At 61.0% G+C, this 57671-nt stretch carries 52 protein-coding genes and 1 tRNA gene (1 of these 53 running past the window's edge); 20 read left to right on the top strand and 33 right to left on the bottom strand.

Annotated features, from left to right (window positions below):
* Together IG168_RS08410 and IG168_RS08405 are read left to right on the top strand one after the other, a co-directional pair.
* Positions 1 to 386, top strand: partial view of an SDR family oxidoreductase gene (locus tag IG168_RS08410; protein ID WP_193163849.1) — the 3' portion only. It extends 361 nt beyond the left edge of the window; 386 of the gene's 747 nt are visible here — the last part of the coding sequence; its start codon lies off the left edge, out of view; its stop codon occupies positions 384 to 386.
* A gap of 37 nt (positions 387 to 423) precedes the next feature.
* On the top strand, positions 424 to 2130 hold the full coding sequence (locus tag IG168_RS08405; RefSeq protein ID WP_193163847.1) for an amidohydrolase: 1707 nt from the start codon (positions 424 to 426) through the stop codon (positions 2128 to 2130).
* Positions 2131 to 2177: 47 nt separating this feature from the next.
* Here IG168_RS08405 and IG168_RS08400 read toward each other — a convergent pair whose 3' ends face one another.
* Both IG168_RS08400 and IG168_RS08395 read right to left on the bottom strand, forming a co-directional pair.
* Complete coding sequence (locus tag IG168_RS08400) at positions 2178 to 2921, bottom strand: LytR/AlgR family response regulator transcription factor (protein WP_193163845.1); 744 nt, start codon at positions 2919 to 2921, stop codon at positions 2178 to 2180.
* The gene (locus IG168_RS08395; RefSeq protein ID WP_193163843.1) at positions 2918 to 4090 is read right to left on the bottom strand and encodes a sensor histidine kinase; all 1173 of its coding nucleotides are present in this window, start codon (positions 4088 to 4090) and stop codon (positions 2918 to 2920) included. Before IG168_RS08395 ends, IG168_RS08400 begins: the two co-directional genes overlap by 4 nt.
* A 93-nt stretch (positions 4091 to 4183) precedes the next feature.
* Here IG168_RS08395 and argH point away from each other — a divergent pair, with 93 nt between their 5' ends.
* Positions 4184 to 5599: an argininosuccinate lyase gene (gene argH, locus IG168_RS08390; RefSeq protein WP_193163841.1), complete on the top strand. Its 1416-nt coding sequence runs from the start codon at positions 4184 to 4186 to the stop codon at positions 5597 to 5599.
* 67 nt (positions 5600 to 5666) lie between these two features.
* Here argH and cyaY read toward each other — a convergent pair whose 3' ends face one another.
* Entirely contained in the window at positions 5667 to 6005 is a 339-nt protein-coding gene (gene cyaY, locus IG168_RS08385; RefSeq protein ID WP_193163839.1) for an iron donor protein CyaY, read from the bottom strand.
* 103 nt (positions 6006 to 6108) lie between these two features.
* Between cyaY and lptM the strand changes: the two genes are divergently transcribed.
* The 8 genes from lptM to IG168_RS08350 all read left to right on the top strand — a co-directional run bounded on the left by lptM (position 6109) and on the right by IG168_RS08350 (position 12710).
* The gene (gene lptM, locus IG168_RS08380; RefSeq protein WP_226876710.1) at positions 6109 to 6363 is read left to right on the top strand and encodes an LPS translocon maturation chaperone LptM; all 255 of its coding nucleotides are present in this window, start codon (positions 6109 to 6111) and stop codon (positions 6361 to 6363) included.
* Positions 6360 to 7619 carry a diaminopimelate decarboxylase gene (gene lysA, locus IG168_RS08375; RefSeq protein ID WP_193163836.1) on the top strand — a complete coding sequence of 420 codons (1260 nt, stop codon included), beginning with the start codon at positions 6360 to 6362 and terminating at the stop codon, positions 7617 to 7619. The genes lptM and lysA overlap by 4 nt, the downstream gene beginning before the upstream one ends.
* A 14-nt stretch (positions 7620 to 7633) precedes the next feature.
* A complete protein-coding gene (dapF, locus tag IG168_RS08370) occupies positions 7634 to 8464 on the top strand; it encodes a diaminopimelate epimerase (protein ID WP_193163834.1) in 831 nt (276 codons plus the stop codon).
* A gap of 20 nt (positions 8465 to 8484) precedes the next feature.
* Positions 8485 to 9228, top strand: a complete 744-nt coding sequence (locus tag IG168_RS08365) for a DUF484 family protein (RefSeq protein ID WP_193163832.1) — start codon at positions 8485 to 8487, stop codon at positions 9226 to 9228.
* 39 nt (positions 9229 to 9267) lie between these two features.
* The gene (gene xerC / locus IG168_RS08360) at positions 9268 to 10176 is read left to right on the top strand and encodes a tyrosine recombinase XerC (RefSeq protein ID WP_193163890.1); all 909 of its coding nucleotides are present in this window, start codon (positions 9268 to 9270) and stop codon (positions 10174 to 10176) included.
* A 143-nt stretch (positions 10177 to 10319) separates the two neighbouring features.
* Complete coding sequence (locus tag IG168_RS08355; RefSeq protein WP_193163830.1) at positions 10320 to 11015, top strand: tetratricopeptide repeat protein; 696 nt, start codon at positions 10320 to 10322, stop codon at positions 11013 to 11015.
* Between the two features lie 2 nt (positions 11016 to 11017).
* Entirely contained in the window at positions 11018 to 12112 is a 1095-nt protein-coding gene (locus tag IG168_RS20625) for a sensor histidine kinase (RefSeq protein WP_226876709.1), read from the top strand.
* Positions 12099 to 12710, top strand: coding sequence for a response regulator transcription factor (locus IG168_RS08350; RefSeq protein ID WP_226876704.1), 612 nt, complete (start codon positions 12099 to 12101; stop codon positions 12708 to 12710). The genes IG168_RS20625 and IG168_RS08350 overlap by 14 nt, the downstream gene beginning before the upstream one ends.
* 43 nt (positions 12711 to 12753) lie before the next feature.
* Here IG168_RS08350 and IG168_RS08345 read toward each other — a convergent pair whose 3' ends face one another.
* From IG168_RS08345 to IG168_RS08325, 5 genes are all read right to left on the bottom strand, one after another.
* Positions 12754 to 12978 carry a hypothetical protein gene (locus tag IG168_RS08345; RefSeq protein ID WP_193163826.1) on the bottom strand — a complete coding sequence of 75 codons (225 nt, stop codon included), beginning with the start codon at positions 12976 to 12978 and terminating at the stop codon, positions 12754 to 12756.
* A 406-nt stretch (positions 12979 to 13384) separates the two neighbouring features.
* Positions 13385 to 13723: a P-II family nitrogen regulator gene (locus IG168_RS08340; protein ID WP_067084464.1), complete on the bottom strand. Its 339-nt coding sequence runs from the start codon at positions 13721 to 13723 to the stop codon at positions 13385 to 13387.
* A gap of 148 nt (positions 13724 to 13871) precedes the next feature.
* Positions 13872 to 15131, bottom strand: a complete 1260-nt coding sequence (locus tag IG168_RS08335; protein WP_193163824.1) for an ammonium transporter — start codon at positions 15129 to 15131, stop codon at positions 13872 to 13874.
* An 80-nt stretch (positions 15132 to 15211) separates the two neighbouring features.
* On the bottom strand, positions 15212 to 15550 hold the full coding sequence (locus tag IG168_RS08330; protein ID WP_193163822.1) for a P-II family nitrogen regulator: 339 nt from the start codon (positions 15548 to 15550) through the stop codon (positions 15212 to 15214).
* A gap of 52 nt (positions 15551 to 15602) precedes the next feature.
* Positions 15603 to 16307: a TorF family putative porin gene (locus tag IG168_RS08325; protein WP_193163820.1), complete on the bottom strand. Its 705-nt coding sequence runs from the start codon at positions 16305 to 16307 to the stop codon at positions 15603 to 15605.
* A 507-nt stretch (positions 16308 to 16814) separates the two neighbouring features.
* Between IG168_RS08325 and IG168_RS08320 the strand changes: the two genes are divergently transcribed.
* Positions 16815 to 17063 carry an accessory factor UbiK family protein gene (locus IG168_RS08320; protein WP_193163817.1) on the top strand — a complete coding sequence of 83 codons (249 nt, stop codon included), beginning with the start codon at positions 16815 to 16817 and terminating at the stop codon, positions 17061 to 17063.
* Between the two features lie 31 nt (positions 17064 to 17094).
* On the top strand, positions 17095 to 18585 hold the full coding sequence (locus IG168_RS08315) for a YifB family Mg chelatase-like AAA ATPase (RefSeq protein WP_193163814.1): 1491 nt from the start codon (positions 17095 to 17097) through the stop codon (positions 18583 to 18585).
* Here the strand turns inward: IG168_RS08315 and IG168_RS08310 are convergent.
* From IG168_RS08310 to IG168_RS08240, 15 genes are all read right to left on the bottom strand, one after another.
* Positions 18582 to 19127, bottom strand: coding sequence for a GNAT family N-acetyltransferase (locus IG168_RS08310; RefSeq protein WP_193163812.1), 546 nt, complete (start codon positions 19125 to 19127; stop codon positions 18582 to 18584). The two genes, IG168_RS08315 and IG168_RS08310, sit on opposite strands and share 4 nt — an antisense overlap.
* Positions 19127 to 19864 carry a tetratricopeptide repeat protein gene (locus tag IG168_RS08305; protein ID WP_193163810.1) on the bottom strand — a complete coding sequence of 246 codons (738 nt, stop codon included), beginning with the start codon at positions 19862 to 19864 and terminating at the stop codon, positions 19127 to 19129. The genes IG168_RS08310 and IG168_RS08305 overlap by 1 nt, the downstream gene beginning before the upstream one ends.
* A 64-nt stretch (positions 19865 to 19928) precedes the next feature.
* A complete protein-coding gene (bla, locus tag IG168_RS08300; protein ID WP_193163807.1) occupies positions 19929 to 20810 on the bottom strand; it encodes a subclass B3 metallo-beta-lactamase in 882 nt (293 codons plus the stop codon).
* Between the two features lie 35 nt (positions 20811 to 20845).
* Complete coding sequence (locus tag IG168_RS08295) at positions 20846 to 21340, bottom strand: GNAT family N-acetyltransferase (RefSeq protein WP_319024677.1); 495 nt, start codon at positions 21338 to 21340, stop codon at positions 20846 to 20848.
* Positions 21341 to 21352: 12 nt separating this feature from the next.
* Entirely contained in the window at positions 21353 to 21826 is a 474-nt protein-coding gene (locus tag IG168_RS08290) for a YaiI/YqxD family protein (protein ID WP_193163805.1), read from the bottom strand.
* Complete coding sequence (locus IG168_RS08285) at positions 21826 to 22047, bottom strand: DUF3565 domain-containing protein (RefSeq protein ID WP_193163804.1); 222 nt, start codon at positions 22045 to 22047, stop codon at positions 21826 to 21828. Before IG168_RS08285 ends, IG168_RS08290 begins: the two co-directional genes overlap by 1 nt.
* Positions 22048 to 22171: 124 nt before the next feature.
* Positions 22172 to 23554 carry a hypothetical protein gene (locus tag IG168_RS08280; protein ID WP_193163803.1) on the bottom strand — a complete coding sequence of 461 codons (1383 nt, stop codon included), beginning with the start codon at positions 23552 to 23554 and terminating at the stop codon, positions 22172 to 22174.
* A 120-nt stretch (positions 23555 to 23674) separates the two neighbouring features.
* Positions 23675 to 24559, bottom strand: a complete 885-nt coding sequence (locus IG168_RS08275; RefSeq protein ID WP_193163802.1) for a helix-turn-helix domain-containing protein — start codon at positions 24557 to 24559, stop codon at positions 23675 to 23677.
* Entirely contained in the window at positions 24556 to 24753 is a 198-nt protein-coding gene (locus tag IG168_RS08270; RefSeq protein ID WP_193163800.1) for a PIN domain-containing protein, read from the bottom strand. Before IG168_RS08270 ends, IG168_RS08275 begins: the two co-directional genes overlap by 4 nt.
* A gap of 201 nt (positions 24754 to 24954) precedes the next feature.
* Positions 24955 to 25665, bottom strand: a complete 711-nt coding sequence (locus IG168_RS08265) for a DUF6445 family protein (RefSeq protein WP_193163798.1) — start codon at positions 25663 to 25665, stop codon at positions 24955 to 24957.
* 13 nt (positions 25666 to 25678) lie between these two features.
* On the bottom strand, positions 25679 to 26395 hold the full coding sequence (locus tag IG168_RS08260; protein WP_193163796.1) for a SapC family protein: 717 nt from the start codon (positions 26393 to 26395) through the stop codon (positions 25679 to 25681).
* 69 nt (positions 26396 to 26464) lie between these two features.
* Entirely contained in the window at positions 26465 to 28054 is a 1590-nt protein-coding gene (locus IG168_RS08255) for a tryptophan halogenase family protein (RefSeq protein WP_226876701.1), read from the bottom strand.
* 249 nt (positions 28055 to 28303) lie between these two features.
* Entirely contained in the window at positions 28304 to 31426 is a 3123-nt protein-coding gene (locus IG168_RS08250; RefSeq protein WP_226876699.1) for a TonB-dependent receptor, read from the bottom strand.
* A 217-nt stretch (positions 31427 to 31643) separates the two neighbouring features.
* Positions 31644 to 32729: a FecR family protein gene (locus IG168_RS08245; protein WP_193163794.1), complete on the bottom strand. Its 1086-nt coding sequence runs from the start codon at positions 32727 to 32729 to the stop codon at positions 31644 to 31646.
* Positions 32726 to 33289, bottom strand: a complete 564-nt coding sequence (locus tag IG168_RS08240) for a sigma-70 family RNA polymerase sigma factor (RefSeq protein WP_193163792.1) — start codon at positions 33287 to 33289, stop codon at positions 32726 to 32728. The genes IG168_RS08245 and IG168_RS08240 overlap by 4 nt, the downstream gene beginning before the upstream one ends.
* Before the next feature lie 217 nt (positions 33290 to 33506).
* Between IG168_RS08240 and xylE the strand changes: the two genes are divergently transcribed.
* A complete protein-coding gene (gene xylE / locus IG168_RS08235) occupies positions 33507 to 34958 on the top strand; it encodes a D-xylose transporter XylE (protein ID WP_193163790.1) in 1452 nt (483 codons plus the stop codon).
* A 192-nt stretch (positions 34959 to 35150) separates the two neighbouring features.
* On the top strand, positions 35151 to 37184 hold the full coding sequence (gene rep / locus IG168_RS08230; RefSeq protein WP_193163788.1) for a DNA helicase Rep: 2034 nt from the start codon (positions 35151 to 35153) through the stop codon (positions 37182 to 37184).
* A 29-nt stretch (positions 37185 to 37213) separates the two neighbouring features.
* Here the strand turns inward: rep and IG168_RS08225 are convergent, their stop codons facing one another.
* Together IG168_RS08225 and IG168_RS08220 are read right to left on the bottom strand one after the other, a co-directional pair.
* The gene (locus tag IG168_RS08225; RefSeq protein WP_193163787.1) at positions 37214 to 39940 is read right to left on the bottom strand and encodes a PKD domain-containing protein; all 2727 of its coding nucleotides are present in this window, start codon (positions 39938 to 39940) and stop codon (positions 37214 to 37216) included.
* A gap of 250 nt (positions 39941 to 40190) precedes the next feature.
* Positions 40191 to 40613 carry a c-type cytochrome gene (locus IG168_RS08220; protein ID WP_193163785.1) on the bottom strand — a complete coding sequence of 141 codons (423 nt, stop codon included), beginning with the start codon at positions 40611 to 40613 and terminating at the stop codon, positions 40191 to 40193.
* A gap of 196 nt (positions 40614 to 40809) precedes the next feature.
* Between IG168_RS08220 and IG168_RS08215 the strand changes: the two genes are divergently transcribed.
* Positions 40810 to 40886 (top strand) — tRNA-Arg (locus tag IG168_RS08215).
* 391 nt (positions 40887 to 41277) lie between these two features.
* Here IG168_RS08215 and IG168_RS08210 read toward each other — a convergent pair.
* From IG168_RS08210 to IG168_RS08200, 3 genes are all read right to left on the bottom strand, one after another.
* Entirely contained in the window at positions 41278 to 42192 is a 915-nt protein-coding gene (locus tag IG168_RS08210) for an SDR family NAD(P)-dependent oxidoreductase (protein WP_193163783.1), read from the bottom strand.
* Between the two features lie 58 nt (positions 42193 to 42250).
* Positions 42251 to 42709, bottom strand: coding sequence for a MaoC family dehydratase (locus tag IG168_RS08205; protein ID WP_193163781.1), 459 nt, complete (start codon positions 42707 to 42709; stop codon positions 42251 to 42253).
* 69 nt (positions 42710 to 42778) lie between these two features.
* Positions 42779 to 44581: an acyl-CoA dehydrogenase gene (locus IG168_RS08200; protein ID WP_193163779.1), complete on the bottom strand. Its 1803-nt coding sequence runs from the start codon at positions 44579 to 44581 to the stop codon at positions 42779 to 42781.
* A 154-nt stretch (positions 44582 to 44735) separates the two neighbouring features.
* Between IG168_RS08200 and IG168_RS08195 the strand changes: the two genes are divergently transcribed.
* On the top strand, positions 44736 to 45569 hold the full coding sequence (locus IG168_RS08195; RefSeq protein WP_193163777.1) for a helix-turn-helix domain-containing protein: 834 nt from the start codon (positions 44736 to 44738) through the stop codon (positions 45567 to 45569).
* A gap of 59 nt (positions 45570 to 45628) precedes the next feature.
* On the opposite strand, the gene IG168_RS08190 is transcribed toward IG168_RS08195, so the two are convergent.
* The gene (locus tag IG168_RS08190; RefSeq protein WP_193163775.1) at positions 45629 to 46063 is read right to left on the bottom strand and encodes a VOC family protein; all 435 of its coding nucleotides are present in this window, start codon (positions 46061 to 46063) and stop codon (positions 45629 to 45631) included.
* A gap of 283 nt (positions 46064 to 46346) precedes the next feature.
* Between IG168_RS08190 and mtgA the strand changes: the two genes are divergently transcribed.
* Positions 46347 to 47027, top strand: coding sequence for a monofunctional biosynthetic peptidoglycan transglycosylase (gene mtgA / locus IG168_RS08185; protein WP_193163773.1), 681 nt, complete (start codon positions 46347 to 46349; stop codon positions 47025 to 47027).
* 138 nt (positions 47028 to 47165) lie between these two features.
* Here mtgA and IG168_RS08180 read toward each other — a convergent pair whose 3' ends face one another.
* Positions 47166 to 48353, bottom strand: a complete 1188-nt coding sequence (locus tag IG168_RS08180; protein WP_193163771.1) for an MFS transporter — start codon at positions 48351 to 48353, stop codon at positions 47166 to 47168.
* 91 nt (positions 48354 to 48444) lie between these two features.
* Here IG168_RS08180 and IG168_RS08175 point away from each other — a divergent pair, with 91 nt between their 5' ends.
* Entirely contained in the window at positions 48445 to 49332 is an 888-nt protein-coding gene (locus tag IG168_RS08175; RefSeq protein ID WP_193163769.1) for a LysR family transcriptional regulator, read from the top strand.
* A 319-nt stretch (positions 49333 to 49651) separates the two neighbouring features.
* A complete protein-coding gene (locus IG168_RS08170) occupies positions 49652 to 50758 on the top strand; it encodes a MipA/OmpV family protein (RefSeq protein ID WP_193163767.1) in 1107 nt (368 codons plus the stop codon).
* Positions 50759 to 50985: 227 nt separating this feature from the next.
* Here the strand turns inward: IG168_RS08170 and IG168_RS08165 are convergent, their stop codons facing one another.
* The 3 genes from IG168_RS08165 to IG168_RS08155 form a co-directional block, all read right to left on the bottom strand.
* Positions 50986 to 54060, bottom strand: coding sequence for a DEAD/DEAH box helicase (locus tag IG168_RS08165; protein ID WP_193163765.1), 3075 nt, complete (start codon positions 54058 to 54060; stop codon positions 50986 to 50988).
* 150 nt (positions 54061 to 54210) lie between these two features.
* Positions 54211 to 55977, bottom strand: coding sequence for a DUF885 domain-containing protein (locus tag IG168_RS08160; RefSeq protein ID WP_193163764.1), 1767 nt, complete (start codon positions 55975 to 55977; stop codon positions 54211 to 54213).
* 158 nt (positions 55978 to 56135) lie between these two features.
* Positions 56136 to 57671 (bottom strand): AMP-binding protein (locus tag IG168_RS08155; RefSeq protein WP_193163762.1); only part of this gene is annotated, 1536 nt, incomplete at its 5' end.

The raw sequence follows: 57671 nt of genomic DNA, 5'->3' as shown, positions 1-57671 counted from the left end.
GTGAAGCGATCAAACGCCTGTCCACCGCCCACGGTGGTAACGGCGGTGCGATCGTCAACGTGTCGTCGGGCGCGGCGCGCACTGGCTCGCCCAACGAGTACATCGATTACGCCGCCAGCAAGGGCGCGGTGGATACCATGACGGTCGGCCTCGCCAGAGAGCTTGCGGGGGAAGGCATCCGCGTAAACGGCGTGCGCCCCGGCCCCATCCATACCGACATGCACGCCGATGGCGGCGAGCCGGACCGGATCGAGCGCGTCAAAGCCCGTATTCCGCTCGGGCGCGGCGGCCAGCCGGAAGAGGTCGCCGCGGCCATCGCCTGGCTGCTGAGCAATGAGGCATCTTTCTCCACAGGGGCAATTATTGATGTCACCGGCGGCAGTTGAATCGCCGTAAATATTTTCATTGCTGCAGATTTTTTCGATGAAAAAGACAATAACAACAAAAATCAGCCCGGCCTTGCTCGCAGTCCTGTGTGCCGTTTTCGGGCTCGCGGGCTGCGGCGACCAATCCGCCGCCGACCGGATCTACCTCAACGGCGATATCCTCACGATGGATAAGCGCAACCCGACGGCCGAAGCCCTGGCCGTCAAGGGCGAAAAAATCGTCGCCGTAGGTAGTCGCGCGGAAATCGCGGCACTGGCGGGGGCGGAAACCGAGACCGTGGATCTGCAGGGCAAAGCACTGCTGCCCGGCTTTGTCGCCGCCCACGAACACCCGGCGATCAGCGCGGTGTTTTACAACTTTGTCGATATGAGCGGCTTCAGTCACGACAGCGCGGAGAGTGCCTGGGGGGCCTTGCGAAAGGCCGTCGATTCTGCGCCGGCCGGCGACTGGGTGTACGCCATGGGCCTGGACCCGGTGTTGCTGCCGGGGCTGCAGCCGCCGACGCGCGCCCAGCTCGACCGCCTGGCACCGGACAACCCCGTCTTCATTATTTCCCAGAGCCTGCACAACGCCTGGGTCAATTCCTCTGCGCTCGCTGCAATGGGTATCGACGAGCAGTCGCCGGATCCGGGCGAGGGCTCTTACTACGGCCGCGACGCCGATGGACGCCTGAACGGCGCGCTGGTCGAGAAGCCGGCGCTGGAACCCTTCCTGGAAACCCACAAGAACCCGCTGCATGTCATTCCGGCCTACAGCGCGGTGCTGTCGGACCTGCGCCGCGCCGGCTACACCAGCGTGGCCTCCCTCGGTTTCAATATGCCCGCGCTGGCGGCGCGCTGGGCCTCGCTGCAGGACCTGGAGCCGCGCATCCGCCAGTTCTTCTACTACCGCGGTGAAAATTTGCGCAAACTCGACGGTAGCCCCGAGACCGGCAGCGACTTTTTCCGCGTACAGGGCGGCAAATTCTGGTACGACGGCTCGCCCTACAGCGGCAGCATGGTGATCGAACAACCCTATCTCGACAGCGAGCTGGCGCGACAGCTGGGTATCGCCCACGGCAGCCACGGAGAGCCGGTGGTGACACAAAAAGAACTGGTGGAAGAGATAAGCGGCCTGCAACAACGCGGCTGGCAGACGGCCACTCACGTACAGGGGGATCGCGCGGCGCGCGCCTACATCGCCGCCATGCGCGAAGTGCGCGATGCCCTGCCGGCGGCGGAGCAGCAAGCCTTTGCCGCGCGGCGCCACCGGCTGGAACACGGCCTGCTGCTGGACCGGGAGCTGCTGCCGGCACTGGCCGAACTCGGCGTCACCCCCAGCTTCCATATCAACCACCTCTATTACTACGGCGAGGCCCTGCACGGCCAGCTGCTCGGCCCCGCGCGCACCGAGCGGATTCTGCCGGTGCGCAATGCGTTTGCCCTGCATATGCACCCCACCTTGCACGCCGACAGCCCGATGTTTCCGGCCGCCCCTTTCAGCCTGATGCAGACGGCGATCACCCGCCGCACCCGCGGCGGCAGTGTCATCGGCGCCGACGAGGCCATTACCCGCGAGCAGGCGCTGCGCGCAATGACCATCAACGGCGCCTGGCAACTGGGTATGGAAGATCGCATCGGCAGTCTGGCGCCGGGGAAGCTGGCCGATCTGGTGATCGTGGATCGGAACCCGCTGGACGTGCCCGCCGACCAGTGGCGCGAAATCAAAGTGGAGCGCAGCATTCTCGCTGGCCAGCCGAATTAGTGGGAATTGTGGTGGGAATTGTGGCGGGAGTGATTAGCGCGTCGGGTTCAGGCCATCTCTTCGATCAGCGACTTGATTCCGGCCAGTAGCCGCCGACTAACCTGGGGTCTTTCCGCCACGCCGTCGAGCAGTACGCAGTAGTTGCTCCCCTGCTTCTGCAGTCCGGCGATATGCTGCACTGCGACCAGGGCGTTGCGGTGCACCCGCACAAAGCGCTCGCCGAATTCACTTTCCAGCTCTTTCAGCGACTCGTCCAGGATGGTTTCGCCGCCGTCGTGGTGGGCAACCACGTACTTGCTGTCGGCGACAAAACAGCGCACAGCGCTCACCGGGATCAGCTGCACACCGCGGCGGCTCACCGCCTTGATCTGGCTGCGCCCGGCCGGTTTTTCCTGCCCGCCGGCCACGGCCTTCAGCTGCGGCTTGCTCAGGTTGCGGGCGCGGGCGATGGCCTCGCCCAGCTGTGCCGCGCTGACCGGCTTGAGCAGGTAACCGACAGCGGAGGTGGCAAACGCCGGCAGGGCGAACTCATCGTGGGCAGTGCAGAAGATCAGTGCCGGCGGGTTCGGTCGCGCGGACAGCTCCCGCGCCAGTTCCAGGCCGCTGCGGCCGGGCATTTCGATGTCCAGTAGGACCAGGTCCGGGTCCAGCTCGTCCACCTGCGCCAGTGCCGCCTCGGCATCGCCGGCCTCCCCCAGCAATTCGCAGTCACCCAGCGCCTGCAGCTGTCGCGTCAGGCGCGCGCGGGCCAGCGGTTCATCGTCGACGATCAGGACGGAAAGCGTGCTCACAGTGCCGGTTCTCCCTCTGTTTCTGTCGATTTGCCACTGGCGGCGGGCGCGGACATCGGCACCAGCGGCAGGCCCAGCTGCACGCGGAAGTGATTCCCCTCGCGGCCGACGACAAAATGGTGGCGCGGGCCGTAATGGGCGGCCAGGCGCTGGCGGATATTGTCGATTGCGATCCCGTTGTGGCCGCCGGTCGCCGGATTCGGTTCCTCCGGCAGCGGATTGTCGATGGTCAATTGCAGGGTGTCGTCGTCCGCGTCGATGCGCACATGAATCTCGCCCCCTTCGCGCAGCCGCGCCACACCGTGCAGCACCGCATTTTCCAGCAGTGGCTGCAGCAGCATGGTGGGTATCGCCACCTGCTGCAGGCCCTCGGCAATGTCCCAGCGCTGACGCAAACGCTCACCGAGGCGCAGGCTCTCGATTTGCAGGTAGCGGCGGGCGAGCGCGACCTCCTGCTCCAGCGGCGCCAGCTTGGGTTCGGCAAGGCTGGCGCGGAACAGCGACGACAGGTCCTCCACCAGCCGCTCCGCCCGCTCCGGATCGATGGCAATGAGGCTGGCCAGACTATTCATGCTGTTGAACAGGAAGTGCGGGCGGATACGGGATTGCAGCGCCTCGATACGCGCGCCCAGCTCCGCCTGCTGTTGATTGTGCAATTGCTGCTGCACATAGGCGTAGCGCAGCACCACCCCCGCGCAAATAGCGCCGAGCAGGCCGTTGCCGAGCAGTGTCCAGTGCGCGAAAGGCGCGCCGGTGATGCGCGCGCGCCACCACTCGAGGGCGACGAGCACCACCAGCAGGACCGCCATGACGACGATAAAGCTGATGGCGCCGGCGAGGCGGTGCGACAGCCGCGTCAGGCGCCAGCGCAGGCGGCACAGCAGCGCCGCCGACGGCAGTATCACCCACTGTACCGTCATCGATACCAGCCCCAGGCGCTGCCAGTTGAATTCGCGCAGGCCGTCTACGGCCAGGACCAGCACCAGGGCCAGCAATTCCCCCATCAGGATCAGCGCCGCCAGTGCGGAGACGCCGCACAGATCGGGCAGGAAGGGCGCGCGCAATTCGGAATTATCGGTCGCGCACGCAGAATCTTTGCCATCAGGGGCAGTTTCGCGAATTTGCTGCGCTATAATGCCCGCCGGCCGCGCGGACTGTGGGGAAGTCATACCACTTGTTATTCTTGATTTTCCCGAAAGTTGAACCGGGAAGATACCATCAACTGCCTCGGCCTTTCACCCATTCAGCCGTCTAGGGACCACATGAGCAACGATACCCCCTCCTCCCAAGCCAATCCCGCCGCAAAACTCTGGGGCGGCCGCTTTTCCGAAGCCACCGACGCCTTTGTCGAGCGCTTTACCGCATCCGTGACCTTTGACCAGCGTATGGCGCTGGAGGACATCCAGGGCTCCCTGGCCCACGCGCAGATGCTGTCGGAGGTAGGCGTACTGACCAAGGACGAGTTCGTGCAGATCGCCGGCGGCCTGCGCGAGATCGGCGAGGAGATCCAGGCGGGCAAATTCCCCTGGGAAGTGGCGCTCGAAGACGTGCACATGAACATCGAGGCGCGCCTGACCGACCGCATCGGCGCCACCGGCAAGAAGCTGCACACCGGCCGCTCGCGCAACGACCAGGTGGCCACCGACATCCGCCTGTGGCTGCGCAACCGCATCGACCTGATCGGCGCGGAACTGACCCGCCTGCAGACCGGCCTGGTGGACCTGGCCGAGCGCGAGGCCGACACCATCATGCCCGGGTTCACCCACCTGCAGAGTGCGCAGCCGGTGACTTTCGGCCACCACCTGCTGGCCTGGAACGAGATGCTGACCCGCGACTACGAGCGCCTGATGGACTGCCGCAAGCGCGTCAATCGCTCACCGCTGGGCGCCGCCGCGCTGGCCGGCACCAGTTACCCGATCGACCGCGCGCGCACTGCCGAGCTGCTTGGCTTCGACGCGCCCACCGAGAACTCGCTGGACTCTGTCAGCGACCGGGACTTCGCCATCGAATTCTGCGCCTTCGCTGCTCTTTTACTGACCCACCTTTCGCGTGCAAGCGAAGAACTGGTGCTTTGGACCTCGAGTCAGTTCGACTTTATCGATCTGCCGGACCGCTTCTGCACCGGCTCCTCGATCATGCCGCAGAAGAAAAACCCCGACGTACCCGAGCTGGTACGCGGCAAAACCGGTCGCGTCAACGGCCACCTGGTCGCGCTGCTGACCCTGATGAAGAGCCAGCCGCTGGCCTACAACAAGGACAACCAGGAAGACAAAGAGCCGCTGTACGACGCCGCCGACACCGCGCTCGACTGCCTGCGCGCCTTCGCCGACATGGTACCGGCGCTGAAACCGAAGAAGGAAAATATGCTGGCGGCGGCGGGCAAGGGCTTCTCCACCGCCACCGATCTGGCGGATTACCTGGTGCGCAAGGGCGTGGCTTTCCGCGACGCCCACGAGATCGTCGGCCAGTCGGTTTCTTTCGCTATCGAGCAGCAGAAGGATCTGGCGGAACTCAGCCTGGCACAGCTGCAGCAGTTCTCCGGCCAGATTGGTGAGGACGTGTTCGATGTGCTGACGCTGGAGGGATCGGTCGCGGCGCGCAACCATATCGGTGGGACCGCACCGGATCAGGTTCGCGCGGCCTGCGGGCGGGCGAGGAAACTGATCGCCGCGCGCTGAGCGCAACCCTTAACGCGTAACGCGCGAGTGGCCGGCGGCTACTCGCGTTAGGGGATTAGATTGCGGGTTAGAGGCCGAGCTCGAGAGCAACCGCTGCGCCCTGCTGTTCGGTCAGTACGCGGTCGAGCAGGGTCGGCAGGTCTTCCCCGGTGGTGGTGCATTTCCAACCTGGCTTGGTACCGGAGTTGTCGAAGGCCAGGTGATAGCCACCGGAGCGGGCCGCCACCCACAGTTCGCGATTGGCGGTCTGGCGCGACAGGATGACCTGGCTGCCGTTGTCTTCCAGCGTCAGCGTGAGCACCGCATCCGCGCGCTCGTAATCGATATCCCATTCGCAGTCGTCGAGGGCGTCCTCGATCGCGATCAGGCTACGTTCGATGGCTGCTTCGAATTCCGCTTGGCTCATAAATTGTTACTTCTGTTACCGTGTACTGGATGGAAACTTGGCCGGTATACTAACAGGCTTTCTCCGAAATCATGCTTAAAGCGCACGCCGCAGGATGCTGTCGATGTCGAAAAAACTCTTTCTCTCCCTCACGGTAATTCTGAGCGCGTGCGGCCAGAAAGGCCCCCTCTATCTGCCTCAGGAACCCGCTGCGCCGGCACCGGTGCAATCCCCGGTCACCGCCGCTCCTGTCGCCACTACACCCGTTGCCGCGGGCAGCACAGCGACAGAGAAGTCCGAGTCGGAACGCAAGGCGGCCGGTGAAGATGCGGCCACGGCACCGGAAGACAACAGCGCGGAGCCGGAATTCGAAAAATGAGTGATTTCAATTATCGCGACGGCAGTCTCTGGGCCGAAGAAGTGCCCCTCGAGCAGATCGCAGAACGGTTCGGCACCCCCACCTATGTCTACAGCCGCGCCCATTTCGAAGCCCAGTACCGCGCCTACGCGGACGCCCTCGGCGATCACCCGGGGCTGATCTGCTACGCGGTCAAGGCCAACAGCAATCTCGGCATTCTGTCCCTGCTGGCACAACAGGGCGCAGGTTTCGATATCGTGTCCGGCGGCGAGCTGGAACGCGTGCTGCTGGCCGGTGGCGACCCGGCGCGCGTGGTCTTCTCCGGTGTCGGCAAAACTGCGCAGGAAATGCGTCGCGCACTGGAAGTCGGCGTGCACTGTTTCAATGCGGAATCACCAGCCGAGTTGCAGCGCCTCGAGGCGGTCGCCGCCGACATGGGCGTGCGCGCACCGGTGTCGCTGCGCGTCAATCCCGACGTGGATGCCAAGACCCACCCGTACATTTCTACCGGGCTGAAAGAAAACAAATTCGGTATCGCCATCGACAGCGCCATCGATATCTACCGCGAAGCGGCACTGTCGAACCATCTGGAAGTGGTCGGCGTAGACTGCCATATCGGCTCCCAGCTCACCGAACTGGCACCGTTTCTCGACGCGCTCGATCGGCTGCTGATTCTGATCGACCAGCTCAGTGAAGAAGGTATCCAGCTGAAGCACATGGACCTGGGCGGAGGCCTCGGCGTGCGCTACCGGGGCGAAGAGCCACCGCCGGTGAGCGACTACCTGGGCGCAGTGAAAGAACGCCTCGGCGACCGGCAGCTGGCACTGGTGCTGGAACCCGGCCGCTCCATCGCCGCCAACGGCGGCCTGCTGCTGACGCAGGTGGAATTCCTCAAGCGCACCGAAGACCACAACTTCGCCATCGTCGACGCGGCCATGAACGACAACCTGCGCCCCGCCCTGTACCAGGCCTGGCAGGACATAGTCCCAGTCACCCCGAACAACGGCGAGGTGGAGAGCTGGGATATCGTCGGGCCGGTGTGTGAAACCGGCGATTTTCTCGGCAAGCGCCGCGAGCTGGCCTTGCAGCCGGAACAGCTGCTCGCGATGCTGTCCGCCGGAGCCTACGGTTTTACCATGAGCTCGAATTACAATTCCCGTGCGCGCGCCGCCGAAGTGCTGGTCGACGGAAACAGGACCTACCTGGTGCGCGCGCGCGAGAACTTCGCCGACCTGGTGCGCGGCGAAAGCACGGTACCGGAACCCGCAACGGACTAATACTGAGAAACGGAATGCGCCTCAAATTCACCAAAATGCACGGCCTCGGCAACGACTTCGTGATGCTCGATGGCATCAGCCAGCGCATCAAGTTGTCGCCGGAAAAAATTCGCGCCCTGGCCGACCGCCACCTGGGCGTCGGCTGTGACCAGGTGCTGCTGGTGGAATCCCCGCGCACGCCGGAAGCCGACTTCCGCTACCGCATCTTCAATGCCGATGGCGGCGAGGTAGAAAACTGCGGTAACGGCGCCCGCTGTTTCGCCCGCTTCGTGCGCGAAAGACGCCTGACCGCGAAACCGCAATTGCTGGTGGAAACCAGCGGCGGCCTGCTGCAGCTGAACCTGCTCGAGAACGACGAGGTCGGCGTCGACATGGGCGCACCGATTCTGGAGCCGGAGCGGATTCCGTTTACTGCCGACCGCCACGCGGAAACTTATCCGCTCGACGTGGACGGCGAGGTGTTCACCATCGGCGCCGTGTCCATGGGCAATCCGCATGCGGTGCTGCTGGTGGAGGATGTCGACAGCGCGCCGGTCGCAACCCTGGGACCGCGCATCGAGCAGCACGAGCGCTTTCCACAGCGAGTCAACGTCGGCTTTCTGCAAGTCCAGTCGCGCAGCGAGGCGCGACTGCGGGTATTCGAGCGCGGTGTCGGCGAGACCCGCGCCTGCGGCACTGGCGCCTGTGCGGCGATGGTCGCCGCGCGCCTGCGCGACCTGCTGGATGAAGAGGTGCAGTTACACCTGCCCGGCGGAACCCTGACAATCCACTGGAGCGGACCGGGGCAGCCGGTTACCATGACCGGGCCCGCCACCATCGTGTACCAAGGGCAGATTGTCCTCTAATCATCAAACCGAACCAGATCATGACGGAATACAGCGACGCTCCCCAGGCCTCAGAACGCAACCTCGCCACTGAAGGCCAGCAATCGCAGCGCAACAGGAAACTGCTCGCGCGGCAGGTGGCGCGCTACCTGATCCAGAATCCGGATTTCTTCGCCGACCACCTGGAGCTGCTGGAAACCATCAAGCTGCCGCGGGAAAACGGCAAAACCGTGTCGCTGATGACACACCAGACCAATCTGCTACGCGAGCGCAATATCGAGATGCGCCAGCGTCTCGACCAGCTGCTGCACAATGCGCGTGAAAACGACCAGCTGTTCCTGCACAGCCGCCAGCTGATCCTGGCGCTGCTGGAAGCGGACTCTGTCGCCGAGGCCAGCGCGGCCCTGTACCAGAGCTTTCGCGAGGCCTTCGGTGTAGAGGTCACATCGCTGACGCTGTTCGGCCCGCTGCCTAGCGGACACCGTGCGCTCGGCGACGTGCGCACCAGTTCCCGCGCCAGTGCCGAGTCCGCCATCGGCGCCATCCTGCGCAACGGCCGCACCGTCTGCGGCGTGCTGCGCCCGGCGGAAAAGGAATACCTGTTCGGCAAGGAAGCGGAAAAGGTCGGTTCTGCCGCCGTGGTTCCTCTCGCAAACCAGCTCGGCATTCTCGCTGTCGGCGCCGCCGATCCACAGCACTACCGCTCCAGTCTCGGCACCCTGTTCTTGTCCTATATCGGCGAGGTGCTCGAGCGCCTGCTGCCGCGCCTGCTGGAACGCGCGTGAGCGCGGCGGTGAAGGCCGTCTAGGGCGCACACAGTGAAGATGGAGCTCGACGCCGCCATCGACCAGTTCCTGCAGCACCTGCGGGCGGTCAAACAACTCTCCCCCCATACCCTCGATGCCTACCGGCGCGACCTGACCAAGCTGCAGCAACTGGCTGCGGCCGAAGGCGTTGTCGTTATCGACGAATTGCGGGAAATGCCCTTGCGCGGCTGGCTGGCGCAACTGCATCGCGGCGGCCTCGGCGCAAAGAGCCTGCAGCGCTGGTTGTCGGCCGTACGCAGCCTGGGCGCCTTTGCCCTGCGCGAGGGCTGGCTGAAAGCGAATCCCGCCGCGGGCATTCGCGCCCCCAAGGCCGAGAAGAAACTGCCCAAGCTGCTCGACGCCGACGCCGCGGGCGAATTCGTGGAGAGCCCCGGTACTACTGCGAGTTCTGGCGATGAGCGCCTCGCCGTGCGCGACCGCGCCATACTCGAACTCTTTTACAGCAGCGGCCTGCGCCTGTCCGAACTGAGCGCCCTGAACTGGGCGGATCTGGATCTGCGCGCGGCGGAAGTGCGCGTAACCGGTAAGGGCAACAAGAGCCGCCAGCTGCCTGTAGGCAGCCAGGCACTGCAGGCCCTGCAGGACTGGCGCCGGCAGGCACCGGCCGCGGAGGCCGACGCAGTGTTCACCACTATGAAGGGCAAGCGCCTGAGCAATCGCGCCATCCAGGCGCGCGTGGCACACTGGGCCCGCGCCGGCAACGCCGAACAGCGGGTGCACCCGCATATGCTGCGCCACTCCTTCGCCAGCCACTTACTGGAATCCAGCGGCGACCTGCGCGCAGTGCAGGAGCTACTCGGCCACGCCGACATCAGCACCACGCAGATATACACTCACCTGGATTTCCAGCACCTAGCCAAGGTCTACGACAGTGCCCACCCCCGGGCCAAGGGCGACAAATCCTGATGGCCGAGTACTGATGGCCAAGTGCTGACAAATGTCACTGCCAACTCCTGACAGTTGGGCATAGGCTCTGACCCCGGAACGCCGAATACTGCACAGGCATCCCGGGCCCCTGAACAGAGCCCATACCGACAAGGAGTCATACTGTGAAAAATTCCAAACCCTTACTGTTTTCTGTTGTCCTCGCCTGTGCCCTCCCCATCACAACGATGGCAGCCGCCCCCGCCCCTGCAGTGGAGCAGGCCTTCAACCAGATGGATATCTCCGAGCTGGAAGACCTTGGCACCACGGGCACTGACCCGTATCTCCGCGCGTATACCAGCTACCGCCTGGCCATCGCCCGCCACCTCACCCAGCACGCCGATGCCGGAGCCGCCCTGGACCAGGCCATGCAGGAACTGGAGCAATTGCACGGACTGGAAAGCAACAGCGATGCAGCGGCACTGTTATCGATGATTTACGGTTACCAGATTGCGCTGGCGCCGCTGAACGCTGTCCGCTACGGCCCGAAAAACCGTAAAATGACTGACCTCGCCCTGACGCTCGACGCGGACAACCCTCGGGCCAAGCTGGCAGAGGGTATCTCGCTATATCACCGCCCCAGCGTCTTCGGCGGCAGCAAACAGAAAGCACTGAAAGCCTTTGCCCGCGCCGCGACGCTTTATCGCAACGGCCGCGGCGGCGCGACCGCGGACTGGGGGCTGGCAGAGGCCCTGGTGTGGCAGGGACTCGCGGCGCAGGAGCTGGGTCGCGATGACGAGGCCCGGCAACTCTGGCGCGACGCGCTCGTCGCGCGACCGGATTTCCACTGGGCCAGCAACCTCCTCGAGGCCGAGAAATAGCCATGTATTTCAAGTCACCTCCCGGCCAACACCGTTTTATGCCCTGGGTGTGGCTGATCTTCCTCGGCTTTTACGCCTTCCAGCCGCTGTTTGCGCCCATGACGTCAGGCGAGCTGCTGATGTTCTGGGCCGGCCTGGGCGTATTTCTGTGGGCCTACTTTCGCGCGCTGGGCACTTGCCGGCCAGCGCCCTATATCTGGCTGATCACAGCGATAGGCGCCGTCGAGGCGCCTTTCAATCCCGGTGCCGCAGCGCTGTTTATCTACGCTGCCGCCTTCTCCGGCAACATGCTGCCAACGCGCCAGGCCACTACACACCTCGCGCTGTTGTTTATCGTCATTGGCCTCGAATCCTGGCTGCTGCAGCTGTCGCCGGCTTTCTGGCTGCCGGCGGCGCTGGTATCCATGGCGGTGGGTACCATGGGCATACTCGACCGCGTACAACGCGCGGCGGCACGTCAGCAGGCGCACGATCGCGATGAAATCGAGCACCTGGCCAAAGTCGCCGAACGCGAGCGGATCGCGCGGGATATGCACGACGTCATCGGCCACCACCTGTCCAGTATCGCACTCAAGTCGGAACTGGCCGGGCGCCTGCTGGCACGCGCCGAAACCAGCCCGATGAGTCTGGAACAGGCCCGACACCAGATCAGCGAGGTACAACAGCTGGCACGCGCCGCCCTGACCCAGGCGCGGGAGACCATCGCCGGCTACCGCCAGCGCGAACTGCGTTCCGAGTTGGAGCACCTTCGCCAGTGGCTGCAGGAACAAGGGTTTAACGTGGACATGACGATGGCGCTCGATGAGCTGGCACCGCGCATTGAATCCGCTGCCGCGCTGATCCTGCTGGAGGCCTGCACCAATATCCAGCGCCACAGCAATGGCGACCGGGTGAGCCTGGAGTGCCGCCAACTGGCAGACCGGCTGCAGATCAGGGTCGCCGATAACGGTGGCGCAGCCGATGTGGTCGAGGGCAACGGCTTGCGCGGAATACGCGAGCGGGCGCGGGCCCTCGGCGGCGAAATGCGCTACCGCACCGAGGCCGGCATGCAGCTGGATATCGAATTGCCTTTGGAGACCAGCATTGAAGCCGCTTGACCTGCTAATCGCCGAGGACCAGCACCTGGTGCGGGGTGCCCTGAAGGCACTGCTGGAACTGGAGGCAGACTTTCGCGTGGTGGGCGATGTCGCCAGTGCCGAAGAGGCGCTGGCGCTAATGGCGCAACAGCCGGTGGACGTGTTGGTGAGTGATATCGAAATGCCCGGCGCCAGTGGATTGGCCCTGGCCGAGCAAGTGCGCCGCCGCTGGCCCGCGTGCCGGCTGGTGATCGTCACCACCTTTAACCGGCGCGGCTATGTGCGCCGGGCAATGACCATGGGCGTCGACGCCTTCCTGCTCAAGGACGCCCCCAGCGAGCAACTGGCAGATGCCATCCGCCGCGCCGCCGCCGGCAAGCGGGTCATCGATCCGGAACTGATGCTCGATGCGCTGGCCGAATCCGATCCGCTGACCGCCAAAGAGCGCCGCGCGCTGCTGCTGGCGGCCGAAGGCCTCAATACCGCACAGATTGCCGCACAGCTGTGCCTGAGCGAAGGTACGGTGCGCAATTACCTGTCCGAGGCGATCAGCAAACTGGGCGCGCACAACCGCATCGACGCCGCGCGCATCGCCCGCCAAAAGGGCTGGCTTTACTGAGCGCGGCAGTCTTCGCTATACGGCCCCTTGGCCGGGTTGCGGATCAGATCGGTCGACTGCCGTATTTGGGTTGGGGTTTGCGCGGCGGGTCGGCGGTGACTTCGGGATCGATTTCACTGATGGCGCCTCCGCGGGAGAGAAACTCCTCGACATCAGAGCTCAGTTGACTTCTGGCTCGCTGGCGGGAGGTGATACTGCGTTCCTCGGCAAAATCCTCGGTGTCTTTGCTGCGAGAATTGTTGGCCTGTTCATCGTAACCATCTTTCATAGCTGAGACCCTGTAACTGCTACTCCTGTTACAGAGGGAGTACCCCTGTGCCGGCCTTGTCCTGGCATTAACAAGATTGAAGAAGCTGATTGACCGCCGGCGAGTCGCCTAGGGCGGGCGCCTGTGCAATTCGCGGCGATTAATATATAGGCACTCAGCGATGGGCCCGCCAGCTTTACCCCCTCTGACAGGTAGAGTTTTTGTTACGGAAATAAAGCAGATTTATTGCTCTTGGTTATGCAATTTTTCGCGACAGATTTTTGTGCGGGAATCCTGCCAACGTAACGACGGGATAAAAGGGTCAGCGTTAATTTTCACCCCCACAGACACGAAAAAAGCCCCGCGAGGGGCTTTTTTGGTATTGGCGGTTTTCTCCACCAAGCGGGCGAATTCGTGTCGCTCCGGCTTATACCGCTTCGCTGCCGGTCTCGCCGGTGCGGATACGGATCACCTCTTCGAGTGCGGTGATGAAGATTTTGCCGTCACCGATCTTGCCAGTCTGCGCAGCTTTGGTGATCGCCTCGACGGCGCCGTCCACCATGCTGTCGTCCACTGCCAGTTCCAGCTTCACCTTGGGCAGAAAATCCACCACGTATTCGGCGCCACGATAGAGCTCAGTGTGGCCCTTCTGGCGGCCGAAGCCTTTGACCTCGGTCACTGTCATGCCCTGTACGCCCACTTCCGACAGCGCGGTGCGCACGTCATCCAGTTTGAAGGGCTTTACCACAGCCGTTATCAATTTCATCTTATGTCTTTCCCCTGGTTGGAGGCCGATAGTTGACCCGATTCCTAGTTTCGGCAACCGGCGGCAGCGCTGGCCGCCGCCGGTGGAAAACTTTCCGTTCATCGGTCACCGCAGCCACACTCGGGCGGAGCGGCGACCGTTCAGGGCCTTATTTGCCCATGAATTCCGGGTAAGCTTCCATTCCACATTCGACCAAGTCAACACCTTCTTGTTCTTCCTCTTCGCTGACGCGAATACCGGTGATGGCCTTCAGCAGGAACCATACGGCGAAGGAAGTGGCGAATACCCAGACGAAGATGGTGGCAGCACCGGCCAGCTGGCCAGTGAAGCTGGCGCCGTCGTTGGTAACCGGTACCAGCAGCAGGCCGAGCAGACCAACCACACCGTGTACGGAGATGGCGCCCACCGGGTCGTCGATCTTCAGTTTATCCAGCGCAACGATAGACACGACTACCAGTACACCGCCGATGGCGCCGAACAGGGTGGCCTGCAGCGGGGTCGGGGTGGACGGCTCTGCAGTGATGGCCACCAGGCCGGCCAGGGCGCCGTTCAGCAGCATGGTCAGGTCGGCCTTGCCGAACAGGACGCGCGCGGTAATCAGTGCGGCGACGGCACCACCGGCAGCCGCGGTGTTGGTGTTCAGGAATACCATGGCCACGGAGTGCGCGTTGGCGGCATCGCCCAATTTCAGTACGGAACCGCCGTTGAAACCGAACCAGCCCATCCACAGGATGAAGGTACCCAGGGTTGCCAGCGGCAGGTTGGCACCGGGGATGGCGTAGACTTCGCCGTTCGGGCCGTATTTGCCTTTGCGCGCGCCCAGCAGCAGTACGCCGGCCAGAGCCGCGGCGGCACCCGCCATGTGCACGATGCCGGAACCGGCAAAGTCGGAGAAGCCCAGGTCGCCCAGGTTGTACATGCCAAATACGGCGTTGCCACCCCAGGTCCAGGAACCCTCGAACGGATAGATGACACCGGTCATTACCACGGCGAACACCAGGAAGCTCCACAGCTTCATGCGCTCGGCCACGGCACCGGAAACAATGGACATGGCAGTCGCCACGAAGACCACCTGGAAGAAGAAGTCGGACGCAGCGGAGTAGACGGAATCACCGTCGAAACCGTTTTCCGCAGAGCTTGCGAGCACGCCTTCCAGATCAAAAGCTTCGATGCCTTTCAGCAGGAAGCCGCCGTCGTACATGATCGCGTAGCCGCACACCAGGTACATGATGCAGGCAATCGCGTAGAGCGCGACGTTTTTGGTGAGAATTTCGGTGGTGTTCTTCGAACGCACCAGACCGGCTTCCAGCATGGCGAAGCCCGCAGCCATCCACATGACCAGGGCACCCATGGTAAGGAAATAAAACGTATCAATTGCGTACTGCAATTGAAAAATTTGATTTTCCATTTTTCGCTCCGTTCAATCCCGAGAGTTTTGAGAGTCTTTATGTTTTATGGCGAATGTAACGCTGCGCGATAACCCGCCGGTTAAATAGCGTCTGCTCCGGTTTCACCGGTACGAATGCGCACCACCTGCTCCAGGTCGGAAACGAAAATTTTTCCGTCGCCGATCTTGCCGCTGTGCGCGCCGGTTCCAACGGCTTCCAACACGGCGTCCAGCAGGCCGTCTTCCACTGCGATCTGCAGCATGGTTTTGGGCAGAAAATCCACTACATACTCGGCGCCCCGATACAGTTCGGTATGCCCTTTCTGCCGGCCGAATCCCTTCACTTCACTGACGGTAATCCCGTTGACACCGGCCTCGGCCAGCGCGTCGCGCACCGCGTCGAGCTTGAAAGGTTTGATAATTGCGGTGACCAGTTTCATTTGTGCTCCCCCATAGTAATGTTGCCCTGCTCCGCAGAGCAGGGCGCCCGCGTTACCAGGTATAAGTGGCGCCAGCGAGTACTGACGGTTCACACCAGTCCAGGTTGAAACATTCCTTGTCGCTGATATCGGTACCCACCAGCGACGCGCTCAGCGACAGTCCGCCGAAGTCCTTGCCGACGGAGACCGAGTAGTCGATGTAGGAGTCGGAACCGTCGAGGAAACCCACTTCGTCCAGCATGTTGGCGCCGACGTGGAAATCGAGGCTGATGTCGGAAGGCAGCGCAAAGCTGTATTCGGCGTAGGGGTAGTAGAAGGCCCCGGTGCCGGCCCAGTAGTCATCGGAATAGGCCAGGCCCAGGGTCAGGTCGGAAAAGCTCAGGCTGCCGTAGACTTCCTGGTAGTCCTCGTCTTCGCCACCCGGATAGCCGTAGTAGATGTAACCAACGTCATAGCTGACGCTATCATTCAACTGGCCGCCGTAACCGCCGTAGACGTCGGTTTCGTAGTCAGTACCGTCGTAACCAAAGTCCACTTGGGAAGCCCAGGTGCCCAGGTAAAAGCCGTTGCCGAAATCCAGGTCGACACCGCCCTGCACGGCCGGGCTGCCGTCGGTCTGGGAAATACCGCGGAACTTGTAGTCGGTGACTACACCGAGGTTGGCGCTGGCGGAAACACCGCCCTCAGCCGCATTTGTTGCAGTGGATACACCCAGGGTCAAAGCCCCGGCCGTCAGGATGGCAGCGATCTTATTCATTTTGATTCCCACCTTATTTCTCCTTGGTCTCTGTGTTTGTCTCGTCGTCAATTTTTATTCGGTGCAGCCTGCGTTCAGCTTCGGGGGCCGGCCACTGCGGATTGGTGGCGGCGGTTATTTATCGGCCTCGTGAGCACTTCCTCGCCCGGCGGCTGAGAATGGTCTGCGGTGGAACACCTGCACCAAGCTGCACTGCTTTTAGTGCAGGCTTGATGCCAACTCTGCATTCCGTTTGAAAAATCAACGACTTATCGGCAGTTTTTGGAGGGGAAAGCGACGCTGCGGAAATCGCCGCAAAGATATGGCGCACCAAAATGAAGCCGCCTCAGGCGGTGCGCACTGATGTGGTGAGGCAAATCGCGCCGATGAACCAACAAGGAGCACATTGGCGGCGCAATGTGCGCTTCTTCCTTCACGGAGTGCGCAACTGCACACATTCACGCCAACCGTCGGGCTGGGTTACAATCCGGTACCAGAAAACCGATGCTTTTTAGCGAGGAATTGCCGGTGTCAGCGGAAAAACTGCAACAGTTATTGAGCGAACTGCAGAAACAGGGCGCAGTGGTCACCAGCGACCTGCGCGACGCGCTCGCCGTGGCGCTGGGCAATTTGCCACTGGTTTCCCAGCACGAGTTCGATACCCAGGTGGAGATACTGCGGCGCACGCGGGAAAAACTCGCCCGTGTGGAGGCCCAGGTGGAAACCCTCGAACAGGCGCTGGCCGACCAGGAGGGCAAGGCGCCCCCCGCCGACTGATTCCATCAAGACGAATTTCAAGGATGAAATTTTGAGCCTTTCCGTCACCTACTCCCGCGCACAGTTGGGCGTCGACGCGCCGCTGGTCACCGTGGAGACCCACCTTGCCAACGGCCTGCCCGCATTCCATATCGTCGGCCTGCCCGAAGCGGCCGTGCGCGAGAGCCGCGACCGGGTGCGCAGCGCCCTGATCAACAGCCACTTTGAATTTCCCCAGCGGCGCATCACCGTGAACCTGGCCCCGGCGGACCTGCCCAAGGAGGGTGGGCGCTATGACCTGGCGATCGCCATCGGCATTCTCGCCGCCTCCGGACAGATTCCCTGTGAACCGCTGCAGAACTATGAATTTATCGGCGAGCTGGCGCTCACCGGTGCACTGCGCGAAGTGAGCGGCGCCCTGCCCGCCGCCATTGCCTGCGGCGCTGCCGGGCGGCGGCAGGTACTGCCGCGGGACTCCGGTGCCGAAGCGGCGCTGGCGGACGGCGAGATCCGCACCGCCGAATCCCTGCTGCAAGTGTGCGCCGAACTGCACGGCCGCGAATCCCTGCCCGCCGCCGAGCGACAGCCGGCAAGCAACGAAATCCCCTGCGCCGACCTGGCCGACGTGCGCGGCCAGTTGAAAGCGCGGCGCGCGCTGGAAGTCGCCGCGGCCGGTGGCCACAACCTGCTGTTTTACGGGCCGCCCGGTACAGGCAAAACCATGCTCGCCAGCCGCCTGCCCGGCATATTGCCACCGCTGACCCAGGGCGAGCTGATCGAGGTGGCCGCGGTCTACTCAAGCGCCGGACTCGCGGACTTGCGCCGGCGCCCGTTCCGCGCGCCGCACCACAGCGCTTCGCCCACCGCACTGGTGGGCGGCGGCAGCAACCCGAAACCGGGGGAAATTTCCCTGGCCCACCGCGGCGTGCTGTTCCTGGACGAAATGCCCGAGTTCCCGCGCCACGCACTGGAAATCCTGCGCGAACCACTGGAGAACGGCGAGGTGCGCATCTCCCGCGCCCGCGCCCAGGTCACCTACCCGGCGGATTTCCAGCTGGTCGGCGCGATGAATCCCTGCCCCTGCGGCTATCTCGGCGAAGCCCGCTGTCGCTGCACGCCGGACCAGATCGACCGCTACCGCAACAAGCTGTCCGGCCCGTTGCTGGACCGCATCGATATGCAGGTGGAAGTGGCGAGCATGTCGGCGGGCCAATTACAGGACGCGCCGGCCGGTGAATCCTCCGCGGCAGTGTGCGAGCGCGTCCGCCTCGCGCGGGATATCCAGCTGGCGCGGCAGAATAAAATCAATGCGCAATTGCAGGGGCGTGAACTGGATGGAGTCTGCGCACTCGGTAACGCGGAACAGCAGTTGCTGCGGCAGTCGGTGGAACAACTGGGTCTGTCGGCGCGCAGCTACCACCGGGTATTGAAAGTTGCGCGCACACTGGCGGATCTGGCGGGGGAGGAAAATATCGGCGCGGGGCAGATTGCCGAGGCCATCGCCTACCGCAACCTGGATCGCAAAAGTGCTCAGCCGGCCTAGCGGAAACTGTCTCGCGCAATGCGGTAGAGACAGTGCTCCTGCAGCGGGTGCCCGACCGGTAAAGCCGGATGCAAGAAATTCTGCGGATCTTCCCGCATTCCCAGCTTTTCCATCACTGCGCGCGAGCGCCGATTGCTCACCACGGTGAAAGACACAACATCTACTAACTGCAACTGCGCGAAGGCAACCTGCAGCGACGCGCGCGCCGCTTCTGTCGCGTAGCCCTGTCCCCAGAACTCCGGCGCCAGACGCCAGCCGATTTCCACCGCCGGTGCAAACGGCATGTCGTCGGTGACGTTCTTGATGCCGACAAAGCCAATAAAGCGTTGATCCGCCATTCGCTCCACCGCCCAGAATCCCCAGCCGTGTTGATCGATATGGGCGATCTGGCGGTCGACAGCCGCGTCGCTCTCCGCGCGGCTCAGCAGCGCGGGAAAGAATTCCATCACCCGCGCATCCGCATTCATCGCGGCAAAAGGCGCGCGGTCGCTGTCGCGCCACTGGCGCAGTTGCAGACGCGCGGTTTGCGGCTCGATCAGCATCAGCCGGCCAGTTCGCTGCGGGCGAGCTGGAGCAGATCCCGGTGCAGCGTCTTGTATTGTTTGCCGAGGTGGTCAGCCTTCTGTAACACCTCGCGGAATATCCGGTTGGCCAGGTCCGGCTGGTTCTGCGCTTTCAGGAACTTGCCGTAATAGACCGCCGCTTCCGGGCCGGGGTAATAGCTGTGCAGCACTTCGTATTCGTGCAGCGCAGCGGCCACCTGATCCATGCCTTCCAGCGCTCGCGCATAGAGCAGGTGCGCTTCCGCATTACGGTAGTCGGGGTTGCGTTCCTTGAGCTGGTCGAGGGTTTCCCTGACCTCGGCGTACTCGCCCAGCTGGAACTGCGCGCGCGCCAAGCCGAACAGGATATCCGGATCATCCACATGCGGCCCGTGCAAGCACTTGCGGAACAGTTCCCGTGCGTCTTCCGCCAGCCCCCGATTGAGGCACTCATTGGCGAGGCGCATGGAATTTTCCACCGTGTCGGAAACCGTGTACTCGCGCACCGCCCGATTGATATCCCGGTTGGGATTGATGGCCGAGCGCACTTTGCGCCGGGCGTGGCGCCCCGCGCGGCTGTTCGACAGCCCCGGCAAAATCTCTACGATGAGATAGGCGATCAGGCCGGCCATCGGCAGCATCACCACGATCCAGATCCAGGTGGTGCTGCGCCCCGTTTTCAGGATGTGGACGACAAATGCGACCTGCAGCAGCAGGGAAAGAATTAAGAAAGGCATCCCCGAATATCTCCGGTTCTTATTATTTTTCGTGTTTAGGTCGGCAAAGTGTAAATGCCGATCATTACATCGACTTTACTTGCGCCGATTTCTGCTCAGCGAGCTGTTGCTCGAACACCCGCTGCGCATTGTCCGCGTACACACGACAGCCGATGGGTTTTTCCTGTACCGCGCGCATGCCGTACTCCCAACCACTGGCATTCGGGTGCGGCGTCAGCAGCAGGTCACATGGCAGCGCGCGCACGGTATCGAAGCTGTGCTGGTAGTCGTCGACAATTCGCGGGTAGCGCGGGTTGTTCAGCAACTGGTAGCCGGGCGCGGTGAGACTGTCGACGTAGGCGACATTCACGAGCTTGCCGTCGCGGCGGTCGCGCCAGGTCCAGGCCATGCTGCCCGGGGTGTGGCCGGGCACGAAGTGCACCTGCAGTTCCAGCTCGCCAAGCCGAATTTTTTCGCCGTCGTGCACCAGACGATCGGTCTGTAGCGGCGGATAGATAATGCCATCGCCGAAGTGAATGTCATTGGATCCACCGCGGGCCATCAGCTGTGCGGTCTCTGCGTTACTCACCACCTGTGCACCGGTGGCCCGCGCGACCGCGGCGAGGGAACCGGCGTGGTCGCCGTGGCCGTGGCTCTGCAGGATCAGTTTCAGGTCGGTGGGCGCGAGCCCGAGCACACGTAAATTCTCGAGCAGGTGGTCGGCGGCCTGGGGCATGCCGCCGTCGATCAGCACGGCACCGGATTTGGTTGTCAGCAGCAGGCTGCTGAGGCCCTCGGTGCCGATCTGCCAGGTGTGTTCGGCGACGCGCAGTGGCTGCACCGGTGTGCGCCACTCCTCTTTTACCTGATAGGCGTGCAGCTGCGGCAGCGGTTTTGCCGCTTCGCCGTGTGCGCTTACGGCAACTAGCCCGAGCAACGCGGAGGCAATTGCTGATCTGACGGCCATATTCAAACTCCCTGTTAACTTCTGATTTTTCACTTTTATTCCGTCGCTGAAAAAGCGCCGGCCGGCGCGACCATGTAATCGCACCAGCTGAGCCACTCCTGCTGTTCCGGGTAATCGGCAAACTGGAAACCGAGTTTTTGGTAGAGCCCACGCGCGGGCGGGTTGTCTTTCAATACGAACAGCGATGTTTCGCGCAGCCCCAGCTCGCGGCAGCCGTGCTCGGCGAGTTCGGCGACCAGCTGCTGGCCGTAACCGGCACCGCGCTGGTGAGGCGAAACGATCAGCCGCCCCAGGTGGCAGCGGTCGAGGCGATTGTAATACTGGCCAAACGCAAAGAGTTCGCCACTGGCATTCGCCAGCACAAAACTGGCGAGATCGCCCCAACGGCAGTCTTCCACAAAGCTCTGCGCATCGAACGGATAGCGGAAGTTCGGCCCGCCCCACTGCACGCACTGCTCTCGATCCTGAATCCAGGACATCACGATTGGCAGATGGGTGTCCCGCGCAACTTCCAGTTTTGCTTCACTCACTGCGAGTATCCCTCAAGAATTTTTCCGCTGGGTCGGCAGCCGCTGCTGCGCCAGCCATTTATCTAACTGATCGGCGAAGGCCTTGCGATCCTGCTGGTTCAGCGCCGGCGGCCCTCCGGTGTGCACACCGCTGGAGCGCATGGTGTCCATAAAATCGCGCATGTTCAGGCGCGCACGGATATTCGCCTTGGTGTGGCACTCGCCGCGGGGGCTGAGCGCCTCGGCGCCCTTGTCGATCACCTCGGCGGCCAGGGGAATATCGCTGGTGATGATCAGGTCGCCGGCTGCGCAGCGCTGCACGATCTCGTTGTCGGCCACATCGAAGCCAGACGTCACCTGCATCGACTTGATCACCCGCGACGGCGGCACGCGCACCGGCTGGTTGGCCACCAGAGTCATCTCTGTCTGCGTGCGCTCGGCGGCGCGGAACAGGATCTCCTTGATCACCACCGGACAGGCGTCGGCATCCACCCAGATTTTCGCCATCAGCTGTTTACCTCCTCGATATTGTCCGGCGGCGCGCCATCGTCGCATTTGATGCAGTCGAGCGTCTGGCCAAGCATCGACTTGCGCCCCTCGGCGGTGATGACCCAGGGGCGGTTTTGCCATGGCGGATCGTGGCGCACGTGCTGGAAGTGACCGCAGGCGAGTTCCGCCACCCAGTGATCGTCCTCGTCACGGTGGTAGCTGGTGATGGGTTGTTGCATAGCGTTGGATACCGCTGAAAATCTTTCGGGCAGTTATAGCCAATTGGCGGCGGGAAGTATACGACTGGGGAGACGGGGAGAAGTAATGGCGGGAGCGGCCGCAAGACCGCCCCACCAGAGACAATCAGGTTTCGTTGGGCTCGGCGGCGGGCGCCGTAGCGGCGCGGCGCCACCGCGGAATATGGCCGTTCACCGCCACCAGCAGGAACACCGCCACGGCGAGTGCTGTCCACACATCGAACATCGCCAGCATATAGCCGATCACCAGTGCGCTGACCATTTCCAGCGGCTTCTTCACCAGCGGTGCGGCCACCATAATGCAGGCGAAAGCCGTCAGCGCCAGCGTCAGCATCAGGGCGATGGTCATCAGCGGCTTGATCAGGCTGATCCACGGCCAGCACAGATAGATCAGCGGCAGGCCGTATACATAGTAGGAGCCGATGCCGCTGCGCAGGTCCACAACCTTGTCGCGCCCACTGCGCCAGGCCTGCACCACGACCGCGTGCACGCCAGTCCACAGCACCCCCTGGAACGGGAACATCGGCGCAATCACCGCGGAGACCGCGTTGCGCGTGGCCACGGCCACCTGGGTGCGCTCGAAGTTCAGGTCGATGGGATCGTCCGGACGCTCCCCCTGGGCGCTGCGGATCATCTCCGAGCCGGTAATGAAATCGCCGAACAGGATCACATAGGCCACGAATGCCAGCGGCAGCACTTCCAGATACATGGTCAGCGGCGGCCAGCCGATCGACAGCGGCGATACCTTGGCCAGGGTTTCCGCTACCGGCGGCAGCAGCCACCCCCACTGCACATCGAACTGAACTTCACCCACGGCCATGCCGACAAGAGCCGCGGCGAGGAAACCAGGCAACAGGCCCAGACTGGAGATGGCATCGACGATGCGGCTCTTCGCGCGCAGGCGCTGGATCGGCGCGGAGAAGGTAAACAGCAGCGCTACGACCAGCGCAGTGGTGGCACTGATCGGGTGGCTTTCAAACAGGGCGACGTCCTTGACGAAGACCCGGTCGAGCGCCGAGATTGCCGCCCCGAAAATGATGCCCGCCTTCAATGCTGCCGGCAGCGACGCCATGACCCGCTTCGACAGGCCGGTGAGGCTGAACAGCAGCGCGATCGCCGCCAGGCTCAGCGACAGCGCCGTCATCACCTGGAAGCGCACCGGCCCCTCCGGGTAGCCGCTGACGATGAACGTCAGTACCAGCGGAAATGCCGGTGTCAGCATGCCCGGCGCGAAGGGCTCGCCGAACAGCAGGAAAGACGCGCACAGCACCGTATTCGCCAGCATGATCAGCGCGAGCGCCTCCTCGAAACTGAGGCCGAAGTAACCGGTCATCACCGGCGCCATGATCAGGCTGGTGCCGCTGGCCACCACCAAGCCCTGGAGCATCTGGGAGGGCACGACTTTCAGGTGCAGGAGGGGAACGCGCAGGGAGAATTGCCCCCAGCGCCAGCCGCCGGAAGCGGCGGTTTGATTGGACTTGTCGCTCATCGCTGATTGCCTCTGGTTATTTTTATAGGGGCACATTAGGGGTACAGCAGCAATCACTTTTGACTGCTGGGTTCAGCTTAAGTCGACGGCGGCATTCCCGCCATTATTTCCGAGGTAAGATCAGCGCTCGCTGGCGGGGTCCTGCCGCAGCCCGCGGTACAGCAGCGGGTGGTCCGCCGGTACTGCCGCCAGCTCGCCATGAGTCAGCAGCGGTTTGCCGTCGTCGCGGTAGAGGCGGCCGATCAGCAGGCGCGGCTGTACCAGCTGTGAGGTAGTGGACAGGGTGTCGTTGTAGACGGTGATATTGATGATGTCGCCATCGGCGACCAGCGCCACCGGGTAATCACTGGTGTGTACCAGCCGTTTGGCGAGCTGTTCCCAGTCGTCCGGCACGGCATTGGATGCGCGCAGCCGCTCCAGCAACTCCCAGCCCTCGGCCTCGTTCCCCTGCAGCGTTTCCATGGTCAGGTACAGGGCCAGACCGCTGGCCAGTGCGGTACCGTTGTACAGCAGCGGGCGCAGCCCCTTCGGGCTCATCATAAGTTCGTAGATATTGGCATCGCCCTCCAGCAGCTCGGCGTCCACCCGCGGCAGGAAAAACGCCAGCCAGGCGCGGTTCACCGCCAGCAGGCGGCCGAAGCTGTCGTGCACGAAGGCCGGAGTCGGTTCGCTGCGCTCAAGTCCCACGCGCATGGATTTGTGGATCCAATGGGTCAGTTCCGGGGAATCGAACAGCGACTGGTCAGCGGCGTAACCGGCGGCCGCAAACAGGTAGGCGCGGTCCCGCGACGACAGCTCGAAAGTGTCTGCCAGGGTCTGCACGACGATGCGCGACGGCATCGAACGGCCGGTTTCGAGGAAACTGATATGCCGGGTGGACACGCCCAGCGGGCCGGACAGCTGCTCCTGGGACAGGCCGCATACCTTACGCCAGAAATGCATCAGGCGGCCGAAGGCACTCTCGCCTTTGGATTTTTCGACCAGGGACAGCGGGGACGACTTCACGCGTGGCGCTTCCCGTTGTCGACGACGCCGAAGCCCATCGTGACCGGCACCCAACCAATTACGCGCGACGGCCGCCCCCACATTGGCTGGTTATCCGTCAGGGTAGTCTCGGTCTGCGCTCGCTCGGCGGCACAAAACAGGGCCTCCCTGATCACCACCGAACTGGCGTAGGCGTCAATCCAGATTATCGTCATTAGTCATTTTCCTCCGCCGCTCTGCCCGGCGACGGGCACTTGATACACGAGTCCCGGCCCGACGCAAATTGGAAACAGAGTTATAACGAACTGCTGGCAGGATGTATATGCGGCTATGGAGCCCGCGATGCCGGGCTGGAGCTCAGCGTTTCCTGTAGCGGGGGCGCTTGGCATGCGCCGCTTTGAAGTGGCAAACCTGCCTCAGGGGCCGAAGCGGAGAAACGTGGTCGCAGTCAGGCGCCCATTTGCCGGATCAGCGGAGAGACCGGCAGCGGGATCGATCAGACCTGAATGCAGCTGGTTGCCGCGGTAGATGATGGCCCGATTGAAGCGCGCCTCGACGCGGGCAATCTGTTCGAACAGCTCGCTGTCGCCAGCGACGTAGCCTGGCGCAGGTGGCGACGCCAGCACCTGCCGTTTGAGCTGCGCGGCGTAGCCTTGCAGCCGCCCGGTATCGATGGTTTCGAAGCCACTGGCGCGATGGCGGTAAAAGGCGGTACCGCCGAAGTGAGCGGGGCACAGGTAGTGGACCACGGCCAGTTGGTTCGCATCGCCACTGTCGAAGTGCGGCAGTCGCTGGATCGGTCGCAGTTGCCCGGGCACGGTGGTGGCCATGGACAGGGCGCACAACAATGACTGCGCGCGGGCGGCGGCGGGCAACCCGAATACCTCGTGCAGCATCTCGCCGAGTGTTTGACACAGGTTGTCGGCGTAGACCGCCGGCAGTGGCTTGCGCACACCCGGGTAATAATCGCCACTGCGGGAGTGAAACGGTGTTCCGGATTCGGCAAATGCGACCAGCGCGTCCGGTTGCGCGGCCAATCCATCAATCACCAGCAGCGGCTGTTGTTCCCGACCGAGTCGGCGCACCTCAATTCGCGGCGCTGCACTGCAGGAAAATTCCGTCGACATGGTGCCGTCTGTATCAGGCTGCCGCACTTGCAGCGTCACGGGCGTTGCGGCGCTCGATCAGCGCATAGAGATGCCCGAGCGAGGTCAGCATGGTGTAGATGTGGCCGAGTTGGCCGTCGCCGCTGAGTTGTCGCAACGTGTCGCCATCCAGGTTCTGCAGCTTTTCTTCATCCACGGTGTAGAGCCCCTCCATTTGCTGGGAGTCGCCGCTGGCGAAGGTCACCTCCAGGCGCATCGGCACAATCAGCTGCAACTCCTGCAGGCGCTGCACCAGTTCAGCGCCCTGCCTCTCTCCCTCGAGCAGCTCGCCCAAAATACCCTGCATTTTTATCAGGTAGGCGGTGCCGCTGCCGTCGGCCTCGAACAGCGCCTCGCCGCTCTGGCCAATACAGGGGCTGTCCTCGTCGATACATACCAGCGGCTGGCCGTTTTCATCGGTGCCGACGAAGAATGGTTGGCGCATAATATTCAGCGGTGTATACAGGGACTGCCACGCACCATCATTCCAGTAGAGGTTTTCTCCCTCGGCGAAACCGAACAACGCGACGCAGACAAACTGGCCGGTCTCGGCGTTCTTCGTTAACGCGATCGGGTAGTCAATCGCCAGCTTCAGGAACTCACCCGGCATCACTGGCACCATGCGCAACGCAGCACCCTGCTGCTCGATGCTGCCTGTGTCGATAAGCAGTCCGCGGTGGTATTCGCTGTCGAGCGCGACCAGTTTGGCCATGGTTGCTACCTCTCAATGTTTTTTTATTTGATTCGAAATTGGTTAGCGCGCGAGGCACGCTTTTAACCATCAGATGGCCTGCAGGCCGTACTGGTGAATTTTTTCCAGTAACTCGCGGTGTTTCGGCAGTGCCGCCAACGCGCGCGCGGTGGTCTTGCGATTGGCGGCAAAGTGTTCCACCGCGACGCTCTCGTCGCGCAGCCGCGAGGCCGTGCTATCTAAATCCGTCTCGAAGCCCATGCCGTAGAGCACATACTGGTAACTCGCCGCCGGGAACACCTCGTTGTTGCTGGTGAAGTCGCAGTTACCCGGCGGGCGATAGCGCCACAGCGACATCAGCTCCTGCAGGCTGTCCGGCACCGAGGCCGGATCGCGATTGTCGCTCCAGAAACTCTCCTCACGCTTGCTGAGCAGATAATGCAACTTGAGGAAATCGACGATGCGGTCCCAGCGGTAGCGGAAGATCTCATTGAAACGGCGGGCGGTGATATCCATTACATCGCGGCGCGCGGGCAACTGTTCGGCGATCATCTCCGCGGACAGCTCCACCAGCACCAGCGCCGAGGCCTCCAGCGGTTCCAGGAAGCCAGCGGACAGCCCGACCGCCACGCAGTTGTTGACCCAGAATTTTTCCCGGTGACCGCTGTGAATCGGAATCTCGCGCACGGACAGTTTTTCGATGGCCCGTCCCACATAAGCACGCAGCCGCAGCTCTGCCGCCTCTGCGCTACTGTGCGCGCTGGAGTAGACATAGCCGACGCCGCGGCGATGGGTCAGGCCGATATCCCAGATCCACCCGGCATCCTGAGCGGTGGAGATTGTGTGGCAGGCGATCGGGTCGTCGGCATTTTCGTAGGGTACCTGTACGGCGAGAGCGCGATCGATAAACAGCACGTCGCTGCGGTCAATAAACGGCACCCTATAGTGACCACCGAGCAGGCGCGAAGCAAAGCCGGTGCAGTCGACAAAAAGATCGCCGGCCAACTCGCCGCTATTGCGCGTGACCAGTGACTCGATATCGCCGTTGGCGGCGGCGTTGACCGACAGCACCTCGTCGCGCAGGTAGCGCACGCCCAGTTTTTCTGTGCAGTGGCTCTGAAGGAAATCGGCAAACTTGCCCGCGTCCAGGTGGTAGGCGTAGTTGGCCACCGAGGCGTATTCCGGCGTGGTCATCTGCTTTGGTGCCAGGCCGCTCTCACACAGCTGCTCCTGGTAGCAGACCGCATTGGAAAAGGACAGGCCTTGCCCTTTCAGCGACTGCTGCCAGTGGCGCGAGAGATCCATTTTGGTGAAACCCTGGGGGAGCACCAGCGGGTGGTAGTAATAATCGTCGTCGCCGCCGTCTACCCAGCGTGCGAACTTTGCGCCCTGCTTGAAGGTTGCTCCGCACTCGCGCAAAAAATCGCTTTCGGCGATGCCCAGCTTGCGCAGTGTATTGCGCATGGTCGGCCAGGTGCCCTCGCCGACGCCGACAGCGGGGATACCCGGCGCCTCGATCAGCGTAACCTGCACACCGCCCTCGCTCCCACCATCGCAGGAGTGCATCGCGGCAATGCGGCCGGCGACAATCCAGCCGGCGGTGCCGCCGCCGACCACAACTATGGATTTTGTCGGTCTGTTGCTCGCATCTGTCATCGCCGGTCCCGTTAACTCAGTCATGTTTTCTGATTTTTATTCTTCATTCTGCATCTGGCAAAAAGGGCCGCGGCCCGTTGCCGGGCGGCGACCAGAGAGAGACAACAATGGTCTAACTTGATGCCCAACACAATTGCTGTTTTCCGCTCCCCGCGGCACGCGAACGCGCCGCACGCAAACCGGCAGCGCAAGCGGCCGGTTTGCTGGAAGCCGGGGGCGGACCTGTGCCGCCCTGGGCACGCGATCAAAAAATCAGGAAAAGTTTTTCACCGCTTAAAAGGTCGCCCTCAACCCGAGCGCGAAGCGCCGGCCGCTATCCTCCGCCAACAGGAAATGGTTATCGTAGCGACCGTGCTTGAGCAGTATTTCATCGGTCAGGTTCAGGCCTTCGAAAAATACCGTCACGCTGTCGTTGATATCGTAACTGGCGCTCATATCCCACTGCTGGTACGCATCGACGAAGGTCGGCTCGCCGCTGACGTTCTGCACCAGCGACTGCAGGAACTCGTCGCGCCAGTTCCACGCCAGGCGCGCCTGGAAGGGGCCGCGCTCGTAGAATCCGACTACGTTCAGCGAGTCACTGAGACCAGTCAACGCGAAGGTCTGGGTCACGTCGTCGACATTCAGCTCCGCATCGCTGTCCACCAGGGTGGCGTTGGCGATGATACCGAAGCCATTGGCGAAGCTGTGCTGCATCGCCAGTTCCAGGCCGTCCACGGCAGCGCTCTCGCCGTTGCTCGGTTTGGTCAGGGTGAACACCGCCACACCGTCGTTGGGATCCACCGCGTCCTGCGGATTTTCGCCCGGGGCGATGGAAGTGATATCGCCGGTGGACGGATCGGTAACCAGCTGGCCGTCGCTGTTGGTAAAAGTCTGGTCTTCAGTTGAGCTGATAATGAAGTTATCCACATCCTTGCGGAAGTAGCCCACGGACACGTAACTGTTGTCGCCGTAGTAATACTCCAGCGACAGGTCAATGTTGTCGGACAGGAACGGCTCCAGCGCCTCGTTGCCGGAGCTGGAGCGCAGGTTGCCACCCTGACGGGTGGTGTTGAGTACCGATACCGGCGACAGCTGGCCCAGGGTCGGCCGCGTCATGGTACGGGACGCAGCGAAGCGGGCCACCAGCTCGTCGGTAATTTCCAGCTTCACATCCAGGTTCGGCAGCACCGAGTGATAGTCGTTGTCGGCGCTGACCGACTGCGGCGCGCCCACGACTGCCTGCAACTCGGTCTGGTCTAGAATCTGCAAGCTTTCCAGCGGCGACTCGGTGCCATTAATGGTGACATCGGTGCTTTCCACGCGCACACCGGTGTGCGCGGTCAGCGGCATGCCGGCCAGCTCGCCGGCGAATTCCAATTCCATATAGCTGGCGAGGACATTCTCCTCCACCTCGTAGGAGTTGTTACGGCGCACGGCGTCATAGCTGATACCGCCAATTCCCTCCAGATAGGCGAACAGCTTCTCGCCGTCGTGGGCGAGCCACTTGGTGGTCAGGTTATCGTGACCGCTGACACCGCTGAGGAAGTCGGAGCCGGCATCGAACACGTGCATGAAGTCGTCCGGAATATCGACATTTTCCGGATAGCCGCAGAAGGTGCAGTGCACGCCGTTGGCCTCATCACTGAAGTACTCGTTGCTCTTGGTCTCCTGCGAATAGAGCAGGCCAAACTTGGCACGGGTCAGGCCGCTGGTATTGCCCTCATCCCAGACACCGTCGAAGCGGTACTGGTTGACGCGATCGTCGGTAGCCCAGCCGCGACGCAGCATCACGTGGGCGCGGCCGTTGCTCGGGTCGAGGTAATTGCTGACCCCGGCCTGCACGCCGTCGGCGTTGTAGATATCCGGATTGGCGCTCTGGAATTCACTGGAGTAAGGCAGTGTCTCACCGGGCAGTATTTGTAAGCGCGAGCGGTTCAGGTAACCGATCAGCGACAGCTGGTTCTCGCCGCCATTGTTGGCAGCGCGCTTGGCGCCGGAGGTGGACGCGTCAAAACTGAGATTCAGGTTTTCCGTCGCATTCCAGTTGGCGTTGATGCCGTACTGGGAGGTACTGGTCAAACGGTCGAATTTCTTCGAGTGGAAGTCGGTTGCGTGGCCCACTTCCTGGAACATGTCGATGGCGGTACCGTTTTGGTCCAGCACCACGTTTTCCAGATTGTCGGCCGTGAACCAGTGGCCGAAGGAAGTGGCATCGGTCTCGATATCGAAGTCGGAATAGATACCGTCGGCGGTGATCTGCAGGTCGTCAGTGGGGGCGAACTGCAGCACCAGGCTGCCGCCGGTGCGGGTGCGCTCCTCGAAGGTCACCTTGGTGTCGAAGTTCTGCGGGATAAAGGTGTTGTCGGTACGGCTGGCAGAGGCGTCGATCTCGCTGGGATCGACATTGCCGAGCACATTGGTGAGCCAGCCATCGGTCTGCGCCTGGTTCAGGCGCGTGCTGCGCTCCTGGCGGGAGACCGACAACAACACACCGAATTTGCCATCGGCGAAAGTATCGCTCACCAGGCCGGAAACCTGCGGCTTGGAGTCGCCACTGTTTTCGTCGTAGAGACTCTTGACGCTGCCCGCGACCTTGAGTCCGTTGAAATCGAACGGTCGCGCAGTGGTTACATTCACCGTGGAGCCGACACCACCGGACTGCTGGGTAGCGGTCGAGGTCTTGTAAACCGCCAGGCCCTTGACCAGTTCCGAGGCCAGCGTGTCGAAGCTGAATTCGCGGCCCTGGTTCTCGGTGGCCATCTGGCGGCCGTTGACCAGCACGGTGTTGAACTGCGGGCCGAAGCCGCGCACGGTGATCAACTGGCCCTCGCCGCCGGAGCGGTCGATGGAGACACCGCTGATGCGCTGCAGCGACTCGGCCACATTGGTGTCGGGGAACTTGCCGATATCCTCTGCGGAGATGGCGTCCACCACGCCATTGCTATCGCGCTTCACGTCCATCGCGCGCTGCAGACTGGCGCGGATACCGGTTACCGATACTTCTTCAATCGCACTCGTTTGTTGTACATCATCGCTCTGCGCCTGGGCGCCGGTGGCGCCGACCATGGAAGCCATGATCGACAGAATGGCACTGGACAGCTGGTTCTTCTTATACACTGTGCTCGACCCTCCAATGGGATGTCCCGCTGTTATTGTCAGCTGGCCACCGTCGCCCACCATTGCCTTGAGGCCCGTGCCCTCGAGCAGCATTGCCACCGCCTCATCAATCGGGTAGCTGCCAACCAACTGCTGCGCCTGCACTTCCCGCACAGCATCGAACGGGAAGATCAGGGTCAGGTCGGCCTGCTCGGCAAATTCCGTGAGCGCGATGTCCGCTCTCTGCCGGGGAATATTGAAGGGAGTTATTTCGTGAAGGCGAGCGCCATCCGCCAGCACAGATGAAGCACTCATCATTAGCAGGCTGAAGGTCAAACTCTGAAATAAAGCCCCGTCGTCTTTCCCGGACGCCACTGTTTTCGCGGCGTGGTTAGAAGACGACTCGGCTATAAATTTCCGCCATCGGATCACTGTTTTTAGTACATCTAGTTATTATTTTTTTCTCTCGACCACAGGCCATATAAATATTTCCTTTTTTCGGCCTGCAACATTTATTTTCATTTATTTGGCAGGTCTAGTGCCCCGGCCGCGGAGCGTCGCTGTCGCGCGCACCCGGGGCTACCTCGGTGCGCGGCCGCAACACCACGGTGCGATCGTCGAGGCGCTCGCTGGCAATATCGAAATTGTCGTTCAGGGTGCGCAGCAGGCCCTTTACATCGCCGGTGCGGAACAGGCCGGCCACGCGCACGTTTTTCAGTTGCTCGCCCTCGAGGCGGAAGCGCACCGAGGTATAGCGGCTGATTTCCTCCACTGCCTGCGCCAGCGGCTCGCCGCGGAATACCAGATTGCCGGTGCGCCAGGACAGTTTTGCATCCATATCCCCCGGCGCTATCTTCTCTACCTGCTCCGGCTCCGGTTGCGCCTCGTTCATCAGCAATCGCTCGCCCTTGGACACTGCCGTCGCCGTCGCCGGCAGCGGCGGCGGCTCGCTGCGCTCGTCCTGATCGGCGACCCGAACCCGGCCCTCGGTGACGATCAGTTCCACGTTCTTGTCACGGCGCAGCTGCACATTGAACGCGGTCCCCACTGCCTGCACCACCCGGCCAGCGGCTACCACGCTGAGCGGGCGCTGCTTGTCGTGCGCCACCTGAACATTGATCTCGCCGCGATCCAGATCAATGAGGCGACTGGCGCGGGTGTAGTGTACGCGCACCAGACTGTTGGTATTGAGCACCAATACCGAACCGTCCGGCAGGTTGACAGTAGAGTGCTCGCCCACGGCCGTCTCGTACACTTTATCCATATTGGAAACCAGCTGCGCGCCCGGCAACGGCAGTTCGCCAAGCTGCACGCCCGCCTGCCAGAGGGCTGCGCCCACCAGCAGCAATACCGAGGCAGCCGCGGCCCACCAGCGGTGGGCGAACCGCGGCTTCTTTTCCACCGGAGCCGGGAACAGGTCGGCGAGGCGCGACAGCGCGTCCATCTTGTCCCACAACTCAGCCACCTGCATCAGGGTATCCCGATTGCCGCGGCTGTCAGCCAGCCAGTGCTGCAGATCGCGCGTCTCACCCTCGTCCAGCCCGCGATCGAGCCGCGCTATCCACTCGCATGCCTCATCCAGACTGCGCTCGCGATCGGGTAACCGGTAAACGTTGTTCATGAGCACCTCCCGCTGTGCGCCGGCGAGGCCGCTGCTTCCGGAGTGCTACTGTTGCGCCGCTGCAGCATAAACAGGGTGCAGCGCTTGATTCCTGTGGCGATATGCTTTTCCACCGTACTCTCACTGATATTCAGCTCGCGGGCGATCTCCCGCTGCGAATAGCCATAGACCTTTTTCAGCACAAACGCGCGGCGGCACTGGATCGGCAACTGCCGCACTGCCTCGCAGAAATGTGCGAACTCCTCATGACTGGCAACTATCTCGAAGGTCCGGTCAGTCGCAGGACTCAGGTCCATACCCAGGTCGAGCTCTTCCTCGATGCTCACCGTCAGCCGCGACTCCGCACGCTTGACATAGTCGAGCGCCAGATTGCGCGCCGTGCGCAGCATAAAGGAGCGAGGCTGCTCGATCGCATCCCGCCGGGCCGCCTGGCAGACGCGGACATAAGTCTCCTGGACGATGTCCTCGATCTCCTTTGGCGGCGCGATGCTGGATACCAGCCGCGCCAGACTGCCGCGGGCCCTCATAAAGAGATCCGCCAGAGTCTCATCATTCGCCATAAAACCGCTCTGATTCTTGAAATTATTATCGTTGCACGCAGGTAGACGACCCGGGAAAGATTTTCCCCTAGTAGCCCGAATACTTTTGCAAAAAAAGTTCGGTCGCAGGGATTTTCGCTTTTCTCCCCCAGTGGAATTGGGTAGATTCCGGTCACTCTTTGAACACCCAAGCACCGCGAACCGGTCGTGAATAAAAAAGAATAACAGGAGCCACAGCATGACTGCAGAAAACCTGGGCCAGATCCGCCTACTCACGCTGGTCGCCTGTCTCGGCGGCCTGCTGTTCGGCTACGACACCGCGGTCATTTCCGGCACCGTCGCCTCGCTGAAGAGCCACTTCATCCTGCCCCAGGCGCTGGGCGAGGCCGAGGCCAATTCACTGCTCGGCTTCGTGGTCTCCAGCGCGCTGATCGGTTGTGTCGTCGGCGGCGCTATCACCGGCTACCTGAGCCATCGTTTTGGTCGCCGCCGCATACTGCTGCTGAGCGCGGTACTGTTCAGCGTGTCCGCGCTGGGCTCGGCGCTGCCGGAACTGGGCTTCGCCGCGCCTGGCGGCGACTATACGGCGCTGCAACAGTTCGTCCTCTACCGCATTCTCGGCGGTATCGGTGTGGGCATGGCGTCGATGCTGTCGCCGATGTACATCGCCGAGATTGCCCCGGCCAAGGCCCGTGGGCGCCTGGTGTCCTACAACCAGATGGCGATTGTGTGCGGCATCGTGGCGGTCTACTTCGTCAACTACGGCATTGCCCTGCATGGCGACAGCGGCTGGAACCAGGCCTGGGGCTGGCGCTGGATGTTCGCCTCCGAACTGCTTCCGGCGCTGCTGTTTTTTGTACTGCTGCTGCGCGTACCGGAAAGCCCGCGCTGGCAGGCGCTGAACGGCAGCCCTGAGCAGGCGCTGGCGACGCTGACCCGGCTGCAGGGCGCCGAGGCGGCACAGGCGGCAATGCGCGAGATCGAGCAATCCACCAAGCAGGTCAGCGGCAAGCTGCTGTCTTTCGGCATCGGCCTGCTGCTGATCGGCATCATGCTGTCGGCCTTCCAGCAGTTTGTCGGCATCAACGTGGTGCTCTACTACGCACCGGAGATCTTCAAGAGCATGGGCGCCGGCACCGATGCGGCCATGCTGCAGACAGTGGTGGTCGGTACCATCAATGTGATCTTCACGCTGGTTGCGATCAAGACGGTGGACCGTTTCGGGCGCAAACCGCTAATGATCTCCGGCGCCCTGGGCATGGCGGTGGCAATGCTGGCGTTGGGCACCAGCTTCGCGCTGCAGGCCACCGGCACCGTGGCGCTAATATTTATGCTGCTGTACGTGGCCTGCTTCGCCTATTCCTGGGGCCCGGTGTGCTGGGTGCTGCTGGCCGAGATATTCCCCAACAGTATCCGCAGCAAAGCGCTCGCGGTGGCCGTGGCCGCGCAGTGGCTGGCCAACTACCTAGTGTCCTGGACCTTCCCGGTGATGGACGGCAACAGCGCGCTGGTGGAGCGTTTCCACCACGGCTTTGCCTACTGGATTTACGGCCTGATGGCACTGCTGGCGGCGGGCCTGGTCTGGAAACTGTTGCCGGAGACCAAGGGCAGGACCCTGGAGGAGATGGAGGCGCTGTGGCAAAAAGAACCGGCCGCAGACGGCAGTGCCCAACCGCTCCCGCAGAGCTGAGTGGCCGCCCGGTAATGAGAAAGCCCGCGCCCGCGCGGGTTTTTACGTTTCGGCGCGCACAGCGACCGGCCCCAGGAGGCCCCCGACTAGCCGTGGAGTGCCGGTCAGGTGTGAGCAGTCACCAACACGGATGTTATTCCCCGCGAGACTGGTAGAATCGCCGCCCAAACCCGAATTGTGATGTAGCTCCGAATGACCAAGCTGAATCCCCGCCAGGCGGAGGCGGTGAAGTATATCGACGGCCCCTGCCTGGTACTGGCCGGTGCCGGCTCCGGCAAGACTAGCGTGATCACGCGCAAGATCGCCTACCTGATCGAGGAGTGCGGCTATCAGGCGCGCAATATCGCCGCGTTGACGTTCACCAACAAGGCCGCGCGGGAGATGAAGGAGCGGGTCGGCAAGCTGATCAAGGAGCCGGACGGCAAGAAGTCCAAGGCCGCCCACGGCCTGACCGTGTCCACCTTCCACAACCTCGGGCTGAATATCCTGCGCAAGGAGTACCGCGCCGCCGGCTTCAAGCCCGGCTTCTCCATATTCGATGCCGAGGACGCCCGCGGCCTGATCAAGGAGCTGATGCTGCGCGACGGCGACCTGGACACCGACCTGCTGGACCGGGTGCAGAACCAGATCTCCAACTGGAAGAACGACATGCTCACCCCGCGCCAGGCCCTGGAACAGGCCCAGAGCCCCGGGGAGCAGGCCATCGCGGTGGCCTACGGGCGCTACTGCGACGCCCTCAAGGCGTACAACTCCGTGGATTTCGACGACCTGATCCTGCTGCCGGTACAGCTGTTCGAACAGGACCTGGAACTGCTGCAGCGCTGGCGCAAGAAGATCCGCTACCTGCTGGTGGACGAATACCAGGACACCAACAACTCCCAGTACCTGCTGGTGAAACTGCTGGTGGGCGGCCGCGGTGGCCTCACCGTGGTGGGCGACGATGACCAGTCGATCTACGCCTGGCGCGGCGCGCGCCCGGAAAACATGAGCCTGCTCAAGCAGGACTTCCCCAGCCTGCGCCTGATCAAGCTGGAGCAGAACTATCGCTCTACCAGTCGCATCCTCAAGGTGGCTAACCACCTGATCGCCCATAACCCGCACGAGTTCGACAAGGCGCTGTGGTCCGACCGCGGCCTCGGCGAGGAGATCCGCGTGCTCAAGGTGACCAATGAAAACGAGGAAGCTGAGCGGGTCGCCAATGAGATTTTCCTGCAGAAGAGCCGCCGCGGCTGCAAGTTCATGGACTTCGCCGTGCTCTACCGCGGCAACCACCAGGCGCGCCTCATCGAAATGAAGCTGCAGGAAAACCAGATCCCCTACCAGATGTCCGGCGGCACCAGCTTTTTTGCCCGCGCCGAGATCAAGGACGTCATGGCCTATCTGCGCCTGCTGGTGAACCCGGACGACGACAACGCCTTCCTGCGCATCATCAACACCCCGCGCCGGCAGATCGGCACCAGCACGCTGGAGGCGCTGGGCAACTACGCCAAGGGCCGCGAGATCTCAATGTTCAACGCCTGTTCCGAGATCGGCTTCAAGGAGCACATCAACGAACAGGGCTACGAACGCCTGAACCGCTTCGCCCTGTGGCTGGAAGGCGTGCAGCGCAACTGCCGCGACAACAGCCCGGACGCCGCGCTAAGAGAAATGCTCGAAGACATCGACTACGCCGGCTGGCTGTCACAGAACGCCAGTAGCGAGAAGGTGGCCGAAAAGCGCATGGAGAACGTCTACTGGCTTCTTGAAAGTCTCAACAAGACCATGGAGGGCACCGACGACGAGCTGGAGCAGGACGTGCGCCTGGAACAGGCCATCTCCAAGTTGATCCTGCGTGACATGCTCGACCGTCAGGAAGAGGAAGAGGCCACCGACAAGGTCAGCCTGATGACCCTGCATGCGGCCAAGGGCCTGGAGTTCCCCCATGTGTTCATGATCGGCATGGAGGAAAACCTGCTGCCGCACCGCAACAGCATCGAGGACGACAATATCGAGGAGGAGCGCCGACTCACCTACGTGGGCATCACCCGCGCCCAGCGCACCCTGACCATGACCCTGGCCGGCAAGCGCAAGATGTTCGGCGAGAACCAGGACACCACCCCCAGCCGCTTCCTCGACGAACTGCCGGAAGAGGACGTGGAACTGGAAGGCTTCGGCCAAGCCACCCCGGAGCAGAACCAGGCCAAGGGCGAGGAGATGCTGGGGTCACTGCTGAGTATGTTTGATTGAGGCGCCTTTAAACAAAGGCGCCAGCAAAATCACCTGGATACGGTCACACGATCACCGCTGTCCGGTTCGATTGCCATGAGGCTGTCATAGCGCCCGGTAACCAGATAGAGAATGTCCCGCTCCTCATCCAAATCCAGGCCATAGACCCCGAATAACTCAAGGCCGTCACCAATCGACAGATCGCCGGATTTCATCAACCAGTCGCCACTTGAAGTGTCGATAGCGTAAACACGGCCGTTATTCGCGGCGTAGATATTTCCGTCAGGAGAGACCCGGGACAGTTGCCCTAACCACCCCTGGTAACTCACGTAAATATCATTGGAGTCAACGACGACTGTCCGATCGCCGGTAGCGACATCGATGGCAACGAGCGAGTCCAGACCCGACGCCGAATCATTTGAGGCGAACAGCTTCTCTCCGCCGGGGGCAAGGGATATCGCCGGGACGGACTCCATAAGATTCCCATCACCCCGCGCACTTCCCGTTACCACAGATATTTCCTTCGAATCGACGTCAACTTGGTAAATCGCTCCGTCATGGAAGCGGGAGTAGTAGAGCAAACCACGTGCACTATCAATCTGCAACGAGGCTATGTTATTAATACTGGAATCATCTGCTCCGGACAGAAACGCAGTGCCGACTGATGTATCAGGGTCGATTTTTACAATATTCCCACCATCGACAGACCATACATACAGCTTTTTCGTCAGCTTGTCGTAAGCCAGCCTGCTGGGATTGTTTAATGCCGGCCCGGAGCCTACACCGCTGCCGTAAACAAATGTTCTATCGCCATTGTCCATATTGATCGCCAATACACTGTCGGCACGGTAATCCGCTGCATAGGCAATTCGATTATCAAAATCCACGGCCAAGCCCATCAGATCCCGAGGGATGTTGCCAATCCCGACTTCATCCCTGAAGACCTGTGTTCGAGCACCCGTATCCGGAGCGACCTGAAATACCGCATTCCAGGCATCATAGGAATCACTGTCCGTCAGCGTATAATCGGTGTCCCCAGCTACTCGGAAAATATCGATTGGAGAAAGGAATTTGACGTCTCCAGACACAATGGGCAGTGCCCGCTTGTCCCCAGTTTCGACATCCACTTCCACAATTACATTATCGGTCTCACCAATGACGAGACCGGTGATTAACAGCTTTCCATTGCTTTTATCAAGCCACATTGCCTTGGCTAGATTCATTGTTGGGCCGACAGAATTGGGCATTACGACCCTGTCCCCAGTTTCCAGGTCCACGCGGTAAATATAGTCAGGGGATCTGTCGTCGTAGACATACGCTTTGCCGTTAGCGAAGTCCGTGACCGAGAGATAGGCATTCTCAAAACCGGTGCCCGCACCAACGGTGCCGCCCTGCGAAAGCACACTTCTGTTACCGTCAGCGATATTGACCTCGATCAGCGCTTGCAATGCGCTGTCGAAAACATGCAGCACACTCGAATCTGGTGCTATCTCAATATTGCTGGAAACCAGTTGTGAAAAGCTCGGGCCACTGCCAATACCGTCGCCACTGATGGTCGACAGCGTTTTGGAGCCCAGATCGATCGCCATAACAACATTAAGAACGGCTTCAATGAAATATACCGTGTCTGTGCCTGGATCATAGGTAACACTACCCAGCTGATTGGAAATATCAGTGTTTTCATACAGGACATCCAAAGTATCCGTAGCACTGTCAATTTCAAATAGTTTCAGTCCCTCAGTGTTCCCTCCACTGAGGGCCAGCAACTTCCCATTTTTATATTCGGTGGTGCGAAAATTATTAAGTAGTGGATGGTAGTCAACTGAAGTTGACGCGCTGTAGACTCTTCCGTCATTCGGGTTAGCAGAGCTCAACTCCACTCGCATCGGGTATTTACCAACGCTTCGCCCGGTAAATGGTATGGCTGCACTCCAAGTGCCGTTGGCAGCGATGGCTCCGTTAACATAAGTTCCATCGAAGGCGACAACCAAGCTGCGCTGATCCAGCGAAGGCGCTTGGACACGCCCTTTCAGGTCAAGTGTTTTGCCATAGAAAACGGTCTGGTCCGTAGGCGGGAAGTCCAGTATCACAGCAACTTGAACGGCGGTGTAAGTAACCGTATCTGTAGCTGTATTCCCTGCTGAATCCGTCACGGTTAATTCCATCGTGACACTGCTCTCGGCATCCGGGGCGGTAAAATAGGCAACGCTCTGGTCACTGTATTCGATACTTACCGCAGGCCCGCTGATCTGCTTCCACGCGTAGCTGATGATGTCGTCATTCAGGTCGCTGGAACCGCTACCATCGAGATCAACACGCTCCGAGACCGCAATCTCCCGGTCAGGGCCTGCGGAGGCCGACGGCGCTACCGCGACAGGCAACAGTATGATGGTGACGGTATCAGTGTCGATCGCCCCATCGTCATCCGTTACTTCAACCTCAAAGACATATTCCTGCTCACCCATGTAGAATGGCTCTACAGTGGCCGTTGCCAGACCATTGGTGGCGTTATCAATTGTCAGTTGCTGGGGGCCGGAGACCTGCTTCCACATGTATTGTGTGATGGTGCCATCACTGTCTGACGACCCGTTGCCGTTCAACTCAATCGAAGCAGAAGAGACAAGGGAATAATCGGAGCCGGCATCTGCTGACGGAGGAGTGTTGCTAGTCCCTCCAGAATTCCCACCTCCTGAATCACTGCCCCCGCCGCCTCCACCACCACAGGCAGCCAGAAAAAGCGAAAAAAAGCCCAATTGGAAAATTTTCCCCAAGTTCATTCTGATTCTCTTCTTATTGAAATTTATTATCTAAAGATGCAGAAGAAATGGTACTGATATTCCAAGGGATTGAATACAAAGGAAAATTACAACCTATTACACCAGCAAGCTGTTTATTTTATAAACGCTCTGGCTTCACTGAAAGCTGTGGTGTCAGACAGACCGAGCTGTTCCCCCGCCCGCCCAGTACGCACAGACAAAAAAGGCCGCTCAATGAGCGGCCTTTTTTGCAAACGAAGTAAGTAGTCGCTTACTTGCTGTTGGACGTCATGTAATCCACGGCGGCCTTCACTTCGTCATCGCTACACTCGGTACACAGGCCGCGCGGCGGCATGGCGCGGATACCATTCAGCGCGTGGCTGTACAGGGTGTCCATGCCCTGGGCAATCCGCGGGGCCCAAGCGCCGGCATCGCCGAACTTGGGTGAACCGGCTGCGCCAGTAGCGTGACAGGCGAAGCAGTGCGCCTTGTACACATCTTCACCAGATCGCGCACCGCCACCGGCCGATGCCGTAGCTGCGGGCGGCGCTGCCGCGCACTCTTCGCCCTGCATGCAGGTGCCGTCAACCGCCGCAATGCGGTCGGCAATTTCCTTGTCCACAGACGGCGACTGCGCCACTGCAGCGGCCGCACCAACGGCCAGAGCCGCCACAATACTCAAAATCGCTTTCATTAAATTCCCCCTAATGGCCGCTCCCTCGCAGCCCGTAGACTTCCGGCTCAATGCCGCACACCTCTACCAGCGGGGCATTATAGTCATTGAACCGCCCGCTGCGAAGGGCAGTGCCCAACGACCCCGCAATCCGCTTCCCCGCACCCTGCCCCTTCTGTATAATCCGCGTCCCGCACTGGTTAACCCAGACCGCGATCCGCCCCTAGCTCAGCTGGATAGAGCGTTGCCCTCCGGAGGCAAAGGTCAGAGGTTCGAATCCTCTGGGGCGGGCCATATACAAAAAAGGCCACCCATTGGGTGGCCTTTTTTGTATATGGTGGGCCTCAGGGCCCAGATTCGAACCTCCGTTCGAGCCGGAGGCGCGTAGCGCCGGAGACCAGCGAGCCCGAAGGGCGAAGCTAATCCTCTACCCACTACACCATCAAGGCCCAACGGATGCACTTTCCTATACAAGGTGTGCCCCAGCCACAAAACTTCAGCCTCAGCTCAAGCCGACTTACACGCACAAGGCGCGACACCGCCTGAGCTGTCTATACGACTTCGAACAGGGCTGCCGACCCACGCCGCCGCCACTGACGCACAGTCACCACCAGGCATTTAACACCCCGGCGCCCATTAGGCTCCGGGGCGTACATCAGTCGCAACGAGTTCGCGGCGGCCTGGATCAGGCCGGCTGTGTGTGGGCCATGGCCATGGTGAGGAACTTCTCGGTCTGCCCGGCGCCGGAGGCGAGTTCCGCCTGGGCACTCTGGTCGCAGATTTTGTCCCAATTTTCGATCACAGCCTCCGGGCTCTGCTCGTCGGCCGGAACAAAAGCACCGGCCGTTTCAAACAGGCGGGTGCTGGCATAGCCGCCGGCACCGGCGCAGAGGATGAAGCGGTTCGGCGCATCCTTGTGACACAGAGTCAGTGCGCCTGCCGTCACCGCTTCCGGGGTGAGCATCTCCAGTATTTCCGCTGGCATCAGGTCTTCGGTCATGCGGGTGCCGGCGGTTGGTGACAGCGCGTTGACGCGGATATCGTACTTGCCCCCTTCCAGCACCAGGGTGTTCATAAAGCCCAGCACCGCCATTTTCGCCGCGCCGTAGTTGGACTGACCGAAGTTGCCGTACATACCGCTCGACGAAGTCGTCATGACGATGCGCCCGTAGTTCTGCGCGCGCATGATTTCCCACACCGCCTTGGTGCAGTTCACGGAGCCCATCACGTGCACGTCCATGACCAGCTGGAAATCGGTCAGCTCCATCTTGGCGAAGGTCTTGTCGCGCAGAATGCCCGCGTTATTGATCAGGATGTCGACGCGGCCCCACTTGTCCATGGCCTGCTGCACCATGTCCTGGACTTCGTCGTACTTGGCGACGTTGGCACCGTGTGCAATTGCCTCGCCACCATTGGCCACGATTTCACGCACCACCGCCTGTGCGGCCTCGGAGGAGCCACCGCTGCCGTCGCGGGCGCCGCCTAGGTCGTTGACCACGACTTTTGCACCGCGTGCGGCCAGTGCCAGCGCGTGAGATTTTCCGAGCCCATTGCCTGCGCCGGTTACGATGGCCACCTGGCCGTCAAAGCGTACACTCATAGTCTTCTCTCCATCTTTTTTTCGTTGCGAATTAGCCGCATTGGGCGGCTCGTCGGAATCAGCCGGCCACCTGCATGGTGAGCCACTCGGCCAGCAGCGCGGGCTTTGCCGCGCCCTCGATCTCGACGGTGACTTCAGTTTTCAACATAAACTGGCCGGGTTTTTTCTCGGTGACATCGAGCAGCCGCGCGTGTGCGCGGATGCGGCTGTCGACCTTTACCGGGGCGATAAAGCGCACCTTGTCAAAACCGTAATTGACGGCCATCTGCATATCTTCCACCAGCAGGCTGAAGGCCTCGGCGAAATGCGACAGCAGCGACAGGGTCAGGTAACCGTGCGCAATGGTCGAGCCGAACGGTGTCTGCGCGGCGCGCTCCGGATCGACGTGAATGAACTGGTGGTCGTGGGTAACCTCGGCGAACAGGTCGATCTGTTCCTGGTTGACGGTGAACCACTCGGTGGTTTGCAGGGTTTTGCCAACGCTTTCCAGCAGTTCTTGCTTACTGACCGTCTTCATCGTCTCTCCTGTCGTTCTCATGTGCTGTTATGCAGAGGGCGCACTGCGCCTCGTCATCCCGGTGCCGGATCAGAACCACTCCGGCTGCATGTCGAAGCTGGTGCTGTCGATTTCCCTGACCAGTTTTGACCAGTGGTAGATTTTCGGCAGCTCCGAGCGGAAGAAGTACTGCATCGCCTGCAGCTTGCCGCGGTAGAAGTGCTCGTCTTCCGCATGCGGGTTGCGCTGCAGGCCGGCATCGGCGGCGAGGCCCTGGCGCAGCCAGATCCAGGCGATGACGACATGGCCGAACATTTCCAGGTAGCTGACCGAGTTCGAGAACACCAGATCGGTATTTTTCTCAGCGGTGGCTCCGAGGACGGCACTGGTGGTCTGCTGCAGCTCCTCCAGCGCGGCCTGCAGGTCAGCCGCAAACAAGCTCAGTTCGCTGTCACGCGCCTGCTCGATGGTCTGCTGCATTTCCGCGAGCACCGCGCGGTAGCCGGCAAACTTGTTCATCGGCACCTTGCGCCCGAGCAGGTCCAGGGACTGGATGCCGGTGGTGCCCTCGTGAATCGGGTTCAGGCGGTTGTCGCGGTAGAACATCTCCACCGGGTGCTCGTTGATATAGCCGTGCCCACCCATGACCTGGATGGCCAAGCTGTTGGCCTGCGGGCCGTATTCCGACGGCCAGCTCTTGATGATCGGGGTGAGGAAATCGAGCAGCGTGTGCGCGTGGGCCCGCTCTTCCTCGGTCTCGGCGGTCTTCTCGTCATCGGCCAGCTGGCTGCCGTACAGGCACAGCGCGTAGGCGCCCTCGGCATAGGCTTTCTGGGTCAGCAACATGCGGCGCACGTCCGGGTGCTCGATGATATTGATCGGTGAAGACTCCGGATCCTTGTTGGCGAGCAAGCGGCCCTGGGGGCGCTCGCGGGCGTAGTCGAGGGAATACTGGTAACCGGTCAGGGCGGTCAGCGCCGCGCCGGTGCCGACCATGATGCGCGCCTCGTTCATCATGTGGAACATGTACATCAGGCCGCGGTTTTCCTCGCCCACCAGGTAGCCCACGGCACCGTCTTTCTCGCCGAAGCTGAGAGCGGTGGAGGTTTGTCCGCGCCCGCCCATCTTGTGGAATAGCCCGGCCAGGGCCACATCGTTGCGCTCGCCGTTACTGCCGTCTTCGTTGACCAGGAACTTGGGCACGATAAACAGCGAGATGCCCTTCACGCCCTTGGGCGCATCCTTCACGCGGGCGAGCACCAGGTGCACGATGTTGTCGCTGAGCTCGTGGTCACCGCCGGAGATGAAGATCTTGTTGCCGGTGATGCGGTAGCTGCCGTCGGACTCGCGGGTAGCGGTAGTGGTGAGGTCGGCGAGCCCGGAGCCCGCACCGGGTTCGGTCATCGCCATGGTGCCCATGAAGCGGCCCTCGCGCATGGGCTTGACCCACTTCTCCACCTGCTCCGGTGAGCCGTGGGCCTCGATCAGGTTGGCATTGGCGTTGGTCAGGGAAATGTAGCCGAACGTGGTGCTGGCCGCCGCCCACAGATGTGCCTGAACGGCATTGGTGACGATCAGCGGCAGCTGCATGCCGCCGTCTTCAAAATCGGTTGCCGGCGCGGCGAGTCCGGCCTCGATGACCGCGTCCAGTGCCGGCTTGATTTCCGGCAGCAGGTGCACGCGCTCGCCGTCAAAAGTGGGTTCGTTGATGTCCACTTGCTGCCGGATGGGCAGGAAATGTTTCAGTGCTACCGTCTTGCCGGTTTCGATGGCCGCATCGAAGGTTTCGCGGCTGTGGTCGGCGTAGCGCGGGCGCTTGGTGAGGGATTCTGCATCGAACAGCTCGTAGAGCATGAAAGCCAGGTCGCGTTCGCTGAGCGCTTGTGCTGCCATGGGTCACCTTATTCCTGTTACTAACTGGTGGAATGGGCCGCTTGAGGGCCGGTTGGGTATTGTGTGGGGAGTTGCTAGACTCGGCCATGACCTCTCAGGTCAAGTTCGGCAGGTACCGGCACGGCAAATCCGGCTGGCCGTTTGAGGCAGGGAAATGAGTGAGACAGCCTACAATGCGTTCGGCCACCTGTTGCGCTTCTGGCGGCGGGTGCGCGGCGTCAGCCAGGAAACGCTGGCACTCAGCCTGGAGTCCTCCACCCGTCATATCAGCTGTCTTGAAAACGGCAAGGCCCGGCCCAGCGAGGCGCTGGTGGGCGCTATCAGCCGTGCACTGGATCTGGGTGAGCGCGACAGCAGCTACCTGCGCCTCGCCGCCGGCTACCTGGCCGAGAGCGGCGAAGTCGACTTCCAGGCACCGGAATTCAAGTGGCTGCGCAAGGCCACCCTGCTATCGCTGCGCGCGATGGATCCCTACCCGGCGGTGCTGACAGACCGCTACTGTCGCCTGCTGATGGTGAATCGCAGCTGGGTCGCCTTTTACCGCGAGTCGGTCAGCGCTGAAGAGCTGGCGGAAGTCAAAAACCATTACCAATTTGTCTTTCGCCGCCCACCCGAAGGCGTCGCGCTGGATTCGTGGCAGCACACGCTGGCGATGATCCTGATGTATACCCAGCAGGAGGCGCTGCTGACCAACGACCCGATTTACCACGAAATGGTACGCGAGCTGGCCGCGCATCCGAGCGTACCGAAAGACTGGGCCCAGATCGCCTCAAGGCTCGAGCCGATGGCCAGTTTTCGGGTGGAACAGGAATACCGGGGCAGGCTGATGCGCTTTTTCAGTGTCAACCTGACGGTGGGCGCCATGGGCCCCGCCTCCTTTGCGTCGGAGCCGCGCCTGGTGATCAATACGCTCTATCCCGAGACCGATGAGCTCGATCTTTCCGAAGCGCTCGACGGCGATCTGTCCCACCCCCTCCTCTACTACTGAACTGCCGGCATCCCCGCCGCGCGCCTTTTAGGCCCTGCCGACACCCGGTGTGGACGCCGCTATTTTGCAAACAGCTCGCTGTGGATATCGCGAAAACCCTTGAACTCCAGCGCGTTGCCGCTCGGATCCAGGAAAAACATGGTGCCCTGCTCGCCGGGCTGGCCGGCGAAGCGGATATAGGGCTCGATGACGAACTCGTCGACGAAGCTTCTTGCCCGCTCGGCAAAGGCCTGCCACTGCTCAAACTCCAGCACCACGCCGAAATGCGGCACCGGCACGCCGTGGCCGTCGACGTGATTGGCGATGGCCGCCACCTTGCCGTCCCTGCCGATGGCCGGGTTCAGATGGGTAACGACCTGGTGGCCGAAAAAGTCCCAGTCTACCCAGTACTCGGCGCTGCGGCCCTCAGCGAGGCCCATCTTGCTGCCATAGAAATCGCGCGCCTCGTCGATATCGCGGACCTGGATCGCGAGGTGGAAAGGGGTCAGGGCCATAGGGGATTCCCGCTACACAGTTGTTTCGCCCGAAGTATGCCGGCGCCAGTGGCCATTCTCAATTTAGCCGCCGGGGCGCTCGGGGTCTTACAGTAGGCGCGAACCGTTCGAGCCGGAGACCAGCGACCGCAGGGCGCTAATCCTCTGGGGCGAAGGCTTGCAAAACGGGCCTCTTCAACACCCATGCAAAACTCCTACTCAAGCCGATAACCAACCTCACTGGAACCACGGGCCCCAACAACCATCATAATGTGTTGATGAATCCAGCCAGCAATCACTCGTAATGCCCCGACTCCTAAAACAAACCTGTAAATACACTCTCTGGCTAGGCACCTCTTTCGCGCTGGCAACCGCCCTGTTGGTCCTGGCCCTGCGCTGGATTGACCCGCCCTCCTCCGCCGTCATCCAGGCCTGGCAATTGCACAGCGGCCGCAAGGCACATCAGCAGTGGCGACCGCTGGAGCAGATTTCCCCCCACCTGCAGATGGCCGTGATTGCCGCGGAAGACCAGAAATTCCCGAGCCATTTCGGCTTCGACTTCGCCTCCCTGCAGAAAGCCCTCAACGAAAGCCGCAAGCGCACCCGCGGTGCCAGCACCATCACCCAGCAGACGGCCAAGAACCTGTTTCTGTGGAATGGGCGCAGCTATGTGCGCAAGGGGCTGGAGGCCTGGTTCACGTTGCTGATGGAACTGCTGTGGCCCAAGGAGCGGATTCTGGAGGTCTATCTGAATATTGCCGAGTTCGGCAACGGGATTTACGGTGCCCAGGCTGCCGCCATGAACTTTTACGGCACGTCCGCCCGGTACCTCAGCCGCTGGCAGGCTGGGCTTATGGCCGCGGTGCTGCCCAACCCGAAGCGCATGTCTGCTGGCAGGCCCTCGCGCTACGTGCGCAGCCGCGCGATAACCATCAACCGGCAGGCTCGCCAACTCGGCGGAAGCGGCTACCTGAAAACACTCTGACTGCGCATGTTTTACCCAAGGTGAGGCACTGCCCGGCTGGACGGCACCACCACCCTGCCCACTTGCAGCGAGGTAACCACCTGAATATCCGCAATGGATACCGGTTGTCGCTCGCCGTTGCTGGAGCTGAACGACGCGTTAAACGTACTCGGCCTCTGTCGCAGTAGCGGTGCGGCGGTCGAGCCGGCCGGACAGGCGCGTCAGGGCAAGGGCCAGGACGACGATCAACGCACCGATCCAGGGCGTGTCGATCAGAGACATGTGTTCGATCACAGCACCGCCAAGTACCGAACCAATCGCAATGCCCACATTAAACGCGGCGATATTGAGCCCGGAGGCCACATCCACGGCCTGGGGGGCATATTTTTCTGCAAGCTGCACCACGTACACCTGCAGGCCCGGCACATTGCCAAAGGCGAAAGCACCCCACACCAGCACGGTCAGTACCGCGGTTACCGGATTGCCGGCGGTGAATGTGAACACTGCCAGCACCACCGCCAGGGCGGTGAAGATACGGTTCAGCGCTTTGACCGGCCCGTGGCGATCCGCCAGGCGCCCGCCCCAGATATTACCCACCGCCACCGACACGCCGTATACCAGCATGATCAGCCCCACTGCGCCGGGCGCAAAGCCACTTACCTGCTGCAGGATCGGCGCCAGGTAGGTAAAGGCAACGAAGGTACCGCCGTAGCCCACCGCCGTCATCGCGTACACCAGCAGCAGGCGCGGCTGTGTCAGCACCGCGAGCTGCTGGCGCAGGGTGGCCGGGGCGGACTGCTTCAGGTTGGCGGGCACCAACAGTGCACTGCCGATCAGCGCGAGCAGACCGAGCGCGGCAACCGCCAGGAAAGTGGCGCGCCAGCCGAAGTGCTGGCCGATCCAGGTACCCAGTGGCACCCCGGTGACCAGCGCGACGGTCAGGCCGGTAAACATCAGCGCGATGGCCCCCGCCTCCTTGTCTTTGCTCACCAGGCTGGTGGCAATGGTGGAGCCGATCGCGAAGAAGACGCCGTGGGCCAGACCGGTAAGCAGCCGCGCCACCACCAGGGAGCTGTAGCCGGGCGCCACCCAGGCGAGCAGATTGCCCAGGGTGAACAGCGCCATCACGCTGAGCAGAACCGCCTTGCGGTTCCAGCGCCCGGTGAGCGCCGTCAGCACCGGCGCGCCCACGGCCACGCCGAGCGCATAGAGGCTGACCAGCAGGCCCGCAGATGGCAGGGAAACGCCCAGGTCCTGGGCAATGGTGGGCACCAGCCCGACTATCACGAACTCGGTGGTACCGATCGCGAAGGCGCTGAGCGCCAGCGCCAAGATGGCAATAGGCATAACAAACTCCACAGCAATATTGGTTGCGGCGGAGTATGGCGGCGGCTACTTTTTACAAAAACAGCATCAAAGACAAAACATTTTTACAGTTATGACAATAGTCTCCCGTACCGAAGACCTGCAGATCCTGCTCGCCGTGATCGACAGCGGCGGCTTCTCCGCTGCCGCGCAACTGCTGGATCTCCAGGTGGCGCGGGTGTCCCGCGCGGTCAGTCGTCTGGAGAAGGAGCTGGGCACCACCCTGCTGAACCGCACCACCCGGCGGGTGGAACTGACCGAGGAGGGCCGGCAATTTGTGGCGACGGTGCGCGACGGCCTGCGCCAGCTACAAGCCGCCGAAGAACAGCTGCGCAGCCAGAGCGGCCAGCCCAGCGGTCGCCTGCGCGTGGATGCCGCCACCCCCTTTCTTTTGCACCAGCTGGTGCCACTGGTACCGGGCTTCCGCCAGGCCTATCCGGGCATCCAGTTGGAGCTGATCGCCAACGAACGCATCGTCGACCTGCTGGAAAGGCGCACCGATATCGCCATCCGCATCGGCGCACTGGAGGATTCCAACCTGCACGCCCGCCTGCTCGGCCGCAGTCCACTGCACCTGGTCGCCAGTCCGGACTACCTTGCCCGCGCCGGCACACCCAACGAGATCGAGGACCTGGCGCAGCACACATTGATCGGCTTTGCCGACGCGCCGCACCTGAACCTGCTGCCATTCGATCCGCCTCTGCCGGTGCGCCCGCAGCTCGCCTCCAGCAGCGGCGAGGCCGTCCGTCAGCTGTGCCTCGCCGGCCAGGGCATCGCGCTGCTGTCGAATTTTATGGTGCGGGAAGATATTGAAACGGGGCGACTGGTGACGCTGCTCAGCCGCTACCTTCAAAGCCCCAACCCGCGGGAGCCAGTGCAGGCGGTCTATTACCGTGCCGGCGCGCTGTCACCGCGCATCGCGGCATTTCTGGAGTATTTTTCCGGCAGGTTTCAGCTGTAAGCCGACCGCCAGCCCGCGCAGAAGCATCAAACGAAGCGCATCTCGGCAGGCAAGCCCTCGTGCTATGTGCGCAGCCGTGCCTGGACGATTAACCGCCAGGTAAAACAACTCGAAATATCAGCAAACCGAAAGCCCGCTGAGCCAGTCGGGCACTGCACAAAGCCCAGGGGCGCCGCTTGCTTTGGCATTTCAGGACCATTTGCCCGACACGTCACGTTCCCGCGCACGGGGCGGTTTAATCATCATCTGTTTGGCCATAATCACCGTATACAACATGACCGTATACAACGTGATTGCTGCCTCAGGACCGCCTTTCTCCATGAAAACATTCTTCGCCGCGTTACCTCTGATCTTTCTCGCCAGCGTTTCCACTGCGAAAGCCGAGGACATCACCGTCCGCGTACACAATCTGCCGGAGGAAGGCTCGCTGGTACTGCAGGTCTATGACGACGCGGACACCTTCGGGGATTTCCGCAATCCCGTGCGGGAGGTGCACTACACGATCGAGCCCGGCAAAAGCTATGTGATACCCGATGCCCCGATGGGCACCGTGGCCGTACTGGCCTACCTGGATGAGAACGGCAACCGCATCCTCGACAAGAACTTTATCGGCATCCCGCGGGAATCCGTGGGTCTCTCCAACGGCTACAAACCCAAGGGCCCGCCCAGCTTCCAGCGCGCCAGTATCTCCGTGGAGCCCGGCCAGCCCACCAACGTGGACATTCACCTGTACGAGGTACTCGGCGACTCCGGCCAGTGGGGCGTTGGCATCGGCGTCATCGGGCGCAGCAGCCCCTATGTGGGCTCGGACACCTCCGTGGTACAGGTGATTCCCGCCATCACCTATTTCGGCGACCGCCTGCAATGGGTGGGCCCGTCACTGCGCTACGGCATTCTCGGCAGCGACAAACTGCGCCTGGCACTGACCGCCAACTATCGCCTGGGCGCCTATGAAGAGGACGACGCCGATATCCTTGAGGGCCTCGGCGATCGCGACGCGACCCTGCTCGGCGGCCTCGGCCTGATCTACGAGGGCCCGGCCGGCACGGAATTCGAACTGGAATATGAACACGACGTCCTCAACCGCGTCGGCGGCGGCACCGCCGCGATCCGCGTTTCCCGCGGCTTCCAGTTCGGCACCCTGCGCCTGGTACCCGAACTCGGCGTCAACTGGCTGAGCAGCGAGATGGCGGATTACGACTATGGCGTACCCGACTATGCCGCCATCCCCGGCAGGCCGGCCTATGAAGTCGGCAGCAGCTATACCATCGAAGCCGGCGTCGGCGGCTTGCTGGAGCTTTCAGAGAACTGGCGCGTAGTGCTGAACTTGGCGGTGGAGAATCTGGACAGCGAGATTACGGATAGCCCAATTGTGGGGGATGACAATGTGATTAAGGGGTTTGCGGCGCTGACGTATAGCTTCTGAGGAAGCGCCAAGTTGCGTGCCTGCGTTAACCTAGTGATATTCGAAAGAGACTATTTTTAAAAAGGTACGCGACACAATTGGCCTAAAGTACTCTCCAGACAATCTCAGCAAGAGATCGATTACAAACCCTTAGTTTACGAATGGTATTCATAAAGTGTGATAGTACTTTTATTAAATGAAATTTGATCCCTAATAATAGAGTACTTTGAACGCAAAAAATGCCTCAGCTACCCTGCTACAGCTAACGACTGAAAGTTTCGTAAAAGACGAGCTGGCATAGGGCGGCGTAATTCCCATGTGATACTCATTGGGCGTGTACCGTCGTGATGCTGGTAATCAACTGCTCCGAGAAAATGGTATGGCTGCGAATAACCGCCCACTTTAGCTTCACTACGCACGAACAGTAACGGCCTATAGCCCATCTCGCTATGATTAATATAACGTTTACCAGTGGGAGAATCTTCTCCCGTTGTGCTCTGTGACTGCCAATGAAACAAATCACTACTAATGGCATAATCCTCGTAAAGAGTCGATGGACTGTAATTCTTTTCACTCTTTTGTAGGGTAGCAAAAAATAAATCGAGCTTTCTCTCCGGGACGTGACGTACACCCTCTCTTACTGGAGTTTGAGACTGCCAATTCCAAACACCACAAAGCACCAAAATTTCGTCACGGGTATAGCATGCATGAACCACTAGAGGTATCTCTTCAGAAAGACCATCCCCATGCTGCAGCCCCGCTTTATTCAAACGCCATGCAATCAACTGCTTTGCTTCTTCATGGATATCAGAGTTTTCTTGCAACAATGCCCACGCGTCAGCAGCTGTTCGTATGTTTTCTGTTGAGGAGACAAGTGGAATAAGCAAAGCTAGAATCAATGGATCCTCGCCCTCCCCATCATGCAACCATTTCTGCCAACGCGTGAGACGCACAAAATCATTTGCATGAATAATGCGACGTAACCATTTAGCAAGTATTCGGTTATCTGGGGACTCAGGGCCATTATCGATTCCGGCTCGCTTACAAAGCCCCGTCCAAGTGTCACGGCGATAGACATCGTCTGGCTCAACCTTGCAATAATCGAGAAAATTTTCAAGGCTGAATCCGTTTTCATTTTCCCGTGAAAAATCCAGGACATTTCGTACGAGACCGAAAACTCCCGAAAGAATCGACTCACGAATATTTTTTAAAACCCTTTCTCGCGCTACGCGTTCTAGCTGAATAGAACAACCTGCCGGAAGGTGTGGAAAATCGCTATAAATTTCTCTGTTTAAATCAAAATCCGGTTTCGACATAAGAGCACGAAGGCGCTGGTCGTAACGAAACTTTCGATGCATCTGTCCAACGAAATCAAAAACGGTCAGATAATCTTTACTATCCGTAAGACGCAGGCCTCGACCGAGTTGCTGAAGAAAAACAGTTAGGCTTTCGGTCGGCCGAAGGAATAGCACGGTATCCACTTCCGGGATATCTACCCCTTCGTTGAAAATATCCACTACGAAGATAAAATTTATCTTACATGTGCGCAAATGTTGACGTGCACCATCACGTACTTCTTTCGGGGAATTCGTAGACAATGCCAATGCAGGAATATCTGATTTATTAAAAAAATCAGCCATAAACTCAGCGTGGCGAACGCTAACACAAAAACCTATTCCACGCGCAGCACGCACATCTGACAATCGTTTATTGCATTGATCAACAATGTTTTGCGCGCGAATATGGTTTCCTGTGACCAAATTATCCAGTTCAGAAACTCGATACCCTCCACGCTCCCAAGTTAATTGGGTGTAGTCCATCTCTGCGGTATCAGAAAGGCCGTAATAGTGAAAGGGAACAACAAGTCGGCGATTAATAGCGTCAGATAATCGAATTTCGCTAACAATACGATTATCAAAATATCGCAATACATCTTCACCATCTGCCCGTTCTGGTGTGGCAGTTAGGCCGAGAAGTATTTTCGGCTTCAGAAGATCCAATATTCCCCTGTAACTACTGGCTGTGGAACGGTGCGTTTCATCGATCACTACATAATCGTAAACATCCGAACTCCATTTTCTCGGCAGATCGCGACGATGCAATGTCTGCACACTAGCAAATAACTGCTGTTTATTCTCTGGATCATGATAGCCATCCATGAGCTCACCAAAGTTTTGGTCGCGTAGCACGGCTCGGAACGTATGTAATGCTTGCTGAAGAATCTCTCGACGATGCGCCACAACAAGCAACGAGGGATATGTCCCTCCGTTTTCATTTACAATTCGACGATAATCAAAAGCTGCGATCATCGTTTTTCCTGTGCCTGTAGCCGCAACGACTAACTGTTTATGCGGCGGTTCTTGCATGATGCGATCGTCGGCAAGAGAATCGAGTACTTCCTGCTGAAATTGATAAGGTCGTAGTTCAAATAGCGGTTGACTACTTGTTGCGATAACTTTCCCAGATTCAAGCTTTAGCGCCTCGCGTAGCCTCTCTTCATTAAAAGCTTCGAACTCCGCGTCTTCCCAATATGTTTCGAATGTTGCAAGAACCTTATCCCATATTGGTTTGTCGGCGCACTGTGTAACTTTCACGGTCCACTCTAACCCTTCAGTCAGAGCCGGTCGCGACAAATTCGCTGAGCCAATATAAGCAGTACTAAATGAACTATGGCGCTCGAAGAGATATGCTTTAGCATGTAGTCTTGTACGGTGTACATCATAAGAAATTTTCACTTCAGTTTGCGGCAGAGATGCGAGTGATTTCACAGCATTTAATTCGGTGGCGCCCATATAGCTAGTAGTTAGTACGCGCAATCGTGTATTAGGTCTCCGGGTAAAATCTTCGAGAGCGTCTCGCAATAAACCTATGCCACTCCATTTAATAAAAGAACAGAGGATATCTACGCGATCTGCAGTAGCCAACTCTTGCTTTAACTGAGACAGCAAGCTCGGATCTATTCGTGTACCAGTAAGCAGACTGGTTTCTGACAAAGGGGTTTCCGGACGCACCGCAAATTTTGCGTCATCCGCCACCGCCATTAGTCGCTCTAGTTTTTCTGGCAAGCTTGCACCCTGCTCTAGATTCTTATCTTTTTGCGATAATACCGTGACAATCTGGTTTACTAGTTCACGCTGATTCTGTAGTCGATTCTGCGAAGGTAAGCGCCTTAATACATTGGCAATCAAATTACCCAGATGTTGAGCAAGAATAATATGGCTATCCGCAGGGTCCAGTGACTCGCGCTGGACATACTTCGACAACCCTTCCAACTCACTCGCAAGGACATCGTCAATTACTTTTTCATAAAGTCCGTTTTTCATATGCGAGAATCGTAACGAATATGTGTGAAAGAGTATTTTTTAGGGCGACTGAGAATTTACAGATGTTGAAAATCTAAGGCTCGTCACTTTATCTCATCGCCCGTAACTTAAATAAAATGTCAAAATCTTCGGTGAAAACGCAATTAGAAATTACTTCTTACGCTCCTCAGCCAAAAAACGTGCCATTTGCTCCTCCAACATCGACAACGGCAGCGCACCGTTGGCCAACACCGCATCATGGAATTTGCGCAGGTCGAATTTATCCCCGAGCGCCTTCTCCGCTTCCGCGCGCAGTTCGCGAATCTTGATTTCGCCCATCTTGTAAGCCAGCGCCTGGCCCGGCCAGGAGATATAGCGGTCGACTTCGGCACGGACGTTGGCTTCCGACAGCGCGGTATTGTTGGTCAGGTAGTCGATGGCCTGCTGGCGGGTCCAGTTCTGGGAGTGGATGCCGGTGTCGATCACCAGGCGGCAGGCGCGCCACATTTCGTAGCTGAGGCGGCCGAAGTTTTCGTAGGGGGTTTGGTAGATGCCCATCTCTTTGCCCAGGCGCTCTGAATACAGGGCCCAGCCCTCGCCGAAGGCGCTCAGGTAGAAGTTGCGGCGGAACTGCGGGACGTTTTGCATCTCCTGCGCCAGCGCGCCCTGCAGGTGGTGGCCGGGTACGGCTTCGTGCAGGGTCAGGGCGGGCAGTTCGTACAGCGGGCGCTGGTCCAGCGCGTAGGTGTTCACCCACATGGCGCCGCCGTGGACACCGCCGATGGCCGGCGGGTTGTAGGAGGCGGTGGTGTAGATCGGGGCGATTTCGTCCGGTACCGGCACCACGCCGTAGGGCGTGCGCGGCAGCTTGCCGAAGAAGCCCGGCAGGCGGTAGTCGATGCGCTTGGCGATATAGGAGACTTCCTTCAGCAGGTCCTTCGGCGTCTTGGCGTAGAACTGCGGATCGGTGCGCAGGAAATGGGTGAACTCCTTGAAGCTGCCCTTGAAGCCGCTCTCCTCGATCAGTTCATCCATCTCGGCGCGGATGCGCTTCACTTCCGCCAGGCCGATCTTGTGGATCTCCGCCGGGTCCATATCCAGGGTCACGTAGGTGCGGATATTGTGGCGGTAGTATTCCTTGCCGCCGGGCAGCTGCTCGGCGCCGATGGTCTTGGTGGCGACCGGCAGATAGTCTTGCTCGAAGAAATCGGCCACGCGCGCGAAGGCGGGAATGGCGACTTGTTTAATCGCCTTCTTGCCCTGGTCGCGCAGGCGCTGCTGCTCCTTGGCCGGAATGGAATCGGGCATATTCGCGAACGGTTCGTACAGGCTGCTCTTGGTCGGATCGTCGTAGGCCTGGGCGCGCACGGTGGGGATAACGGCTTCCACGGTCACCTTCGGCCGCACGAAACCGTCCTTGATGCCCTGGCGCATATTGGCGATGTTCTCGTCGAAGTAGCGGCCGAAATCGCGGATGCGCGCGATATAGTCCTCGTAGTCTTTCACCTTGCGCATGGCCAGGCCGTCGCTGGCATCCAGCGCGCCGTTGTAGAAACCGTAATAGGTGGTGAACGGCATGCGGTCGAGGAACAGCTGGTTGGCCTCGATGGAATTGTCCAGCACCCACATCAGCAGTTCGCGGTTGACTTGGTCGGCGTGGCTCAGCTGTTTCCCGTCGATCTTGTTCAGCCGCGCGACGAAACCCTGCTCGGCCTTGAGGCGGCGGGCGCGGTCCTTGGCGGTAACGCCGGGGAGGCGATCGTTGTAACCGGGCAGGCCCATGCGGCCGGCCATGACCGGATCTTCGCTGAGGCTGTACTGCCAGTGGTCGTCGATGACGCTTTGCAGCTGTTGGCTGGCCGTGGCGGCCCAGACCAGCGGGGTCAGCAGCCACAGAAGCGCGAGTGTGGAAAGGAACTGGTGGGGCCTGGACGCCATCTTGTGTCTCCGTAGTCGACATGCTCGGTTGTGCCCAACCATACCACGGCCGGCGGCAATCGCCGCCCTCTACCGTCGCACAGGCAGTTCACCTTACAGAGACAAAAAACGCGGGCCGGGGCCCGCGTTTCGATGGTCGTGTGGGTGCTGGCCTCCGCTCAGGCAGTTTCCGCCGCGGGGACTGGCTGATCGCGCAGCTCCCGCCGCAGGATCTTGCCCACGGTCGACTTGGGCAGCTCCCTGTGGATAACCACATGCTTGGGCACCTTGTAGGCGGTCAGCTCCTTGCGGCAGAAGTCGACGATGTCCTGCGCGCTGATGGCTTCCGCCAGCACCACGTGGGCGACGACCGCCTCGCCGGTTTTCTCATCGGTGGTGCCGGTAACCGCGGCCTCGACAATCTGCGGATGGCTGCTCAGCACATCCTCGATCTCGTTCGGGTACACGTTGAAGCCGGACACGATGACCATGTCTTTCAGGCGGTCGACGATGCGGATATTGCCGTTGGCCTGCACCATGCCCATATCGCCGGTGCGGAAGAAACCGTTGCGCATGACCTTGGCGGTCTCCTCCGGGCGCTGCCAGTAGCCCTGCATCACCTGGGGCCCGCTGATCACCAGCTCACCCACTTCGCCCACCGGCAGCGGCTGGTCGTTTTCATCCCAGGCCTCCACGCGGGTGCCGATCAGCGGCGTGCCGACGGTACCGATTTCCTCGACACCGAAGTTGTTCAGCGTGGCCACCGGCGAAGTCTCCGACAGGCCGTAGCCCTCGGTGACGGTGCAACCGGTAACCGACTGCCACAGTTCGGCGGCGGTACGGGTCAGCGCGGCACCGCCGGAGAAGGTGACTTTCAGGCTGGAGAAATCCAGCTGCTGGAATTCCGGGTGGCGGCACAGGCCGACAAACAGGGTGTTGATCCCGGCGAGGCCTGTGAACTTGAACGGCTTGATGGTTTTGACAAAGCCATCCAGGTCGCGCGGATTCGGAATCAGGACATTCATCGCACCCAGGCTGAACAGCGCCAGCATGTTCACGGTGAAGGCGTAGATGTGATACAGCGGCAGCGGGCAGACGAATATTTCTTTGCACTCGTCGCAGCGCTGGGTAATGCGATCCAGCATCTGCGCGGCGTTGGCGAGAATATTTTCATGGGTCAGCGCTGCGCCCTTGGCGACACCGGTGGTGCCGCCGGTGTACTGCAGCACGGCGATATCTGCGCGCGTGGCGCTGACCGGCTGCAGTGCGGGCAAAGCCGCGCCCTGCTCTATTGCGGCGACAAAATCGTGGTAGCCGTGGGCTTTGTCTTTCGGCGGCGCAATCAGGTCGGCGGCGCCGGTCACCAGCACGTGCTCGATATCGGTATCGGCCTTGATCTCTTCGAACTTCGGCAGCATGTCACTCAGAATCACCAGCACGCGGGCGCCGGCATCGGTGAACTGGTGCTTCATTTCCCGCGGCGTGTACAGCGGGTTGGTGTTCACCACCACCAGGCCGGCGCGCAGCGCGGCGTAGGCGGCAATCGGATACTGGGTAATATTCGGCAGCTGGATGGCGATGCGGTCGCCGGGCTGCAGGCCGCATTCGTACTGCAGCCACTGGGCCAGGCTGCGGGATTTTTCTTCCAGCTGTGCGAAGGTCAGCGTCTGGCCGAGGCAGTGGTAGGCCGGCTTGTCGGAAAACTTGTTGCAGTG

This window comes from Microbulbifer hainanensis (genome assembly GCF_014904735.1).
Lineage (GTDB): Bacteria > Pseudomonadota > Gammaproteobacteria > Pseudomonadales > Cellvibrionaceae > Microbulbifer > Microbulbifer hainanensis.
The sequence above is the reverse complement of the archived record's forward strand: the minus strand, read 5'-3'. Positions and strand labels throughout refer to the sequence as shown.

Coding starts and splice junctions, on each gene's coding strand:
- dapF (WP_193163834.1), top strand. CDS start 7,634: ATGCGCCTCAAATTCACCAAAATGCACGGCCTCGGCAACGACTTCGTG.
- IG168_RS08290 (WP_193163805.1), bottom strand. CDS start 21,826: ATGGCGAAAATCTGGGTGGATGCCGACGCCTGTCCGGTGGTGATCAAG.
- cyaY (WP_193163839.1), bottom strand. CDS start 6,005: ATGAGCCAAGCGGAATTCGAAGCAGCCATCGAACGTAGCCTGATCGCG.
- IG168_RS08325 (WP_193163820.1), bottom strand. CDS start 16,307: ATGAATAAGATCGCTGCCATCCTGACGGCCGGGGCTTTGACCCTGGGT.
- IG168_RS08395 (WP_193163843.1), bottom strand. CDS start 4,090: ATGACTTCCCCACAGTCCGCGCGGCCGGCGGGCATTATAGCGCAGCAA.
- IG168_RS08310 (WP_193163812.1), bottom strand. CDS start 19,127: ATGCTGATCGAGCCGCAAACCGCGCGTCTGCAACTGCGCCAGTGGCGC.
- IG168_RS08245 (WP_193163794.1), bottom strand. CDS start 32,729: ATGAACAACGTTTACCGGTTACCCGATCGCGAGCGCAGTCTGGATGAG.
- IG168_RS08280 (WP_193163803.1), bottom strand. CDS start 23,554: ATGAGCGACAAGTCCAATCAAACCGCCGCTTCCGGCGGCTGGCGCTGG.
- IG168_RS08255 (WP_226876701.1), bottom strand. CDS start 28,054: ATGACTGAGTTAACGGGACCGGCGATGACAGATGCGAGCAACAGACCG.
- IG168_RS08225 (WP_193163787.1), bottom strand. CDS start 39,940: ATGAACTTGGGGAAAATTTTCCAATTGGGCTTTTTTTCGCTTTTTCTG.
- IG168_RS08200 (WP_193163779.1), bottom strand. CDS start 44,581: ATGGCAGCACAAGCGCTCAGCGAACGCGACCTGGCTTTCATGCTCTAC.
- IG168_RS08220 (WP_193163785.1), bottom strand. CDS start 40,613: ATGAAAGCGATTTTGAGTATTGTGGCGGCTCTGGCCGTTGGTGCGGCC.
- IG168_RS08165 (WP_193163765.1), bottom strand. CDS start 54,060: ATGAAAAACGGACTTTATGAAAAAGTAATTGACGATGTCCTTGCGAGT.
- mtgA (WP_193163773.1), top strand. CDS start 46,347: ATGCCCCGACTCCTAAAACAAACCTGTAAATACACTCTCTGGCTAGGC.
- IG168_RS08270 (WP_193163800.1), bottom strand. CDS start 24,753: ATGACGATAATCTGGATTGACGCCTACGCCAGTTCGGTGGTGATCAGG.
- lptM (WP_226876710.1), top strand. CDS start 6,109: ATGTCGAAAAAACTCTTTCTCTCCCTCACGGTAATTCTGAGCGCGTGC.
- IG168_RS08170 (WP_193163767.1), top strand. CDS start 49,652: ATGAAAACATTCTTCGCCGCGTTACCTCTGATCTTTCTCGCCAGCGTT.
- IG168_RS08195 (WP_193163777.1), top strand. CDS start 44,736: ATGAGTGAGACAGCCTACAATGCGTTCGGCCACCTGTTGCGCTTCTGG.
- xerC (WP_193163890.1), top strand. CDS start 9,268: ATGGAGCTCGACGCCGCCATCGACCAGTTCCTGCAGCACCTGCGGGCG.
- IG168_RS08240 (WP_193163792.1), bottom strand. CDS start 33,289: ATGGCGAATGATGAGACTCTGGCGGATCTCTTTATGAGGGCCCGCGGC.
- IG168_RS08180 (WP_193163771.1), bottom strand. CDS start 48,353: ATGCCTATTGCCATCTTGGCGCTGGCGCTCAGCGCCTTCGCGATCGGT.
- IG168_RS08405 (WP_193163847.1), top strand. CDS start 424: ATGAAAAAGACAATAACAACAAAAATCAGCCCGGCCTTGCTCGCAGTC.
- IG168_RS08265 (WP_193163798.1), bottom strand. CDS start 25,665: ATGTCGACGGAATTTTCCTGCAGTGCAGCGCCGCGAATTGAGGTGCGC.
- IG168_RS08190 (WP_193163775.1), bottom strand. CDS start 46,063: ATGGCCCTGACCCCTTTCCACCTCGCGATCCAGGTCCGCGATATCGAC.
- IG168_RS08335 (WP_193163824.1), bottom strand. CDS start 15,131: ATGGAAAATCAAATTTTTCAATTGCAGTACGCAATTGATACGTTTTAT.
- argH (WP_193163841.1), top strand. CDS start 4,184: ATGAGCAACGATACCCCCTCCTCCCAAGCCAATCCCGCCGCAAAACTC.
- rep (WP_193163788.1), top strand. CDS start 35,151: ATGACCAAGCTGAATCCCCGCCAGGCGGAGGCGGTGAAGTATATCGAC.
- IG168_RS08205 (WP_193163781.1), bottom strand. CDS start 42,709: ATGAAGACGGTCAGTAAGCAAGAACTGCTGGAAAGCGTTGGCAAAACC.
- IG168_RS08260 (WP_193163796.1), bottom strand. CDS start 26,395: ATGGCCAAACTGGTCGCGCTCGACAGCGAATACCACCGCGGACTGCTT.
- IG168_RS08365 (WP_193163832.1), top strand. CDS start 8,485: ATGACGGAATACAGCGACGCTCCCCAGGCCTCAGAACGCAACCTCGCC.
- xylE (WP_193163790.1), top strand. CDS start 33,507: ATGACTGCAGAAAACCTGGGCCAGATCCGCCTACTCACGCTGGTCGCC.
- IG168_RS08210 (WP_193163783.1), bottom strand. CDS start 42,192: ATGAGTGTACGCTTTGACGGCCAGGTGGCCATCGTAACCGGCGCAGGC.
- IG168_RS08250 (WP_226876699.1), bottom strand. CDS start 31,426: ATGATGAGTGCTTCATCTGTGCTGGCGGATGGCGCTCGCCTTCACGAA.
- IG168_RS08345 (WP_193163826.1), bottom strand. CDS start 12,978: ATGAAAGATGGTTACGATGAACAGGCCAACAATTCTCGCAGCAAAGAC.
- IG168_RS08305 (WP_193163810.1), bottom strand. CDS start 19,864: ATGCCTTTCTTAATTCTTTCCCTGCTGCTGCAGGTCGCATTTGTCGTC.
- bla (WP_193163807.1), bottom strand. CDS start 20,810: ATGGCCGTCAGATCAGCAATTGCCTCCGCGTTGCTCGGGCTAGTTGCC.
- IG168_RS08285 (WP_193163804.1), bottom strand. CDS start 22,047: ATGCAACAACCCATCACCAGCTACCACCGTGACGAGGACGATCACTGG.
- IG168_RS08160 (WP_193163764.1), bottom strand. CDS start 55,977: ATGGCGTCCAGGCCCCACCAGTTCCTTTCCACACTCGCGCTTCTGTGG.
- IG168_RS08330 (WP_193163822.1), bottom strand. CDS start 15,550: ATGAAACTGGTCACCGCAATTATCAAACCTTTCAAGCTCGACGCGGTG.
- IG168_RS08175 (WP_193163769.1), top strand. CDS start 48,445: ATGACAATAGTCTCCCGTACCGAAGACCTGCAGATCCTGCTCGCCGTG.
- IG168_RS08340 (WP_067084464.1), bottom strand. CDS start 13,723: ATGAAATTGATAACGGCTGTGGTAAAGCCCTTCAAACTGGATGACGTG.
- IG168_RS20625 (WP_226876709.1), top strand. CDS start 11,018: ATGTATTTCAAGTCACCTCCCGGCCAACACCGTTTTATGCCCTGGGTG.
- lysA (WP_193163836.1), top strand. CDS start 6,360: ATGAGTGATTTCAATTATCGCGACGGCAGTCTCTGGGCCGAAGAAGTG.